Source organism: Anaeromassilibacillus sp. An200 (assembly GCF_002160025.1).
Classification (GTDB): domain Bacteria; phylum Bacillota; class Clostridia; order Oscillospirales; family Acutalibacteraceae; genus Caccousia; species Caccousia stercoris.
In genome coordinates this window covers 1-57671 of the sequence record NZ_NFJU01000006.1, presented here as the reverse complement: position 1 = coordinate 57671, position 57671 = coordinate 1, and the positions used below count along the sequence as shown (strand labels likewise).

General features: G+C 56.9%; 43 protein-coding genes, 1 tRNA gene, 2 pseudogenes and 2 riboswitches (1 of these 48 running past the window's edge). Of the genes and pseudogenes, 22 read left to right on the top strand and 24 right to left on the bottom strand.

Annotated features, from left to right (window positions below; all coding sequences use genetic code 11):
- From B5F35_RS04575 to B5F35_RS04525, 11 genes are all read left to right on the top strand, one after another.
- Positions 1–50 carry the end of a DNA-deoxyinosine glycosylase gene (locus tag B5F35_RS04575; RefSeq protein ID WP_087238512.1) on the top strand. The gene continues 481 nt to the left of window position 1, outside the view, so only the last 50 of its 531 coding nucleotides appear in the window; its start codon lies off the left edge, out of view; it ends in the stop codon at positions 48–50.
- A 223-nt stretch (positions 51–273) separates the two neighbouring features.
- A complete protein-coding gene (locus tag B5F35_RS04570; protein WP_087238634.1) occupies positions 274–1635 on the top strand; it encodes an MATE family efflux transporter in 1362 nt (453 codons plus the stop codon).
- 79 nt (positions 1636–1714) lie between these two features.
- Positions 1715–2188, top strand: a complete 474-nt coding sequence (gene dtd / locus B5F35_RS04565; protein ID WP_087238510.1) for a D-aminoacyl-tRNA deacylase — start codon at positions 1715–1717, stop codon at positions 2186–2188.
- 13 nt (positions 2189–2201) lie between these two features.
- Complete coding sequence (locus B5F35_RS04560) at positions 2202–3326, top strand: aldo/keto reductase (protein ID WP_087238509.1); 1125 nt, start codon at positions 2202–2204, stop codon at positions 3324–3326.
- Positions 3323–3958 (top strand): pentapeptide repeat-containing protein, encoded by a 636-nt coding sequence (locus tag B5F35_RS04555; protein ID WP_087238507.1) that lies wholly within the window; start codon positions 3323–3325, stop codon positions 3956–3958. The genes B5F35_RS04560 and B5F35_RS04555 overlap by 4 nt, the downstream gene beginning before the upstream one ends.
- Positions 3948–4415: a CYTH domain-containing protein gene (locus B5F35_RS04550; RefSeq protein ID WP_087238505.1), complete on the top strand. Its 468-nt coding sequence runs from the start codon at positions 3948–3950 to the stop codon at positions 4413–4415. Before B5F35_RS04555 ends, B5F35_RS04550 begins: the two co-directional genes overlap by 11 nt.
- On the top strand, positions 4408–5211 hold the full coding sequence (locus tag B5F35_RS04545; RefSeq protein ID WP_087238503.1) for a DUF8091 domain-containing protein: 804 nt from the start codon (positions 4408–4410) through the stop codon (positions 5209–5211). Before B5F35_RS04550 ends, B5F35_RS04545 begins: the two co-directional genes overlap by 8 nt.
- Positions 5208–5843: a GDSL-type esterase/lipase family protein gene (locus B5F35_RS04540; RefSeq protein WP_087238500.1), complete on the top strand. Its 636-nt coding sequence runs from the start codon at positions 5208–5210 to the stop codon at positions 5841–5843. Before B5F35_RS04545 ends, B5F35_RS04540 begins: the two co-directional genes overlap by 4 nt.
- A gap of 104 nt (positions 5844–5947) precedes the next feature.
- Positions 5948–7306, top strand: a complete 1359-nt coding sequence (locus B5F35_RS04535; protein WP_087238498.1) for an MATE family efflux transporter — start codon at positions 5948–5950, stop codon at positions 7304–7306.
- Positions 7307–7342: 36 nt separating this feature from the next.
- Positions 7343–7448, top strand: a riboswitch (THF riboswitch).
- A 59-nt stretch (positions 7449–7507) separates the two neighbouring features.
- A complete protein-coding gene (locus B5F35_RS04530) occupies positions 7508–8035 on the top strand; it encodes a folate family ECF transporter S component (protein WP_242969397.1) in 528 nt (175 codons plus the stop codon).
- A 257-nt stretch (positions 8036–8292) separates the two neighbouring features.
- The gene (locus B5F35_RS04525) at positions 8293–9672 is read left to right on the top strand and encodes an alanine/glycine:cation symporter family protein (protein WP_087238630.1); all 1380 of its coding nucleotides are present in this window, start codon (positions 8293–8295) and stop codon (positions 9670–9672) included.
- Between the two features lie 108 nt (positions 9673–9780).
- Here B5F35_RS04525 and B5F35_RS04520 read toward each other — a convergent pair whose 3' ends face one another.
- The 5 genes from B5F35_RS04520 to B5F35_RS04500 form a co-directional block, all read right to left on the bottom strand.
- Positions 9781–11481, bottom strand: coding sequence for an extracellular solute-binding protein (locus tag B5F35_RS04520; RefSeq protein ID WP_087238496.1), 1701 nt, complete (start codon positions 11479–11481; stop codon positions 9781–9783).
- A 69-nt stretch (positions 11482–11550) separates the two neighbouring features.
- Positions 11551–12450: a carbohydrate ABC transporter permease gene (locus B5F35_RS04515; RefSeq protein ID WP_087238494.1), complete on the bottom strand. Its 900-nt coding sequence runs from the start codon at positions 12448–12450 to the stop codon at positions 11551–11553.
- Positions 12451–12463: 13 nt separating this feature from the next.
- Positions 12464–13366: an ABC transporter permease gene (locus tag B5F35_RS04510; RefSeq protein ID WP_242969396.1), complete on the bottom strand. Its 903-nt coding sequence runs from the start codon at positions 13364–13366 to the stop codon at positions 12464–12466.
- Between the two features lie 41 nt (positions 13367–13407).
- Positions 13408–14835 carry an alpha-L-fucosidase gene (locus tag B5F35_RS04505; protein WP_087238492.1) on the bottom strand — a complete coding sequence of 476 codons (1428 nt, stop codon included), beginning with the start codon at positions 14833–14835 and terminating at the stop codon, positions 13408–13410.
- A gap of 71 nt (positions 14836–14906) precedes the next feature.
- Positions 14907–17201 carry a helix-turn-helix domain-containing protein gene (locus B5F35_RS04500; protein ID WP_162611328.1) on the bottom strand — a complete coding sequence of 765 codons (2295 nt, stop codon included), beginning with the start codon at positions 17199–17201 and terminating at the stop codon, positions 14907–14909.
- A 545-nt stretch (positions 17202–17746) separates the two neighbouring features.
- Between B5F35_RS04500 and B5F35_RS04495 the strand changes: the two genes are divergently transcribed.
- The 3 genes from B5F35_RS04495 to B5F35_RS18660 all read left to right on the top strand — a co-directional run bounded on the left by B5F35_RS04495 (position 17747) and on the right by B5F35_RS18660 (position 24633).
- Positions 17747–18586: a thioredoxin domain-containing protein gene (locus B5F35_RS04495; RefSeq protein WP_087238488.1), complete on the top strand. Its 840-nt coding sequence runs from the start codon at positions 17747–17749 to the stop codon at positions 18584–18586.
- A 360-nt stretch (positions 18587–18946) separates the two neighbouring features.
- Complete coding sequence (locus B5F35_RS04485) at positions 18947–24085, top strand: endo-beta-N-acetylglucosaminidase (protein WP_162611327.1); 5139 nt, start codon at positions 18947–18949, stop codon at positions 24083–24085.
- A 62-nt stretch (positions 24086–24147) separates the two neighbouring features.
- Positions 24148–24633 carry a hypothetical protein gene (locus B5F35_RS18660; RefSeq protein ID WP_162611326.1) on the top strand — a complete coding sequence of 162 codons (486 nt, stop codon included), beginning with the start codon at positions 24148–24150 and terminating at the stop codon, positions 24631–24633.
- A 43-nt stretch (positions 24634–24676) separates the two neighbouring features.
- On the opposite strand, the gene B5F35_RS04475 is transcribed toward B5F35_RS18660, so the two are convergent.
- The 4 genes from B5F35_RS04475 to B5F35_RS04460 all read right to left on the bottom strand — a co-directional run bounded on the left by B5F35_RS04475 (position 24677) and on the right by B5F35_RS04460 (position 29900).
- Positions 24677–25564 (bottom strand): 3'-5' exonuclease, encoded by an 888-nt coding sequence (locus tag B5F35_RS04475; RefSeq protein WP_087238479.1) that lies wholly within the window; start codon positions 25562–25564, stop codon positions 24677–24679.
- 84 nt (positions 25565–25648) lie between these two features.
- The gene (typA, locus tag B5F35_RS04470) at positions 25649–27469 is read right to left on the bottom strand and encodes a translational GTPase TypA (protein WP_087238477.1); all 1821 of its coding nucleotides are present in this window, start codon (positions 27467–27469) and stop codon (positions 25649–25651) included.
- A 201-nt stretch (positions 27470–27670) separates the two neighbouring features.
- Positions 27671–28480, bottom strand: a complete 810-nt coding sequence (locus tag B5F35_RS04465) for a putative ABC transporter permease (RefSeq protein ID WP_242969395.1) — start codon at positions 28478–28480, stop codon at positions 27671–27673.
- Positions 28481–28547: 67 nt separating this feature from the next.
- Positions 28548–29900, bottom strand: a complete 1353-nt coding sequence (locus B5F35_RS04460; RefSeq protein WP_087238473.1) for an oligosaccharide flippase family protein — start codon at positions 29898–29900, stop codon at positions 28548–28550.
- 127 nt (positions 29901–30027) lie between these two features.
- Here B5F35_RS04460 and prmA point away from each other — a divergent pair, with 127 nt between their 5' ends.
- Positions 30028–30951: a 50S ribosomal protein L11 methyltransferase gene (gene prmA, locus B5F35_RS04455; protein ID WP_087238471.1), complete on the top strand. Its 924-nt coding sequence runs from the start codon at positions 30028–30030 to the stop codon at positions 30949–30951.
- Positions 30948–32063: a hypothetical protein gene (locus B5F35_RS04450; protein WP_087238469.1), complete on the top strand. Its 1116-nt coding sequence runs from the start codon at positions 30948–30950 to the stop codon at positions 32061–32063. The genes prmA and B5F35_RS04450 overlap by 4 nt, the downstream gene beginning before the upstream one ends.
- A gap of 52 nt (positions 32064–32115) precedes the next feature.
- On the opposite strand, the gene B5F35_RS04445 is transcribed toward B5F35_RS04450, so the two are convergent.
- From B5F35_RS04445 to B5F35_RS04405, 9 genes are all read right to left on the bottom strand, one after another.
- The gene (locus B5F35_RS04445; protein WP_087238467.1) at positions 32116–33456 is read right to left on the bottom strand and encodes an esterase/lipase family protein; all 1341 of its coding nucleotides are present in this window, start codon (positions 33454–33456) and stop codon (positions 32116–32118) included.
- 23 nt (positions 33457–33479) lie between these two features.
- Positions 33480–34853 (bottom strand): MATE family efflux transporter, encoded by a 1374-nt coding sequence (locus B5F35_RS04440; RefSeq protein ID WP_087238626.1) that lies wholly within the window; start codon positions 34851–34853, stop codon positions 33480–33482.
- Between the two features lie 165 nt (positions 34854–35018).
- Positions 35019–35465, bottom strand: a complete 447-nt coding sequence (locus tag B5F35_RS04435) for an adenine nucleotide alpha hydrolase family protein (protein ID WP_242969394.1) — start codon at positions 35463–35465, stop codon at positions 35019–35021.
- Between the two features lie 197 nt (positions 35466–35662).
- Positions 35663–36382: a pyruvate formate-lyase-activating protein gene (gene pflA, locus B5F35_RS04430; protein WP_087238464.1), complete on the bottom strand. Its 720-nt coding sequence runs from the start codon at positions 36380–36382 to the stop codon at positions 35663–35665.
- Positions 36379–38607 (bottom strand): formate C-acetyltransferase, encoded by a 2229-nt coding sequence (gene pflB / locus B5F35_RS04425; RefSeq protein ID WP_087238462.1) that lies wholly within the window; start codon positions 38605–38607, stop codon positions 36379–36381. Before pflB ends, pflA begins: the two co-directional genes overlap by 4 nt.
- Before the next feature lie 81 nt (positions 38608–38688).
- Positions 38689–38789: riboswitch (ZMP/ZTP riboswitch) on the bottom strand.
- A gap of 119 nt (positions 38790–38908) precedes the next feature.
- Complete coding sequence (locus B5F35_RS04420; protein ID WP_087238459.1) at positions 38909–40120, bottom strand: MFS transporter; 1212 nt, start codon at positions 40118–40120, stop codon at positions 38909–38911.
- Between the two features lie 11 nt (positions 40121–40131).
- Entirely contained in the window at positions 40132–40332 is a 201-nt protein-coding gene (locus B5F35_RS04415; RefSeq protein ID WP_087238457.1) for a hypothetical protein, read from the bottom strand.
- Positions 40333–40490: 158 nt separating this feature from the next.
- A tRNA-Phe gene (locus tag B5F35_RS04410) sits at positions 40491–40566 on the bottom strand.
- A 67-nt stretch (positions 40567–40633) separates the two neighbouring features.
- Positions 40634–41329 (bottom strand): 5'-methylthioadenosine/adenosylhomocysteine nucleosidase, encoded by a 696-nt coding sequence (locus tag B5F35_RS04405; RefSeq protein ID WP_087238455.1) that lies wholly within the window; start codon positions 41327–41329, stop codon positions 40634–40636.
- Between the two features lie 139 nt (positions 41330–41468).
- Between B5F35_RS04405 and B5F35_RS04400 the strand changes: the two genes are divergently transcribed.
- The gene (locus B5F35_RS04400) at positions 41469–42311 is read left to right on the top strand and encodes a patatin-like phospholipase family protein (protein ID WP_087238453.1); all 843 of its coding nucleotides are present in this window, start codon (positions 41469–41471) and stop codon (positions 42309–42311) included.
- On the opposite strand, the gene B5F35_RS04395 is transcribed toward B5F35_RS04400, so the two are convergent.
- Positions 42305–43792: a methyl-accepting chemotaxis protein gene (locus tag B5F35_RS04395; RefSeq protein ID WP_087238451.1), complete on the bottom strand. Its 1488-nt coding sequence runs from the start codon at positions 43790–43792 to the stop codon at positions 42305–42307. The two genes, B5F35_RS04400 and B5F35_RS04395, sit on opposite strands and share 7 nt — an antisense overlap.
- A gap of 348 nt (positions 43793–44140) precedes the next feature.
- On the opposite strand from B5F35_RS04395, the gene B5F35_RS04390 reads away from it, so the two are divergent.
- Entirely contained in the window at positions 44141–46126 is a 1986-nt protein-coding gene (locus B5F35_RS04390; RefSeq protein ID WP_087238449.1) for an elongation factor G, read from the top strand.
- 3 nt (positions 46127–46129) lie between these two features.
- Here B5F35_RS04390 and B5F35_RS04385 read toward each other — a convergent pair whose 3' ends face one another.
- Positions 46130–46909 (bottom strand): hypothetical protein, encoded by a 780-nt coding sequence (locus tag B5F35_RS04385; protein WP_140401144.1) that lies wholly within the window; start codon positions 46907–46909, stop codon positions 46130–46132.
- 100 nt (positions 46910–47009) lie between these two features.
- Entirely contained in the window at positions 47010–47465 is a 456-nt protein-coding gene (locus B5F35_RS04380; protein ID WP_087238445.1) for a hypothetical protein, read from the bottom strand.
- A 227-nt stretch (positions 47466–47692) separates the two neighbouring features.
- Between B5F35_RS04380 and B5F35_RS04375 the strand changes: the two genes are divergently transcribed.
- The gene (locus B5F35_RS04375) at positions 47693–50770 is read left to right on the top strand and encodes an alpha-mannosidase (protein WP_087238443.1); all 3078 of its coding nucleotides are present in this window, start codon (positions 47693–47695) and stop codon (positions 50768–50770) included.
- Between the two features lie 127 nt (positions 50771–50897).
- On the opposite strand, the gene B5F35_RS04370 is transcribed toward B5F35_RS04375, so the two are convergent.
- Positions 50898–53558 carry a cation-translocating P-type ATPase gene (locus B5F35_RS04370; protein WP_087238441.1) on the bottom strand — a complete coding sequence of 887 codons (2661 nt, stop codon included), beginning with the start codon at positions 53556–53558 and terminating at the stop codon, positions 50898–50900.
- 377 nt (positions 53559–53935) lie between these two features.
- Positions 53936–55840, bottom strand: coding sequence for a heavy metal translocating P-type ATPase (locus B5F35_RS04365; protein ID WP_140401143.1), 1905 nt, complete (start codon positions 55838–55840; stop codon positions 53936–53938).
- Between the two features lie 183 nt (positions 55841–56023).
- Between B5F35_RS04365 and B5F35_RS04360 the strand changes: the two genes are divergently transcribed.
- The 3 genes and pseudogenes from B5F35_RS04360 to B5F35_RS04350 form a co-directional block, all read left to right on the top strand.
- A complete protein-coding gene (locus B5F35_RS04360) occupies positions 56024–56587 on the top strand; it encodes a TetR/AcrR family transcriptional regulator (RefSeq protein WP_087238438.1) in 564 nt (187 codons plus the stop codon).
- A 145-nt stretch (positions 56588–56732) separates the two neighbouring features.
- Positions 56733–56981: pseudogene (locus B5F35_RS04355) on the top strand (VirD4-like conjugal transfer protein, CD1115 family); the annotation flags it as partial.
- Positions 56982–57196: 215 nt separating this feature from the next.
- Positions 57197–57325 (top strand): annotated as a pseudogene (locus B5F35_RS04350) (Maff2 family mobile element protein); the annotation flags it as partial.
- Between the two features lie 153 nt (positions 57326–57478).
- On the opposite strand, the gene B5F35_RS04345 reads toward B5F35_RS04350, so the two are convergent.
- Positions 57479–57671, bottom strand: a 193-nt coding sequence (locus B5F35_RS04345) for a DUF3879 family protein (protein ID WP_242969393.1), incomplete at its 5' end; no start/stop codon positions are given.

Sequence of the window (57671 nt, the reverse complement as noted above, 5' to 3'; positions counted from 1 at the left end):
TTTTGGATTGTTATCGCGCCATTCTGCCCTATTTATCCCAAAAAAATTAAAGCAAATCGAAACCCAAGGGGCAAACCCTTCCGTTCCTTCCATGCTGCCTGTGCGGCAATAAAAACCGAAGGGGCGAAGCCACCTTCGGCGGTGGAGTCCAGAGGGGCTTTGCCCCTCTGGCAGGGAGTACAGAGGGGCAGAGCCCCTCTGTGGGTCCCTTTGGCGGGAAGTGCAGAGGGGCGGAGTCCTCACAGCTTCTGAGAAAGGATGTTTTCCTGGTTTATGAGCCATAACCCTGTAAAAAGTGACAGCAGAGTGTTTTACCGCAACGTGTTTGCCCTTGTGGTGCCGATGGCGCTGCAAAACCTTATCAACGTCGCCGTTACCTCGGCGGACGTGATGATGCTCGGGCAGGTGGGGGAAACGGTGCTGTCCGCCTCGTCCCTGGCGGGACAGGTGCAATTCATCATGACACTGTTCTTCTTCGGCCTGACGAGCGGCGCGGCGATCCTGACCGCGCAGTACTGGGGCAAGGGCGACACACGCACCATTGAAAAAGTGCTGGGGATTGCCCTGCGCTTCTCGCTCTGCACAGGCCTTGTGTTCACACTGGCAGCCCTGCTGTTTCCGTCACAGCTCATGCGTGTGTTCACGCCGGAGGAAGCTGTCATCGCGGAGGGTGTGAAATACCTTCGTCTGATCGCTCTGTCCTACATCCCGATGGCAATCACGAACGTTTACCTGAACATCATGCGCAGCGTAGAGCGCGTGGTCGTGTCCACCGTGACATACCTCGTCTCCCTCATCACCAACGTCTGCCTGAACGCTGTCTTTATCTTCGGCCTGCTGGGCTGCCCCGCGATGGGGATTGAAGGCGCGGCGCTCGGCACCATCTGCGCCCGTTTGGTGGAGCTTGTGATCGTCATTGTCTACTCGAAACGCATCAACCGCACCATCCGTTTCCGCGTGCGCGACATCTTTGTGCGCGATCCGCTGCTTTTCCGCGATTTTCTCACCTACTCCGTCCCTGTGATGATCAATGAGCTGCTGTGGGGTGCGGGCGTCGCGATGAACTCTGTCGTGATCGGCCATCTGGGCAGCGCGGCGGTGGCGGCAAACAGCGTGGCGCAGGTGGCTCGCCAGCTGGCCACAGTGGTGGCTTTCGGCATCGCGAACGCCTCAGCCATCATGATCGGCAAGGCGATCGGCAGCGGCGACACGCAGCGCGCGGAGGAATACGGCGGCCGGTTCATCCGCCTGGCGCTCGTGTTCGGCCTGATCGGCGGCTGCATTGTGCTGATTGCGCGGCCGATTCTCATGAACGTGATGACGCTCTCCGCACAGGCACAGGAATATCTCTCGTTCATGATGTTCGTCATGGCCTACTTTGTGGTGGCGCAGGCGATGAACACCACGCTTATTGTGGGCGTATTCCGGGCGGGCGGAGACGCGAAAATCGGCCTTGCGTTTGATGTCGGCTCCATGTGGTGCGGCTCCATCTTGCTTGGAAGTTTGGCGGCCTTTGTTTTCCACTGGAGCCTGCCGGTTGTGTATGTGCTGCTGATGAGCGATGAGCTAATCAAAATTCCGCCTTCGCTCTGGCGATACCGGAAAAAGATCTGGTTGAAAAATATCACGCGGTGATTATAATAGGAAGTAATCCGAAAAAAGAAACGTTACGTTTTAAAAGAAGCAGTAAAACAGCGAAAGGAGAACAGTACCCATGCGGGCAGTCTTGCAGCGCGTGAAAAGCGCGTCCGTTTCGATCGAGGGAAGGACAGCCGGAGCGATTGGTCCGGGCTTCCTGGTACTGCTGGGCGTCGCGCCGGAGGACACGCAGGAGGAATGTGATTTCCTTCTCGATAAAGTTCTTGGCCTGCGCGTATTTGAGGATGAAGCAGGAAAAATGAACCGTTCGCTGTGCGACTGCGGAGGCTCTCTGCTGGTTGTCTCCCAGTTTACGCTTTACGCGGACTGCCGCAAGGGCCGCCGCCCCTCCTTCACCGGGGCCGCCCGGCCGGAGACAGCTGTGCCGCTCTACGAACGTTTTCTTGCAGGGGCCAGACAGGCGGGCGTTCCCACCGAATGCGGGGAATTCGGTGCGGACATGCTGGTCAGCCTGGAAAACGACGGCCCTGTGACCATCCTGCTGGACACCGATGAAATTATGCCCGGCAAGCGGGCAAGAAGAGATTAAGGGAGGAAACAACATGCTGAAAAGAGAATACAAAAACACGGGAGACCAGATCTCCGTGCTGGGACTCGGCTGCATGCGTCTGCCCAAGATAGAGGGCAGCGAAACCATTGACCGTGCCGAGGCACAGAAGATCGTCGACCTCGCCTATGAGCGCGGTGTGAACTATTTCGACACAGCCTACCGCTATCACGAGGGCGATTCCGAGCTGTTCATCGGCGAGGCTCTGAAAAAGTATCCGCGTGAAAGCTTCCATCTCGCAACGAAAATGCCGATGTGGATGGTCAATTCCCCCGAGGATACCAAACGTATTTTTGAAGATCAGCTCAGCCGCTGCCAGGTGGAGTACTTTGACTTCTACCTGTGCCACGCCATGAACGCCACATACCTGGAAACCATGAAAAAGCATGGCGTCTATGAGTATCTGATGGAGGAAAAGAAGGCCGGACGCATCCGCCATCTCGGCTTCTCCTTCCACGATTCCCCGGAGGTTCTGCGCCAGATCGTCGAATACGGCGAGTGGGATTTCGCCCAGATTCAGCTGAACTACCTCGACTGGGAGCTTCAGAACGCGAAGAGCCAGTATGAAATCCTCACGGAGCATGGCATCCCCGTCGTCGTGATGGAGCCGGTGCGCGGCGGCGCTCTCGCCAGCCTGTGTGAGGAATCCGACCGCATCCTGAAAGAAGCGCGCCCGGATCACAGCATCGCCTCCTGGGCTGTGCGCTATGTGGCTTCCCTGCCGAACGTGATGACCGTCCTGAGCGGCATGAGCACCTTGCAGCAGGTGGAGGACAACACCGCCACCATGATCGGCTTCGAGCCGCTGACAGACAAGGATCGCGAGACCATCGCCGCCGCGCTGGAAGCATACCGCAAGAACAAGACCATCCCCTGCACAGGCTGCCGCTACTGCATGGACTGCCCGTTCGGCGTGGACATTCCCGGCGTATTCAAGGCGTACAACACCTTCGCCATCGGCGGAGGCAAGGATCGCATGCGCAATGAGATTGCGGCATTCGGCGAAGGCCATGGCCCCGACCAGTGCAAGTCGTGCGGCAAGTGCATGAAGCTCTGCCCGCAGAAGATCCAGATCCCCGACCGCATGAAGGAGATCGCCGAACTGCTTGCCCAGAAATGAGCAAGCAACAGACAAACGGACACCGCACAGCGTCCTCCCCCGCTTTTGAGGGGGAGGACTTTTCCTTTCAGGAATGGGAGCAGCGGCGCTTTTCGGGTGTAACCTTCCGCGGGTGCGATTTCTCCGAAGTGCTGCTGGACCGCTGTGAATTTGACCGGTGCGTGTTCCGCTCCTGCCGTTTCGCGGGGACGGTATTCCGCCGCTGCTCCGTGACGAACTGCTCGTTCCCGTATGCGTCGCTGTTCAATGTGACGTTCGATGAATGCCGGATGATGGGCTCCTCCCTGGCGGAGGCTTCCGTTTCCGCGCTCACGCCGAAGGGTGGGAATTGGTCGTTCACGGCCCTCAACGGCCTGGATCTCTCCCGGATTGTCTGGGAGGGAGCAAGCTTTGAGGGCGCGGATCTGCGGGAATGCAAGCTTTCGGGCTGTGTTTTTTCGCGGTGCAGCCTCTCCGGCGCGCTGCTGACAAACGCGGATCTGACGAAAGCGGATCTGCGCGGCAGCCGCGCGGACGGGGTGGACTTTCTGCATCTGAAAATGAAGGATACCAAAATTGACTTGGAGCAGGCCGTGCTGATTGCGGAAGCGCTGGGAGCACGGTTCTGCGGGGAGGGCAACGATGGAGATTGAGCGCAAATTTCTTCTGAACGGCTTTCCGCAGGGACTTCCCCTGCTGGAGGAATCCGTGATGGAACAGGGCTATCTGTGCACCGATCCGGTGGTGCGGATTCGCTCCAAAGAGAAGGACGGCCGCAAAACGTACCGTCTGTGCTTCAAGGGCGAGGGGCGGCTTGTGCGCCAGGAGACGGAAATGGATCTGACGGAGAGCCAGTTTGGGGAGCTTTCCAACCTGCTGCGCGCCCCGATGGTGCGCAAGGAATTCCGCGTCTACGCCCTGCCGGGCGGGGAACGGCTGGAATGCAATCTGGTGGACGGGCAATTTTTCTACGCCGAGGTGGAATTTCCCACCGTGGAAGCGGCGCACGCCTTCCAGCCCCCGGCCTTTCTGGGGCGCGAGGTGACGGAGCACGCGGGCTTTTCCATGAGCGACTACTGGAACACCCGCCGTTTCCCCAGCCTTGACTGAGCAGGCAAGCCGGGCGGGCCTTCTCCGCTCCCCCTGCTGGAAGCCAGCTTCCCCGCAGGAACAGGAACGCTTTGCCTTTTTCTGCGAGGATTACGACCTGATGGAACGGCCCGGCGGTGTGGGCGTGATGGGCGAAAAGGGCGTGCATGCCGTGCTCAAGCGGCATTACCAGCCGGACGTGAGCGCGCAGGAAATCCGCGTGGGGCGCTTTGTCGCGGACGCCGTGACGGGGGATGGCCAGCTGTTTGAGATCCAGACAGGCGCGTTTGCGCCGCTTCGCCGCAAGCTGGCCTGCTTTCTGGAACGATATGAGGTCACGGTAGCACACCCGGCCTACGCGTCGCGCTGGGTGCGCACCATCGACCCGGAAACCGGGGAACTCTCCGCACGGCGGCGCTGCGGAGCTCCGGAAACCGTCTGGAAGCTCTTTTATGCGCTGCCCGCCATCCGGGAATATCTCGGCCAGGCAAACCTGCATTTCCGTGTGCCGGTTCTGGAGGTGCGTGAACTGCGCGTGAAGGGAGACCGGCGCCGATCGCGGCGCGACCGCGTCCCGACGGCCCTTTTGGGGGAGTGGCGCTTTTCGCATCCATCCGATTTTCTCTCCCTGCTGCCGCCGGATCTGCCGGAACCGTTTACCTCCTCCGAGCTGGCGGCGGCGCTCGGCGCTTCCCCCGGCGACGCGCGCATGTATCTGTACCTGCTGCATCAGCTTGGCCTGCTCGACCGTGCCGGGCGGCGCGGCCATTCCTATCTTTATGTCCACGCAACCGAAAGGGAGGTTTCTTTTCCATGAAACGCATTGTCTGCTTTGGAGACTCCAACACCTTTGGCCACAATCCGCTGGATGGTTCCCGCCTGCCGCGCGATCAGCGATGGACGGGCATCCTCTCGGATCTTTTGGGGGAGGAGTATGAAATCATTGAAGAGGGCCTTTGCGGCCGCACAACGGTGCGCGAATGTCCGGAATCGCCGTGGGTCAGCGGCCTGCCGTACCTGACACCGTGCGTGCTCTCGCACCAACCGTTTGATCTGCTGATCCTGATGCTGGGGACAAACGATTTGCAGGTCCCCTTCCAGGCCATCCCGCTGACCGTCGCGCGCGGAGCGGAGGCGCTGGTACACCAGTTCCTTTCCCTGGACTGGCCGCCGGAAAACCGCCCGAAGCTGCTGCTCGTCTCTCCGATCCACATCGGGGATGTTTCCGTAAATCCGGTGTTCGGCCCGCTGTTCGGCTATGAGCGCGCGTCCAACTACTCGCGCGAGCTTGCGCCGTACTACAAGGAGATCGCCGACCGGCTTGGCTGCGAGTTCTTCGACGCCGCTTCCGTAGCCTGCCCCTCCCCCGTGGACGGCCTGCACATGGACCCTTCCGAGCATGAAAAGCTGGCTCGCGCTTTGGCGGAAAAAGTACAGAAAATGTTGTGAAATTCTAAAATACTGACAATGGAAAATCTGAGTGTCCGGCTTTATAATTCTAACGTAAGAAAACCCATCTGCGACCTTTTTGATTGCGAAGGCAGGGACTTAATATGACAAGGGATATGACCGTCGGGAACCCCGTAAAACTGATCATCAGCTTCTCCATTCCTCTTCTGATCGGCAACCTGTTCCAGCAGCTTTACAGCATGGTGGACGCCGTGATCGTGGGACAGTTCCTCGGCGTGGACGCGCTGGCTGCCGTCGGCACAACCGGCGCGCTGTCCTTTCTGATTCTCGGCTTTGTCATGGGGATGACGGGCGGTTTTTCCGTCCTGATCGCCCAACGATTCGGAGCAGGGGATTATGACGAAATGCGTCACACTGTGGCCATGAGCGCCATTTTAAGCGTCGCGCTCTGCGTGGTGATGACATTCATCAGCATGGTGTTCTGCTGGCAGCTTCTGGAAATCATGAACACGGCGGACAACATCATCGGCATGGCCTACGATTATATCATCGTCATCTTCGCCGGAACGACCGCGAATGTGCTCTATAACCTCCTCTCCGGTATTCTGCGCGCTCTCGGGGACAGCAAAACGCCGCTGTATTTTCTGATCCTGTCCTCCCTGCTTAATGTGGGACTGGATCTGCTCTTTATCATCAATTTCCAGATGGGCGTGGCGGGCGCCGGCTATGCGACCGTCTTTTCCCAGTTTGTCTCAGGCCTTCTGTGCCTGATCTACATGGCGAAAAAATTCCCGATCCTGCGCTTCCAGCGGCAGGACTGGACATTCCGCCCATCCACCTGCCTGCTGCTCCTCAAGATCGGTTCCCCGATGGCCTTCCAGTTCTCGATCACGGCCATCGGCGTGGTGACGATGCAGGGCGCGGTAAACAGCTTCGGCTCCGCCACGACGGCGGCCTTCACCGCAGCCTCCAAGGTGGAATCCCTCACCCAACAGCTCATGGCGACGCTCTCCACCACGACGGCCACCTTCGTCGGGCAAAATCTGGGCGCGGGCAAGCCGGAGCGCATCCGTGAGGGTGTGCGCCGCTGCCGTCAGATCACGGACATCAGCTCCCTGATTCTGATCGTATTCGTCTATGTGTTCTGGAGAAGCCTGGTCTCTCTCTTCATCTCGGGCGACCAGCCGGAGGTGTACGACGCCGCGCGAACCTACCTCTATATTGTGATGGCCTTCTATCTGCCGCTCGGATGGGTCAACATCTTCCGCAACGCCTTACAGGGCATGGGCGAAGCCTTCGTCCCGCTCATGGGCGGTGTGATGGAGCTGGTCATGCGTGTGGTGGTGGCGCTGATTGCCGTGCCGTTCGGTTTCTGGGCGGTGTGCCTCGCCAGCCCGATGGCGTGGATCGGCGCGGGTATCCCGCTGCTCATTACTTACCGCCGCCGGATCCGCGCTATGTGCGATTTTCAGCAGGCACAGACGGCGCAGGAAGAAAAATAGCTGTACAAACGGGGAAAAGCCTGTTATAATGCTTGTGTCAGAGTAGGCGTCACGCGTTAAGTGCCGGCGGATGGGAAGTCGCCGCCGGACGAAAAGCCGGAAACGAAGGATCGGCTTGCGGTGTGGCGCCGCGTCCGCTGCCACAACCTTCATGTGGCTCGCCGCCGGGGCTTTCCCGGTGCGAAAACAGGAGGGAAAAAATTGAATCCGAAGGCTGTCAAAAAGACCGATCTCGTGATGCTGGTCACCCTGGCGCTGCTTACCGCCATGAACGTGGTGCTGACCAGATTTCTCGGGATCCAGACCCCGCTCGTCCAGATCAACTTTTCGTTTGTCCCGGTTGTCCTTGCCGCCCTGCTCTACGGCCCCATTCCGGCCGCTGTGGTGGGCGGGCTTGGTGATTTCCTGGGCGCCATCCTCTTTCCGGCCGGGGCCTATTTTCCGGGCTTCACGCTGACGGCTGTGCTCGCCGGGCTGGTGTATGGCTTCTTCCTCTACCGGAAGCAGGCCGCGCTGTGGCGTGCCATTGCCGCCGTTCTGCTGATCACCGTTGTCCTGAACATGGGATTGAACACGCTTTGGCTGTGGATCCTGATGAAGGACGGTGTGTGGGGGATCCTCTCGACGCGCATCCCGAAATATTTTCTGGTCGCGCCGGTGCAGATCCTTGTGACCCGCGCCCTTTCCGGCCGTCTGACGGAACAGTTCCGTCGGCTGATCGCCGCATAGGGCCTGCCTTTCTTCTGTATAGCTTCCGTCCCCTTCTTCCCGGGGGACGGTTTTTTTGTGCCTTTCCCCTCCCTTTTTGCAATTCTGATAATTCCCGATTCATTTTTTGCCTTCTCTTCGGTGTTCTGTGGAATTTTTCGAGGAAAATCTGAAAGTGATTGCAGTTTTCGATTCTTTTTGCTATACTAAACCTCACAACACTTTTATGATTTACCATAATAAATGGAGGGAGATGTATGAACGGCGCGGCAGACTTCATGAACGGGCTGACCTCCTTCGTCAGCACTGTAAACACCTGGATGTGGGACGCTATTTTACTGGTGCTCCTGTGCGGAACGGGGATCTGGTTCACCATCCGGCTAAAATTTGTCCAGGTTCGCAAATTCCGGCAGGGCCTCAAGGCTGTTTTCGGCAATATTCGCCTGCACGGCGACAAAGCGGGAAACGACGGCATGAGCTCGTTCCAGTCGCTGGCGACGGCGGTAGCGGCACAGGTCGGCACCGGAAACATCGCGGGCGCGGCGACGGCAATCGCCTCGGGCGGACCGGGAGCCATCTTCTGGATGTGGCTGAGCGCCTTTTTCGGCATGGCCACCATCTATGTGGAAGCAACGCTGGCGCAGAAATACCGCCGTACTGTGGACGGGGAAATCAAAGGCGGCCCGGTGTACTGCATCAAAGCGAAATTTCAGGGTGTATTCGGCAAATTCCTTGCGGGCTTCTTCGCTGTGGCAATCACCCTCGCCCTTGGCTTCATGGGCAACATGGTGCAGTCGAACTCCATCAGTGACGCGTTCCAGACCGCTTTCCACGTGCCGGGTCTCGCTGTAGGCATTGTCGTGGCCATTTTCGCGGCGATCATCTTCCTCGGCGGCAAGAAGCGCATCGCCGCTGTGACGGAAAAGATCGTGCCGGTGATGGCTGTCCTGTATGTCCTCGGCTCTCTCATCGTACTTGCCGTTAATTGGCGGAACCTCGGTACGGCCTTTGCGCAGATCTTCGTCCTCGCCTTTGATCCGCAGGCGATGGCGGGCGGTTTGGCCGGCATCACGGTCCGCGAGGCGATCCGGTTTGGTGTGGCACGCGGCCTGTTCTCCAACGAAGCTGGTATGGGCTCTACCCCGCATGCTCACGCGCTGGCCAAGGTCAAGCACCCGTGCGATCAGGGCGTCGTCGCGATGATCGGCGTGTTCATCGACACCTTTATCGTGCTCACCATGACGGCCCTTGTCATCCTCTCCACCGGTGCGCTTTCCCTCACAGACGCGAACGGCGCACCGCTCACCGCGGCCTCGCTGGCACAGGCTGCCTTCAACACTGTGTTCGGCTCCTTCGGCAATATCTTCATTGCCGTGTGCATGCTGTTCTTTGCGTTCTCCACCATCATCGGCTGGTTTTTCTTCGGCGAAACAAACGTGAAATATCTCTTCGGAAAGCGGGCTGTTCCCGTTTATTCCGCCCTGGTCATTGTGTTTGTTATCCTGGGCTCCATCATGAAGGTGGATCTTGTGTGGTCGCTGTCCGATATGTTCAACGGCCTGATGGTGCTGCCGAACCTCATTGGCGTTCTGGCGCTCACCGGTGTGGTCGTGCTGCTCTCGCGGGAGCATGACGAACAGCGGCGTCTGGGAAAATAAAAAGCGTCTCTGCTTTCATATAATGGGGGAAACGCCCCCCGCGCAGGTTGGGAAGATCCTGCGCGGGGGGCGTTTCTCTTGTTCGGTAAGGAGGTAAGCCAATCTCTCTTATTTGTACTGGCGGTCGTAAGCAGTCTGCATGATTTCGAGAGCGCGGGAAACGTTCAGGTTCTCGAACTCAGCGGCATAAGCGTCCCAATCGGAATCGAGGCTCTTGTTGCCCGTCATGAACGCGACCATGTTCTCCTTGAGGAAGTCGGTCAGGCCGGTCTGGATAATAGCGAGCTCATCGGACTCTTCCTGCGTGTACATCAGGATCGGGACCTGCATATCGGATGCATAGGGCTCATAATAGGTCTCGGTGTCGCGGTATCTTCTGGGCTCGCCGGTCTGGGTCAGATACGGATCATCGCCGACAACAGCCTGGCCGTCGCGGTAATCGCGGGTACGGTTGGCCAGCATGATGTTCTCCAGATGATAGTTCTGCACCGATTCGCCGGTCCAGGTGATCTTCTCATACAGAGCGGGCTTGCCATTGATGCCCAGAGTGCCTTCCGCGGGCTTCTTCCAGCCGACGTTCTCGGGGCCTGCCTGAGACTGGAGTGTAACCTCGGCCTTATAGCCGCCGTCCGCCCAGCGGAACAGGACTTCCGGATTCTCGCACTGATTGGTGATGAGGAAACGGCCGCTGTAGATGCCGCCCTCTTCGGTGAGAGCGTTCTGGACGCCGTTGGGGCCCTTGAGCGGGCTGATCGCCTCATACTGGGTATATCTCTCGAGCGGATCGTTCACGGTGTCGCCCAGGATGCTTTCAAACGTCGCGCCGCAGGCTGTGCCGACCGTAACCTTCTCCGGATCGCCGCCGATAATCTTGGCCTGGGCTTCCTTCTGCGTGAAGGAGACGGGATCGATCAGGCCCTCGGAGACCAGCTTGTTGATGTAGCGCAGGCCCTCACGGAATTCCTCGGTGTTGGCCACAAATTCGATCTTGCCGTTATTGAGCGCATAGCCCCTGGCGCCGTCCCAGTAAACGAAGGAGTTCAGCAGGAAGCTGTAAGGATCGGTATACCAGCCGCCGTCCGCGCCCATCATGGGGATCTCGTCGTTCGGATCGCCGTTGCCGTTGGCATCCTGCTCCTTAAAGGCCTTGAGCACCTCGTAGAACTCGTCGGTCGTGGTCGGAGCCTCTTTGCCGACGTTCTTGAGCCACTCCTGATTCATATACACCTTGGCGGGATAGAAGCAGTGGAAGCACTCGTTGATCTGCGGCAGGGAATAAATGTTGCCGTCCGGAGCGGTGATGGCTTCCGGCAGAAGCTCGGAGGACTCCATGGCCGCCTTGAAATCGACACTGTACTTTTCAATCAGGTCATTGAGCGAGATGAAAATTCCCTGCGAACCGTATTTCACCTGATCCGCTTCGGAAAGGTTGCAGCCGAGGTACGCGTCGGGATATTCGCCGGTATTCAGAGAGAGGTTGACCTTCTCCGTCACGGCCTCCTTGGGAACGATCTCCCAATCAATATGAATATTGGTCTGTTCCTCATACCACTTGGTAAATTCGTTGGTTTCCACATCCAGAATGTACGCTTCCTGCGGAACCATAATGGTAAACGACATTTTTTCGTTCACGATGGGGAATTCGCCGTTTGCGCTCATCTCCACCGTGGAGCCGCCGTCCCCGGATCCGCCTGCGGAGGCCGTTCCGCCGGACGCTGTGCCGGGAGTATTCTGCGTGCAGCTTGAGAGGACTCCAGCCGCCATGGCCAGACTGAGAATGACTGCCATTTTGGAAACTCTTCTCTTCATAATTCTTCTCCTTTTCTCATTTTGCGGCTTGTGCCGCGCAAACCTGCCGGAGCAGGCTGGTTCCTTGTTTCAGCCCTTGATGGCGCCGATCATAACGCCCTTGACAAAGTGCTTCTGGATGAAGGGATACAGAATCAGCATGGGAACGCTGGAAATTACAATCAGAGAATACTTGAGCAGCTCCGCGAGGCCCTGCATTTTCATCATCGTGTCCACGTCGGCCATATTTTCCGGATCGATCTGGTTCATCAGGATGATGTTGCGCAGAACCACCTGAAGGGGATAGTTGTCGGACTTGAGGTAAATCATCGCGTTGAAGTAGTCGTTCCAGTGTCCGACAGCGACATACATGGTCAGCACCGCGAGAATCGGCTTGGAAAGCGGGATGACCACCTTGAGGAAATACCCCAGATCCGAGCAGCCGTCCAAACTGGCAGACTCATACAGATCATAGGGGATGGTGCTCTGGATAAACGTGCGGGTGACGATGACGTTGTACACACCCACGGCGCCGGGGATCACGAGCGCCCAGTAGGTGCCGTACAGACCGAGCTCGTTGATATTCAAAAAGCTCGGGATCAGGCCGCCGCCGAACATCATCGTGAAGGTCAGCAGCTTCATGAACACGCCGCGGCCCGCAAAATCACGCACGGAGAGCGGATAAGCGGCCATCATGGTCATGACCACGCCGATCAGCGTTCCCAGAACCGTCCGGTATACCGCGTAGAAAAAGCCGCTGACAATGTTGGGATCCTTGAACACCGTCTCATAGCCCACGAGGGAAACATCCTTCGGGAACAGCCACACCTGGCCGCTGGTCACGGCATACGGCGAGCTGAAGGAGGCGCTGAGAACATATACGAGCGGGTACAGGACGATCAGCGTCAGAAAGATGAGGAAGGTGTAGTTGACAATATCGAACACCTTGTCCCCCGTGCTCCGCTTGACTTTCATGGCTTTCGCCGACATGTTTTCTCCCTCCTTACCACAGCGACGTCTCGCTGACCTTTCTGGCGATGAAGTTGACTGTCACCAGAAGCGCGATGTTGATGATGGAATTGAACAGACCCACCGCCGTGGAAAGGCTGTACTGTGCGTTCACCAGACCGATGCGGTATACATAGGTCGAGATCACGTCGGAGGAGGACATGTTCAGGCTGGTCTGCATGAGCAGAACCTTTTCATAGCCCACGCTCATAATGTTGCCGACGTTGAGGATCAGCGTGATGATGATGGTGGGCGAAATGCTGGGGAGATCCACATGGAAGATGCGCTGCAATTTGCTTGCACCGTCCAGGATGGCCGCCTCATGCAGAGCAGGCGAAACACCGGAGAGAGCCGCCATATAGATGACGGAGCTGAAGCCCATGCCCTGCCACACGCCGGACCATACATACAGGCTCTTGAAATACTCGGGCTTTGAGAAGAAGTCGATCCGCTCCCCGCCGAGCACCTCAATCAGGTTGTTGACAATGCCTGTCTTGGGCGCCAGCATCAGGGAGAGGATGGAAACGATGATAACCACCGAAATAAAATGGGGAGCATAGGTGATCATCTGCACCGTTTTCTTCATCTTGACGTTTCTGCACTCGTTGAGGGAAATCGCGAGGATGATCGGGATCGGGAAGCCCGCGATCAAGCCGTACAGGCTCAGCGTCACGGTATTCCACATCAGTCTGGGGAAGTTCTGGGTCTTGACAAACATCTCAAAGTATTTGTACCAGGGATCCGCCCACTGGCTTCCCAGAATGCCCTTGGTCGCCACAAAGTCCTTAAAAGCAATCAGAATGCCGTACATCGGCTTATAGCTGAACAGCAGCACCAGTGCAAAGGGGAGGGCAAAGATCAGGTAGAGCTGCCAGTGCTTTTTGATTTGTTTCCACAAATGACCTGTGCTCCGGGGTTGAACTGCCGCTTTTTTCGCGCTCACTGTCCGCCTCCGTTCCCGGCCTGTGCGGCCGAATCAAATTCTACCTTGAAGCAGTCGCTGTACTTGACTCCCAGCATGGAAATCTGCTCCGTGTCAATCTTCACCCTGCCGTTCTCCTGCACAAACGCAAGCTCCTGTCCGTTGCGCAGCAGCGTGATCTTCACCGCTGGCTTTTCAATCTCCAGGAACAGGTACCGCGGCAGACGGTAATGCTGGCGCTCCTGATAGCGGTAAAACACATAGATGTTTCCGTTTTTCTGTGTGTAAGCCAGCCCTTGCCGGGCAGTGCTCACATACGGTGCGCAAACCTCTGTCTCATAGATGCCTTCGCCGTTCACCTGGAGCCATTCGCCCAGGCCAAGCAGGCTTTCCACCGCGGGAGCGGGCAGCTCACCGTCGGGCTGCGGGGTGATGTTCAGAGCCAGGTTTCCGCCCTTGGCCACTACATCGATCAGGGTATGTACCAGCTCGCGGGCGCTCTTGGGGTGATCCGTGTAATGGAAGGAGAAGCAGCCGCCCACCGTCAGGCAGGATTCCCACGGCACGGGGATCATGGCAGAGGGGATGCTCTGCTCGGGCGTGATGATGTTCTCATACTCGCCGCCGACTGTCCGATCACACACAATCAGATGGGGCTGGGTCGTGGCACGGATACGTTCGACCACCTCACCGAGCCGGATGTCCATGTGCTTGTTGTCCGGGCGGACCACGCCGCCGTCGAGCCAGAGAACATCCACCTTGCCGTACTTGGAGGTCAGCTCCTCAATCTGGCGGTGCGTGTACTGCACAAACTTCTCCCAGACCTCCGGATGCTCCTTCGCGTCATAGTTGGCCGCGCCGCTTTTGTGCTCCCCGAACTGGGGCGCCCAGTAATACTCGCTGTGCCAGTCGGGTTTCGAGAAATAGACGCTGATGGCAAGGCCTTCGTTACGGAAGGCTTCGTACAGATTTCCCACAATGTCTGCGTATTTGTGCGTATGGAAGGGGCAATCCTCCGCTGTCACCTTGTAATTGGTGGTGTCGGTGTCGAACATGCAGAAGCCGTCATGATGCTTCGTGGTAAACAGCAGATACTTGAAGCCGCATTCCCGGGCCAGCTTCGCCCACTTGTCCGGGCGGAATTTCACCGGGTTAAAGGTCTTGTTCATGTTCTCATACTGCTGTTTGGCTTCCTCGGGATCCGTCCAGCGGAAATCCGCCTGGGACCACTCCCCCGCCTCGTCGCACAGCGGCCAGCTCTCAAAGCTGCCCATCTGGCTGCCGGGAGACCAGTGCATCATGAGTCCGAGCTTCAGGCCGCGGAACCATTTCAGATGCTCCTGCACGGCGGGTTCCTTCGGAGGGACATAGGTTTCGGGGGCGGAGCACCCGTGTACGCCGTCTACGATAACCGGGACCTTTTTCTCCGTCTTATTCTGAGCCATATTGATTGTTCTTCCCTTCTGTTCAAAGTTCCCGCACCCACTGCCTGCCGCGCGTCATGAAGCGGATCCGGTTATTCTTCGTTCTTTTTTGCTTTTTTCTGCTGTTCTTCCTGTTTTTTCATGCTTCGCATCATGGAAGGGGTCACGCCGTATACCTTGCGGTAAATCCGGCGGAACGTGTTGGAATTTGCATACCCGCACATGCCCGCGATCTCATCGAGCGTGTACTGCCCCTCCAGAACCAGCGCATGGGCCTTCTGCATCCGCAGGCGCTCCAGGTACGCTGAGAAATTCTCTCCCATGTTTTCCTTGAAGAGGGACGAGAAGTAGGCGTGGGAAAAGCCCAGCTTCTCCGCAGCGTAATTCAGGCTCATCTCCTGATTGGACAGTTCTTCGTCCACCAGCAGTCTCACCTTTTCGCGGAATTCCTCTCTTGCGGTATCCTTTTTGCTCTTTTGCAGCTTTTTGTTTTCCAGACAGATCCGGCGGATGGAAGCATACAGACACGCAAACATCGTGCCGCTCATGGGAATCTGCCGCAGGGCATCCATCCAATCCTTTTCCGAAAAGCTTTCTCCGCTGTCCAGCAGCAGGAGAAGCTGGCTGATACGGGCCAGAAACTCTGTCTTTTCCTCGTCCCCGCGGACAAACTCCGCGGTTTTCTGGAAAATATCCCGCAGAAGCTCCTCGGCTTCCTTCAGGTTTCCGCTTTTCGCCGCCGTGAACAGGACCTTTGTTTTCTCCTCGGAAGCGGGCCGGAGCCTTGTATCCGGGATTTCCTGCGCATCAAACGGGGAACACAGCCCTCTGCTCTCCGGACGGAAGCTTTCCCGCCCAAGGAAACGTGAGCCGGCCTGTGCCGCCTGATACAGCTCTTCCACACGCATGACCTGCATCGCCGCGCTGACGCGGACCTCCAGAGCATCCTCCATGTGGACGGCTTCTGCGCTTTCCAAAAGCATCTGCGCCACAGCGTCGATCCGATCCTCCTCCTTTACAACGGCCGCCATGCGCCCGGTTTCCAGGCAGACGACATATCCTTCCCTGCTGATCCTCCCCTCCGCTTCCTGATACCAGCTCTCAAACGATCGCCGCAGGAGCTGCAGGTCGGGGGTCTCTCCATCGGGAGCCCGGTATTCCAGCGAGGCCATAACAAGCCCGTACTGTTCCCAGCGCGCACTTGCGCCGTTTCCGAGAAGTGTATAATCATAAGGCTGTTTCGCCTTTCCCATAAGCAGGTTCAGGAAGAAATTCCGGCGCAGCATTTCCATCGAGCTGTCACGTTCGCCCTGCAAAATCAGGTTATCGTGCTGGAGCACATCGAACGCATCGCTGATTTCTTTATAAATGCTGCCTTTTGTTTCGGAATATCCGCTCTTGCGGTGAAGCAGAATTTTCTGCACCCACACGCTGTTGTGGCTGGAAATCGCAGCGATAATCGCCACCATCCCCACAATCAGCACAAGGAAAATCGCAAACAGAAGCAGGAACAGGCTGTTGACGCCTCCGAACAGCTCCTCCCGCGAGGTCATGCAGATGTAGTCGATTCCCACGCCCTTCTGAACGGTCAGGATATAATCCTGGTTAAGGGCCTCCAGATTGAGCTGCCCGTCCCACATGTAGCGCTCCGCGTCCTCGTCCGACCAGTTTCTGGTGTACAAAACAGCGCCCTGGTTGTTGCGGACCATAATTTTGGAGTTTTCAATCGGCTCAAACAGCTGATCCAAATACGTATCGCGCAGGACAAAAAAGAGGGATGCCGAGCTGTCTGAATAGGGATAAAGCTTGATGTAGTAGATCATGCCCTCGTAGCTGCGCGGCGGAAACTCCATCGTGCTGTAAGGCAGAAAGCTTTCCGCCGGGAGCTGCTTTTTATAGGAGAAAAACTCGTTCGCGCTCATGTCCCCGAACTGGAACAGCGTCCCGTAAAAGCGATTGATATCGGTGCACACAGAGTAAGACCCGAAGGCAACCCCGCTTTTATCGAAACAGATGGCGTATTCTCCGAATTCGGAAAACACACTGTAATTCACACAGGAGGATCGGATATGCAGGAGCGTATCCTGGTTCTGCATGGCCTCTTCCTGATCCAGCCGGGCAAACTGATAAAATTCCCGGGTGGCAATCTGCTGGGAAAACTTTTTGATCACCAGCACCTTTTCTTCAAAGCTGTTGAGCACCTGCTCGGCCACGCTGCTGTTTCGCTGGGTAATAAAATCGATCTGACGCTGCCTCATATAAGAAAGAACCAGAAAAATCACAACGGCAAAAATCATCATCAAAAGCAGGTAGCTTTTCATAAAGAGCAGCACCAGCTTGAAATTGATCTTTTTATTGGTATCTGTATGATTGTTATGTTTTCTCATTTTTTCCCCCGGAAATTTTGGAACGCCGAGTGTTCTCATAGTCGAGCCCTTTCACCCGCTTCTTTCAAAAAGAATAAAAAATTGAGAGAAAAGAATATCATATAAGCAAGATAGCAATCAAATGTTTTGTCAAAAGAAATCGTTGTTTGGAACAAGATTTTCTTTTATGCATTTTGTCGTTTGTTGCACTTAAAATTATATTTTATTTTATAAATTTTGCAACTTTCACTTTTTTCGATCGTCCTCCATTTCATCCTGTCTTTGTGCAAAAGGCCTGTTTTTTTAAAACATTTTGTATTTCTTCCATGGTTTTTGTCAATTTGCAGCACACTAAAAAAGCAGGCTCCATGCGGCCTGCTCTGCGCTTTGTATCGAAAAGCAAGAGAAAAGATCCAGTCGTTCCATTTTTTAGGGATCCATTTGTTACGATCGTATGAAATAGAAAGAATCCAAACAAAACACATTGTATGTTTTGCGGCAGATCATTATAATAAAGGCATTAAAACCATGGAAATTATGGAAAACAACGAAAGGAGCCGCAGACTATGAAACGCATCCCTATCCAACACGGCAAAAGGATCGCTGCCGTCCTTTTGCTTTTCCTTCTTCTCCTCCTTCCTTCATGCGCACAGAATGAAAAGGAGGCAAATCAAAACGATCGTCCCCGGAGCGTATCGCTCTACTTTTTCCACGACACCGCCTGCGGCGCCTGTGACGGCACAAAGGATTTCCTTTCCATCTTTGAGGAACAGATCGGCGATGTGCGGGAGCTCTATCCCTATACTTTGGAAATGCAGAACGTCTTTCAGACAGAGGGAAGCAAAAGCTTTGAACGTGTAATGGAGCAGTATGGGCTTGATCCCGAATCGGCCAGCTTCCCCATGCTGGTGATCAACGGCAAGGAACTGTTCGGCCTGGAAGAGATTGAAAAATCTCTGCGTGAAAACTTCCTCTCCGCGGGAGAGGCGGCGGTCACGCCGGACGAGCTTGCCTTCACCGTGGAAAAAGCGCCCGAGGACGATCTGTTCCGCGATTTCCCGAGCGCGGATCCCGGGGAATCTGTCGTGCTGTATTTTTACCGCTCCACCTGCCCGGAGTGCGTCACCACAAAGCCGGTGATGGACGGGCTGCCCGAAACCATGGAGATCAACGGGACGGAAAGCACCGTGACCGTTTATTCCCTGAACAGCCGCACCGGCAGCAACCCGGAGCGCATCCGTTATCTGTTTGAAAAATATGAGGTACCCGAGGACAAGCAGATGGTTCCCATTGTGTTTCTCCGTGACTCCTATCTGGCCGGATACGACGAAATTTCCGCCGGGCTGGAACAGGGCCTTCTGGATGGCGGCGGGCTGGACTTTGATTTTTCGGTTTTCCAGGAATAAAACAAATTTTTATCGAAAAATTGCCTCCTGTTTTTTCCTGCCTGTGCTGTTGGATCTCATGAAAAAATCCGGAGATAGAAAAGGCATTTATTTCATTAAATTGAATCTTTTTTCATCTATGCATATCCTTGGCCGTATTTTCTCTTTCTTTTTTCCAAATAAAGCTATAGTATATATTGACAAAAATACGATTTAGTGTTATCTTCCTTTTGTGTTTTTCTCTGTTGGGAAACCAGAGAAAATGGTTACACCTTTGGAAACATACCGCAGCCTTTACGAACATGGAAAACATTGGGAAAGAATTTTATGAAATATGAGCTTTTTATCGGAAAAGCTCATAAAAGAAAGGGGAGCATCCACTTGAATCAAAAAGGGAAGCTCAGGAAGATAAGCGCCACGCTGGTCGCCATCGCGATGCTTGTCTCTTCTTACGGCTCATTTGCCGTTCAGGCGGCCGATTCCTGGCCAAATGAAAAGGCGTCCGCAGAGCCCAGCTTTGCGGGATACCGTGTCAAAGACATCGAAAACTGGAGCCCGGAAACCGATCCGTACGCGGAATTTATGCGTGCAGAGGTGCCTTTGCAGACACGGATCGATCCCTTCCAGCAAACACAGGCCAAGCCCTACCTGGAATCCGAAGCCCAGGTAATGCTCATGCAGGGCGACTACGGAAACAGCTTTTTCAACAGCACCATGTACACCGACAAATTCGGCGAGCATGTGCTCAATTTCTGGCAGTACGCCGACTACTTCTCCCCCTGGCACGGCGCCGCCACCGCCTACACCCCGCAGGCGCTGTACGATCCCATTACCAGCGACTGGCAGGCCAGAGGCTTTGAATTCGGAATCGTGAACATTCCCAGCTCAGCCTACACCAACGCTGCGCACAAAAACGGCGTCATGTCGATCGCCTGCATCTACTTTGATCCCCTTTTCCGCCCCGGCCAGACGTGCGCCGATCTGATCGCAAAGGACGAAAACGGCAATTTCCCTCTGATCGACAAGCTGGTGGAAATCGCGGAATACATGGGCTTTGACGGCTACTTCCTCAACCAGGAGGAAGGAAACATGGAGGACTTTAAGCCCTTCATGGCTGAGCTGACCAAGCGCGGAATGTATACCCAGTGGTATGACACCAACAGCAATTTCAACGCTTCCAAGGCCGCATGGCTCAAGGATGATGAGCATGGGCAGATCAACAATTCCGTCTTTGTCAACTATGATTGGAAATATGGAATTGAGAACTCCCTTACATACGCCAGTCAAATCGGAGTCAATCCATTTGAATCCATCTTCATCGGATTGGAGTGCAACCAGAATAAATTCAGCGGTGGCCACTCCAGCGCAAGGGATATCAGCGCTCTGTATGACTCGGATGGGAACCCCCGCGCAAGTGTGGCGCTCTTCACCCCCAGCGACTGGTATCAGCGTGGTTTGGATGACAGCATTAAGGTAGAAAATGAAATTCCCAACATGCAGCGCGATGAATACCAGTGGATGGTGGCCGAGCGTGAGCGGATGTTCTTCTCCGGCGTGAAAGAGGATCCCACCGACACCGGTTTGCAGTCAGGCTACAAGCGTGAGGACGTCGGGGTTGACGACGCTTCCGGCTGGGTCGGCGTGGCAGACTTCATCGCGGAGCGCTCCGTCATCAGCGGGACGCAGTTTTACACCAATTTCAACACCGGCCACGGCATGCAGTATTTTGTGGACGGCGATGTTTCCGCTGACAAAGCGTGGACCAACATCAACATTCAGGATATCCTGCCCACCTGGCAGTGGTGGATCGAAAGCGAAGGCCAGAAGAAGCTGGAAGCTGACTTCGACTATGGCGACGCTTTGACTAATTACGACAAAGACAAACAGCCCATGACGATGCCCTACACCCAGGTGGGCGCCTATGAGGGCGGCTCCTCCCTGGTGGTGTACGGCTCCATTGACAAAGCGAACAGCCTGCATCTGTATAAAACGGATCTGGATGTCAACGGAAACTCAAAAGCCTCCGTCACCTTCCAAAAGACCTCAAACGACGCGGTCACCATGAAGCTGGGCCTGATCTTCAAGGATGCCCCGGAGACCACCGAAAAGGTGGAAATTTCCGGATCCGAGACCGCGGGGGACTGGCAGACCGTTGAGCTGGATCTTTCCAGCTATGCGGGAAGATCGATCGCGGCCATCACCCTGGAATTTGAGGGAACAGCTGATAACTATCAGATGAACGTGGGCGGCCTGAAAATCTCCGACAGCACGGACAAGCCCGCCACCCCCACCGGATTTAAGATCGACTATGCTTATTCCTCCGGTGAAATGATCCTCAAATGGGATCTGGCAGACTATTCCGAAGTCAAGCAGTATAATGTCTATGGCACCCTCTCTGACGGCAAGCGCGTCTATCTGGGCGGCATCTATGACAACATTCTGTATGTAAAATCCGTATTTGACGAGAAAACGGACATTGATTTGGAGCTGTGCGCCGTAGGCCCGGACGGTACGGAAAGCGATCCCGCCACACTGACCTATACCTACAGCGATAAGGTCAGCAACGTCAAGGTGAAGGAAGGCAAAACCTCCAGCGGCCTGCTGACGCGGGCCTCCACCCCCGGAGAGCTGCAGGTCTCCTTCCAGACTCCCGCGGACGGTGCTCCCGACCGCTACGAATTTGAAGTCACCCTGCGCAATATTGCGTCCAGCGATCCCGACAACCAGACTTATCCCTATACGCTGGAGGACGGCAGCGCCACCTCGGCGGTAGTGCCTCTTCCCGTGGAGGAAGGCTACGAGTACGATCTGAAAATTTATGCCGTCCGCGGAGATGACAGGGGCGAGCCTATCTGCTACCGCGGCTGGTCGAACGACAGTTATTCCGAGCCGATCGCGGCGGAGGATGTGATCCTCACCGAAAAATCCTCTGTGCGTCTGCTGGATCCCGATTCCGTGGACTGGTATCAGCTGCATGTATCCCTGAACGGCCAGCCTGTAACCGACTTCAAGCGCGGCGCTGTCACCAGAGGAACCGCCACGATGAATTTCAGTCTGACCGAAAACGGCACACTGAGCATTGTCACAGAGGACTTTGCCGGCAACCAGTCCGATCCCACCGTCCTGCTGTATGACGGTGAGTCCCTGATCCCGAGTGGAGAAGGCGTCATCACAGAAAAGGAAATTCCCGATCCGGTTCTGCGCGCAGAAGTCATGCGGCAGGCCAGCCCTTATCTGGATGAGCTTCCGAATTTCACCGGGACACTGGATCTCTCCGGCACACAGGTGCAGGATCTCACCGGCCTGGACCTTCTCACCGGCATGACCGGGCTGAATCTCAGCGGCTGTACGCTTCCCACCACCATTCCGGATCTGAGCGGATGCAAAAACCTGCGGGAGATCGATCTCAGCGGCTGTGAAGCTTTGACAAAGATCGATTTGAGCGGCTTGGGTCTGGAAAAGCTCAACGCCTCCGGAACCTATCCTGACCTGAAGTCTGTTGATATCTCCGAAAACCGCCTGGATCTGAGCGAGGGAACGCCGGAGCGTGAGTTTGTGGAGTCCCTCTCCTGCCCGGTCACCTTCCAGAACCAGCACCCCACCGTCTATTCGGGCATCTACTGCCTGCCGGCGGATCCGGTGCAGAAGGAGCTTTCCGAGGAAGAAACGCTGCGGGACGTGATCGAGGAATTTGTGAACAAAGCCGTCACGATCCGCGGCACACTGTACGCCGATTTGCAGAATGCGGCACCGATCGACGGGAAACCCTTCCTGGCGGACGGCGTGGATTTTGACGCGGTTCCCTCCACAAAGGATATCTCCTACACCGTGCGCACCCAGAACGGCGAAACCGTCAAGGATTTGGATCAGCCTTTGATGGAGGACAATACCTATCTTGTGACGTATACCAACGAAAAGGATTCGTTTGAAAGCACACTGACCATTGTTGTGGGCAGCGGCAGCGCGGCTCCCATCGTGATAACGGAAAATCCCACCATTCTCTATGCCACAGAAGAGAGCGACCATAATCCCGCTGAGGATCCGGAATTTGCCTTTGACGACGATGAAAGCACCAAATGGTGCCCCGGGGGAAATGCCATCGCTTCCGATCTGGTGATCGATGTGGGGGATTTCTATGTCGTAACCGAGTGGAATATGTCCCATGCGGGCGTTTCCTCAGACGGTTCCAAGCGTAATACCCGCGACTTTGCCCTTCAGGTGCTCAAGGAAGAGAACCCCACCCCTGAACAGCTGGCGGACGAAGCCTTCCTGAACAATGATGAAAACTGGGTCACAGTGGCTTCCTATGTTGACAATCAGGAAGACCGCACAACTTATGACTTTGTCGCAGAGGGCGAAACCGTCACCGGACGTTATTTCCGTCTGCATGTGACAAAGGGCGACAGTTCTGCTCAATGGCCTTCCACCCGCATTTACGAGTGGAGCATGAAGGGAACCCCTGTTCCTGAGGAGCCTTCGGTGGACAAGACTGCTTTGCAGGAGGCCATTGACAAGGCTCTCACCTATGACGAAACCAAGTACACCGAAAAGAGCTGGGCCGTCTTTGCCGCCGCTCTGGCAAAGGCTGAGGAAGTCAACGCGGATGACGCCGCTACGCAGGCTGACGTGACGAAGGCCCTCAATGCGCTGGAAAATGCGCGGAAAAACCTGGTACTGATCTCCGATCCCGAGGAGCCTTCCGTGGACAAAACTGCTTTGCAGGCAGCCATCGACAAGGCCCTCACCTATGACGAAACCAAGTACACCGAAAAGAGCTGGGCCGTCTTTGCCGCCGCTCTGGCAAAGGCTGAGGAAGTCAACGCGGACGACACCGCCACGCAGGCCGATGTGACAAAGGCGCTCAAGGCGCTGGAAAACGCACAGAAAAAACTGGTGCCTGTCCAAACAAAGCCCTCCAGACCCTCCGATTCCTGGGAGGAAAACCAGCCGGGCTACATCGGCAAGCCCCTCCCCACTCCGGAAACCGGCTCCAGCACTGGCACGGGCACTTCCACTCCGCCGATGTCCTCCTCCTTTGTGAGTGACACCACTGCGGATCTGCATATCACAGACAGTTCCTATCAGTTCCGCATTACCTCAAAGGACGGTACCGTTCCGGTGATGACCGTCACCAGCAGCGCCTTCCGGGTGGAGCTTGCCTCCCAGAAGGGGAACGACTACTTCTTCCGGGTAACCGTGGTGACTCCCGGCCAGACGGCGGATGTACTGGTCAACGGCGGGAAAGTCGTCTCCGTCACAGGCGGGGACGCTCCCGGCGGTGTGATCAGCGACACGACGGCTCCCTTCCAGCTCAGCGAGAACGGTGAATACCAGTTCAAGCTGACCGCGAACGAAAAGCCGGATCTCGTTGCCGGATCTTCCTCATTTACCGTGGAATTCGTGAAGAACGAAGGCAAAGACTGGTTCTTCCGCATCCGCGCCACCGGCAAGCCCGGCGACGCCTGCGGCTTCTACATCAACAAGTCTCCCAAGCCCGTCACCGTTGTGACGATTGCCTGAATGTTTCCCGGCTTGCTTTCCCCGGAAACGGGGAAAGCATGTTGGCGAAGGTTTCAAAGCGTATGAGAAACGGGATCGGACGCCCCCGGCGGGGCATCCGATCCCGTTTCCATTTACCAAAAAATATCCCTGCAAAAAATCGCCGCGCTGTTTTTCGGCCTTCACGGCTTCGCCGATTTGCAGGCGAAAGCTTCCTCACCGCACTTTTTCACTCACCGGTACAAAAACGACGGCATGATCTGATAGCACTGGCGAATCACCGTACTGCACCGTTCACCGTAAAAAGCGAGGTATTTCTTTTTCTTTTCCCGCTCGATCCCATTGCGTTGGACGAACGTTTTCCAGTGCGAACAGGTTTTGTGGCAGCCCTCCCGATAATGAGGGCAAGAGTTCTGACAAGGCAGCATGGCGGCACACTCCATTCTGAACAAATCCTTTCAGCCCAGGGAAACCGCTTTTTTGTCCTGCATCCCTTTACCGGGCTGAAGCACTTTTCTCTGTCCTTATCATACTACGCGCCGCGCTGTCTCTCCATCACAGCTTTGTAAAATATTCATAAAGAAATAGAGCATCCCGCCGTGCCAAAAGCATTTACTCCTGCGGCGGCTGAGGCTGTGGCTGCGGCGCCGCGCTCTCCGGGCGGATCGGGATGACGCTCTTTTTCACCATCAGCCCTTCATATTTCAGCTTGAACTGCACACGGCCGTAAAAGCTGCTGTGGCACGAGCGGCAGGTGAAGATCGCGCGGTAGCTTTTGTTCTTGAGCTGCCAGTCCCCGACGCGCTGGGCCGGGCGGCCGCAGTCCGCGCAGTGGAACACCATGTCGCCGGGGCGAATCAGCGGGCTGTTCAGATCACACAGGATCATGGTCTTGAACGTCATGCGGCGGTAAAACTCGTCGTCCGCCGTCTGCTCCATCGCGGAAAGACGAAGCGGATCGTACACCCGCTGGAGACAGCGCAGGGAAAGCAGGCTGTCCCCTAAAGCGCGGTGGTGATCGAAATCGTCTCCGCTGATGCCAAGCAGCTCCGCCGCCGTTGTCAGGCCCAGCTGGCGGCCCGGCTCCGCGTTCAGCATCTGCTGGCAGTAGGCTTGCAAATCAATGTATTTATCCAGAAACGGGATCCGCTGGTTCCCGCAGAAATAACGGCAGTTTTCGATCAGTGTGAGGATATCCGAGGTACCCCAGGTCAGAAGCACAGCCCCGCCCATCCACTTGCGGAAACGGCTTGTCACCTGCATAAATTGCAGGCCGCCCTCCAATTCCTCATTTGTGATGCTTGTAAGCGTGCAGATCTTCCCGCTGATTTTCTTTCCCACCTGCGGGCGCACCAGCGCCTCATAGGTGTCGAGGATGTTGAGCGATTCGTCGACCTTGACCGCTCCGAACTCGATGATCTCATTGATAAAGCCCTTGATCCGGCGGCTGTAGGTGCCGTTCCATTCCAGATCCAGGATGACATACGTTTTTTCCGGCATCTTCGTTCCCTCCGTTCCGGGCTGCCTGTGTATTTGCAGCAGGGCGGCCGCACCGGGAACTCCGGCACAGCCGCCCGATTGTTGTTATTTTTTCTTGCTGGCCAGCTTCATGCGCTGCTCCTTGCTCAGGATGGTCTTGCGCATGCGCACACTCTTCGGCGTGACCTCCACCAGCTCGTCGTTCTTGATGAATTCCAGGCACTGCTCCAGGCTCAGCACCGTGGGAGGCGTCAGCTTGAGCGCTTCATCCGAGCCGGAGGCGCGGGTGTTCGTGACGTGCTTCTTCTTGCAGACGTTCACGGTGATGTCCTCCGCCTTCGGGCTCACGCCGACGATCATGCCCTCGTAGACCTCCACACCGGGCCCGATGAACAGGCGGCCGCGATCCTGCGCGTACCAGAGGCCGTAGCCGGTGGATTCGCCCGTCTCATGCGCAACAAGCGATCCCTGCGGGCGCTCCGGGATATCTCCCTTATACGGCTCATAGCTGTCGAACACGTTGTTCATGATGCCGTTGCCGTTGGTATCCGTGAGGAATTCCTGGCGGTAGCCCATCAGGCCGCGCGCCGGGATTTTAAATTCCAGGTGCGTCACGCCCGTGTCGCGCGTACCCATGTTGATCATCTCGGCCTTTCTGCCGCCGAGCTTCTCCATCACCGCGCCCACATAGGAATCCGGCACCTCGATCATCAGAAGCTCGATCGGCTCATACAGCTTGCCGTCGATCTCCTTGTAAATCACATGCGGGCTCGATACCTGGAACTCATAGTTCTGGCGGCGCATCTGCTCGATGAGGATCGACAGGTGCAGCTCGCCGCGGCCGGAGACTTTAAAGGTATCGGCGGAATCGGTTTCCTCCACGCGCATGGCCACGTTCGTCTCGACCTCCTTGAACAGGCGGTCGCGCAGGTTGCGGCTTGTCACATACTTGCCCTCGCGGCCCGCAAAGGGGCTGTTGTTGACCATGAACAGCATGGAGACGGTCGGCTCGTCAATCTTGACGAAGGGCAGCGGCTCAACACAGTCCGGTGCGCAGGCCGTCTCGCCGATGTTCAGATCCGTAAAGCCGGACACCGCCACCAGATCGCCCAGCGCGGCAGACTCGACCTCCACACGGCGCAGTCCCTCAAACTGGTAAAGCTTGCCGATTTTCACGTTGCGGGTGGAACCGTCGCGGCAGCAGAGCACCATGGCTTGTCCGTCGCGCACCGAACCGCGCTCCACGCGGCCGATACCGATGCGGCCCACATAATCGTCATGGTCAATGTTGGAAAACAGAATCTGCGCCGGGCCGTTCCGGTCGCCCTGGGGAGCGGGCACCTCGCGCAGGATCATCTCAAACAGCGGCTTCATATCCGTGCCGGGGACATTCGGATCCGTGCTGGCGTAGCCGTCGCGGCCGGACGCATACACCACGGGGAATTCCAGCTGATCATCGTTCGCGCCAAGTTCAATAAACAGGTCGAGCACCTCGTCGACCACCTCAAGCGGGCGCGCGCCGGGGCGATCCACCTTGTTGACCACGACGACGGGCTTCTTGCCCAGGCCGAGCGCCTTTTTCAGCACAAAGCGCGTCTGGGGCATGCAGCCCTCGAACGCGTCCACCAGCAGCAGCACGCCGTCCACCATCATCAGGATGCGCTCCACCTCGCCGCCGAAATCGGCGTGGCCGGGCGTATCCACAATGTTGATCTTCACGCCGTCGTAGCTGACGGCGGTGTTTTTGGAAAGGATGGTAATGCCGCGCTCACGCTCCAGATCGTTGGAGTCCATAACGCGCTCGGCCACCGCCTCGTTGCTGCGGAAAATGCCGCTCTGGCGCAGAAGCTGGTCGACCAGCGTGGTCTTGCCGTGGTCGACGTGCGCGATGATGGCAATATTTCTGATATCCGATCTCACATCCATACTTGTGTAACCTCTTCTCTTCGACAATTCCGCGGCCCGGCTGTCGCGGCGCCGGCGCCTTTCCGTTCTCTTTTCCACCCGCAGAAGGGCGATTGCACAATATAATAGTATAGCATACCGGGGCAAAAATGAAAATCTTTTTTGTGACAGACTTTTTTCCGCCATGCCCCGTCATTCCTGTGCCGTATGCCCAAACCGATCTCAATCCTTCTTCTTCCGTCTGCGGGCAGCGGCTTCCCGCAGACGGGCGATCGCTTCCCGGCCAGTGCGCACACGCATCGTCGGGAACGCTGCCAAAAGTCTCCTGTGCGCAAAGCGCAGACTCTGCTCCAGGCGTGCCTGCCGCTCGCGCAGACGGTCCACGGCCTCCTCCCGTCCGGCCTGCGCCCGCTGGCCCAGCGTATCCACAGCAGCAAACACCGCGCTGCGCTGCTCCGAGACAGCCGATTCCGTGCGCTCGCGCAGCTCGTCGAGAATCTGCTGCAAATCCTCCAGCTTCCCGCGCAGCTGCAAAGCACCCAGCACGGAAACCACAACATCCGCCGCGAAAACGGCCAGAAGAACCACGCTTACGATCGACAGAACAAGCGGTGAAAGCTTTTCCACCCACCCAAGCAAAACAGGATGAATGACGCGCATGAGCACTACACACATCACACCGAACAGCAGAGAATTTTTCAGGCATACCCTGCCGTGCAGATTCCATTTTTTATCGGAATAATCCCACCATTTCGCGTGGAAAATTGTTTCCAGCAGCCATCCTGTGACATACTCCAGCACGCTGGTGACGAGCGCTCCTCCCAGATAAAGCAGCGGCACTGACCAGGCGATCGGCGTGAGCAGAAAAACAGCCAGCAGAGCGCCCACCCCGTAGACGGGACAGACCGGACCGCTGAGAAAACCCCGGTTGATAAAACGGTGTGCCGGGATGGAACAGTAGATGCTTTCGCACAGCCAGCCAACGGCGCTGTAGCTTAGAAACAGGAGAAACAAAATTCTGGGATCGGACACAAAGCGTCCTCCTTTCGGCAGGTTCTTCCGCTTATTGTAGCATAACGCAGCCCTTCCCCGCAACCGCTCAGAAAAATGCCAGCAGCAGAGAGAGCAGATAATACAGCAGCGCGGCCCCCACCGCCGGGAGTACCACCCAGGTGACGGGGTCGGCATCCAGCTCCGTGACCCGAAGCAGCCGGTAAATGGAAAGGGAAGCATTGAAAATCTCGCTGAAAAACAGGATGGCCGCATAGCCCGCCATTCCCCAGAGGGGAAGCAGCAGCGCCACCGCCGCGACGCGCAGCAGCGAATCCGCGAGATTGCACCGGAAAGAAAACATCTGCTGATCCAGTCCCTTGAGCATCCCGTCCACCACATTGTCCACATACATCAGCGGCACAATGGGAGCCATGATCCGCAAAAGGTTCCCGGCCTCAGCACTCTGAAAGAAGAAGCGGCAGAGGGGATCGGCAAAGACGATGAGCAGAGCCGTGACAAAAAAGGAGAAGGTAAGCGTGAAGCGGATCGCTTTCCCCGCCGTGCGGCGGATCGCCGCTTTGTCCCCGCGTGCCGCCGCCCCGGCCAGTTCCGGCACCAGAAGCTGGCACACGGAGGTCACGATCGCCGCCGGGAACCAGATCACCGGCATGGCTACGGCCTGCATCCGCCCATACTGGGACAGCGAGCTTTCCAGATCCGCCCCATGCAGGCGGAAGCCGCGCGGCACCAGCAGGTTTTCCAGGCTGCTCAGGCCGCTGCGGACAAACGAGCTGCTGACCACCGGCACGGCGATCCGCAAAATCCCCCGCACCGGCGCGGGCGCGCCGCGTTTTTTCCCCTTGGCACAGCGCAGGAAGCAGAGCCCCGCGAGGGAGAAGGACGAAACCTCCCCGAGCGTGGATCCGAGCATAAGTGCTTCGAGCGGCGGCAGGACGTTCAGCAGCCCCACGCCCGTGCCGATCGACACAGCCTGTTCGAGAATATCGGCAGCGGCGGGAACACCCGGGCGCCCCTCCGCGAGAAACCAGCCCTTGAGGCAGGCACAGCACGCCATAAACGGCAGACCGCACGCAAGGATCCGCAGGGGCCGCACGGCCAGAGGACTCGAAAGCACCTGCAAAGCCAGCGGCGAAGCCCCCGCCCACAGCGCGGCGCCCGCCGCCAGGCTTGCGGAAAAAGCCAGCAGCACACAGCGCCGCAGCGTGCCGAGCGCGCCCCCGCCCTCTGCGGCCAATCGCGTCACCGCCAGCCCCAGGCCGGAGGTGCAGGCCGTCACCGCCAAAGCAAACAGGGAGAAAATAAGCTGGTACAGTCCCATGCCCGCGTCCCCGATGCGCACACACAGATACGAGCGGAACAGAATCCCGCTCAGGCGCAGCAGCAGCGTCCCTCCCGTGAGCACCGCCGCCCCGCGCACAAAAGCCCGTCTCCCTGCCATGGCCTCACCCCCTTCTCCCTATTCCTATTCGTCAGAAGGGAAAATAAGTCTATCCTCCTCCGCAAAATTATGCTATAATTGATCCACACATGTTATGGAAAACCAGACAGAAAGGATATTACAATATATGGATTGGACGGAAATTTGCATCACTGTGGAGGCGCGGGACGTGGACCGCGCGGGGGATATCGCACAGATGGTGGTTCCTTACGGGATTTATATGGAGGATTACTCCCATCTGGAGGAGGAGGCGATGGAAATCGCCCACATTGACCTCATTGATGAGGAGCTTCTGAAAAAGGATCGGACAAAAGGCGTGGTGCACGTCTACATCAGCCCGGAGGAAAACCCCGCCGAAGCGGTGTCGTTCCTGCGGGAGCGGTATCAGGCGGAAGGGATCGCGCACGAAATCACCACGGCTTCCTGCGCCGAGGAGGACTGGATCAACAACTGGAAGAAATATTTCAAGCCGATTCCTGTGGGAGAGCGGCTTCTGATCCGCCCCACCTGGGAGGAATACGACGGATCCGCCGGAGACGATCGTGTGGTGCTCAGCCTCGATCCCGGCCTTGCCTTCGGCACCGGTACGCATGAGACGACGCGCCTGTGCATGCAGCTTCTGGAAGAATATGTGCAGCCCGGCCAGTCGATGCTCGACGTCGGCTGCGGCAGCGGTATTCTGTCCGTGGCTGCTCTGCTGCTTGGGGCAGGCTCCGCCGTGGGCGTGGATATCGACGAGCTGGCGGTGAAAACCGCCCGGGAAAACGCCGCACTCAACCAGGTGGAGGACCGCTTCACTGCCGTGTGCGGCGATCTGACCGACAAGGTGACGGGGCAGTATGATATTGTGGCAGCAAACATTGTCGCGGACGTGATCATCCGGCTGACCAAGGACATCGAGCGTTTCCTCAAGCCGGGCGCGCTCTATTTGATGAGCGGGATCATCGATACGCGGGAGGAAGAGGTTCTCGCGGCGATCGCGCCGCGCTTTGAACTGGTGGCGCGCAGAGAGGAGAAGGGCTGGATCGCGCTGGCAGCCCGCCTGAAATGAAGAATCAACGGAAACTTACAGCCCTGCTGATGGCGGCTGTTGTATGGATTGCCGCCGTATGCCCCGCCGCTTTGGCCGCTGGAAAAGAATACTCCTTCGCGGAGCAGGGGATCCGCTTCACGCTCCCCGAGGAACTGCGCGTGCTGGAATACCCCGTGGAGGACAGCGATCCGCTCATTCCGCTGACGGGCTATTTCACCGCCGACGATCTGAATCAATACTATGAGCAGACGGGAACGCTGCTGGAAGCATATTTCCCGGATTCGGGCGCGTTCCTCTCCGTGGAAGCATGGCAGAACGAGGAAAGCCAGGCGATCGGCTCCTATGCCGCGGAGAGCGAAAGCGAATTGCAGAGCCGGATCGAGGAATACCCGATCGACTGGGAAAGCGACCCGCCCGGACGTTCCACCGCAACGGTGGAAAAGCTGGCGGGGCAGCCCTTCCTGCTCTTTTCCGAGGAAATGGGCGAAAGCATCACTTTACGCTACTATGAAACGGTATACGGCGGCCAGTGGATTTACCTCTCCCTGTACCCGGCGCAGGCCGACGAAGCCTTGGGCCAGGAAGAGCTGGATGCTCTTGGCTCTCTGGCGGGCTCTGTCTCGTTTTCCACCGATCCCACCGCCGCTGTGGAAAACACCGCCGCTTCCGATTGGATGGAGACGCTTTCCCTGGTGCTCTTCTCGCTGGGGCTCCTGCTCTTTGTCCTGCTGGTGATTTTCCTCGCCCGGTCAATCCGCCGCAGCCAACCGGTTCCGACGGTGCTCCCCGGCTTTGCCTGCCGTGTCTCCACGCCGGTCGGCCCCGCGGATTTCTACCCGCAGTATTTCGTGGTGTTCCCCACCGGCGGACAGCCGCTTTCGTTCCGTTATGAGCAGACAAGAGGTATTGTCGAAACGGACGACTGCTTCTGGATCTATCCGCCGAACCTGCCCCCGCTTCCGCTGGCGAAGAATGCCTTCCTCGGGGGAAGCCCGAAGCGTTTCAGTCTCCTGCTCTCCCGGTGGATCCAACCCGCCCCGCAGGCGCAGGCGAATGCAGCTGAACCACAGGCGGACGCATCTACATCCGAAACGGCACACAATCAGGACACGAACACACCTCAGATATGAAAAAACAAACCGGCCCCCTCTCCCGCATCATTTGGGAGAGGGGGCCGGTCTTTCATAGTCCTTCTTCACGCAGGCGGCTCACCAGAGAGACGTAAAACTCGCGCACATCAAAGCCGGGGATGTTCTGACGGTTGAGATCAATCAGGTCGCCGTGGGACAAACCCCGCCGCCCCGGCGGCTCCAGCATCTCAAACGACTCACCCCAGCGCATGGACTCCACGCCCACCAGCCCGTCGTTTGGGCCGTCGAAGTGGCGGACGAAGCGCCATGTCAGAAAAAGCGGCATCGGCGCGGAGAAGGAGGATCGCATCCGGGATCCGACGCTGCGGTACCGCACACCCGGCACATCCGGCATCTCCTCGTTCAGCTCCTTGCAGCGGGAGGAGGTCAGATCCTGCACAGCGTCCATGAAATTGGGATTTGGATCCCCAAAACGATGCAGGGCCGCGTTGTAGCTTTTGGCGATGAACGCGCAGATGGACGGCGGGCACTTGCCAAGCAGCCAGTCAACAAAGGCGCAGCCGCGGTGCGGCGTGTTAATCGTCGTAAGGGAGGCCACAAGCGGAGCCAGCCCCAGCCGGGAAATCGCCCAGCGGCTGTCCAGCCCGCCCTTGGAATGCGCGATCAGGTTCACCTTTTCACAGCCCGTTTCGCGGACAATCTCCTCCACACGCGCTTTCAGCTCCTCCGCGCAGGAGGCTACCGAGGCCGCCGACTGCTGGTTTCCGTACCAGACGCACGCGCCGTTGCGGATCAACTCCGCCGGGACGCGGCCCCAATAGTTGAAGAAGCGCTGATCCCGGAAAAAGACGCCGTGCACCAGCACCAGCGGATAGCGCGTCGCACACAGAGTATTCTCACGGCGCACCGCGTCAAGCTCCTTTTTCTCCGTTTCAAACAGGTATTCCTGCCGCACGGCGCGGCAGGTCTGCCAGAGCAGGAAGAGATTGAGCAGGGGAATCCACCAGCACAGGAGCAGCAGCACACGCCCCCGGATCCCGAGCTGCACGGAGGTGACAAGCATGCGGGCCACCCCGTTTACGCAGAGGATCAGGCCAATCAGAACAGCATACACAATGCCGATCAAAAGCTGCGGCAGGGAGATTCCGAGACGGCCCATGTTCAGCAGCCAGTACAGATACAGGCAGAAATTGACCGTGCAGGCCACGGTGTTGATCTCCGTGAGGATTTCGCCCCCCAGCATCATGCCGAGCCGTGTGAAGCAGTCTTTTTGCCACAATGGCAAAACGTTGATTGCTATGAAGCACAGCCACAGGGCAAACGCCAGTCCCGCCCCCATGAGCGGGCCGAATCCCAAAAGCGCACCGCACACCGGAAGATTGGCAAGAACCACCGCCACAATCGTTCCGGTTATTTTTTCCGCCCGATTCATCCTGATTCCTCCTCTTTTCGCAGTCAGGCTGCCTTTTTCTTCCCGCGCAGGGGAAGCCCGCTTTCCAGACGGCGCAGCCGGACATAAAACATTACAATCAACAAAACCGCCGCGCCCGTCCAGGCAATGACCTCCGCGAGAAACACACCGTCCTGCCCGACAAAGGCCGGAAGAAACAGTACGCTTCCCACACGCATAAACATTTCGATAAAGCCGGATGCCATTGGCACAATCGTATCACCCATACCCTGAAGCGACGAGCGGTATACATGCAGCAGATACAGCACAAACAGCATAGAGCTCATGATGAACAGATAGCGGTATGCCACCGCCATCACCTGCTCCTGCTGCTGCGGATCGCCGGAGATAAACAGCATAAGGATGTACCGCCCCAGCAGGATCATCAAAGCGGAAATCACCAGCGCGGTGAGGACAGCCATCCGGCGGCCCGCACGGATTCCGGAGCGGATCCGGTCATACCGCTTCGCGCCGAGATTCTGGCCCGTGTACGTCGCCATGGAAAAGCCAAACGAGGTAGCGGCAATCTCCAGAAGGCCGTACAGCTTGTTGGTGGCCGTATACCCTGCCACAAAAAGGACGCCGAAACCGTTCACCACGGACTGCACCGCCATGCCGCCCACAGCAATGATGGTGTTTTGCAGGGCAAGCGGCGCGCCGAGACTGAACAGGCGGCGCATGAGAGGCGCGCCCAGACGCCACTGGGATTTCTCAATGCGCGGGATCGGCAGGCCGCGCATTGCCCACAGGCAGATCAGGCACGAGACGACCTGCGCGAGTACCGTCGCGCCCGCCGCCCCGGCGATCCCCCAGTGGAACACCAGCACAAACAGCAGATCCAGTCCGACATTCAGCACCGAGGCGATCACCATCGCGATCAGCGGGGTGCGGCTGTTGCCCATCGCCCGCAGGATGGACGCAAACGCATTGTAGCCCATGAGCGCCAGCGTACCGGAGAACATGACGTGCAGGTAATCGAGCGAGCCCGGCAGGATATCGGCGGGCGTATGGAGCAGCAGAAGCACCGGCTCCGCCAGCAGCAGCGCCGCCGCCGTCAGCACGGCCCCCACCGCGCCGGAGAGCAGGATCGTGCCGGTAATCGCACGGTTCAGGCCGTCCCAGTCCTCCGCGCCGAAGCGCTGGGAAATCTGGATGGAAAAGCCCTGCGTCAGGCCCTGCACCAGACCGATCACCAGCCAGTTGAGCCAGTCCGCCGCACCGAGGGACGCCAGCGCGTCCACCCCGACGAACTTGCCGACCACCATGGTATCGACCATCACATACATCTGCTGGAACATATTGCCCAGCATAAGCGGCAGGGCGAAGGACAGGATCAGCCTGGCCGGACGCCCCTGCGTCATATCGCGTACTTTTGCCATGAAATTGTGTTCCTCCCCCGCGCCGGACAGGTGGGCGCACACTCCGCCCGCGCTCCGGCGCACGATTGCAGTTATATTCAGTTTATCATATCTCCCCGCCTCCCGCAAGCGCAGAGAGGCAAAACGCCCCGCCGCAAAGGTTGCGGCGGGGCGTTTTCATTTTATTTATTTGAGGGCCGGGGCAAGCTTGGCGGGGCGTGCGGCGGATTTGGCCTCCTCCGGCCAAATGTTGTAAATCACTCCGCTTTTGGCCACCATCGAGATCGGCGTTTTCGGCAGCAGCTTGTGAAGGATCTCCACAAAGCCGTTGACCGGCGCCTCGGCCATTCCTGTAAAGATATGTTTGGCCCCAATCCGGCGGGCAAAGCTGGCCGCAATCACGGGGGCGTTGTCCTGAAAATACACGGTCATCTCCGCGCCGGCGTCCCTTGCCGTCTGGCGCAGATACTCCAATTCTTCGCCGCATGATGTTCCGCACGGTTCAACGGGCTGCACACAGAGCACATGCAAATCACATGCCTCCTGATCCGCCAGCCTGCGCCCGGCCCGGATAAGCCTGTCGCAGTCGCGCTGTCCCGTGACGCAGACCATCACGGCTGATTTCGCTTTCAAAGCGGGAACCTCCTTTCTGAGCCGGATTTTCCGGCTTTCTCCATCCTCAGTATAGGAGATTTTTTCCGCTGATTGAAGAACGGCGCATGTATAATAAATGAACAAATTATGAATTTTTTATTTCTACATTTTTCCACAATTTACTGAAAGTTTTCCACCGTTTCGGACAGCACTTTTCCCAATTTTCGACCCGGTTTTCAGCGCGTCTCCCCCACCTTCGGCAGAAGGCGGAAAAGCGCATGGCAGCGGGCTTCGTCCATCTCCGGAGTATCCTCAAGCGGGAACGGAATCCCCATCGTGCGGTATTTTTCGAGACACAGCTTGCGAAACGGAAGCAGCTCGATTTTCCGCAGGTTGGAATAGGAAGCCGCCTCGCGCCCAAGCGCGCGGATATGCTCCTCCCCGTCCGTCAGGCCGGGCACCACGACATGCCGGATCCACAGCGGCACACCCATGCGCTCGGTCAGCCGCAGAAACTCTTTGACACGGGCGAGACTCCCCCGGCAATATGCCGCATAGTCCTCCTCGGTGAGGAACTTGAGGTCCGCCAGTACAAGATCGGTATGGCGCAGGACACGCTCAGCGGCGGCGAGGTCTCCCGTGCAGGAGGTGTCCAGCGCGGTGTGCACGCCCTCGCTTTGCAGGATTGTGAAGAGTTCTTCCACAAACGCGGCCTGTAGAAGCGGTTCGCCGCCCGTGACGGTGACGCCGCCCTCTTTTCCCCAGTATGACCGGTAGCGAAGCAGCTTTCTCGCCAGCTCCGCGGCCTCGATCGGTTCGCCCCCGGAGGGATCCCAAGTGTCGGGATTGTGGCAGTACGCACAGCGCAGCGGACAGCCCTGCAAGAAGGCGACGGCCCGGATGCCGGGCCCGTCCACCGCGCCGAGCGACTGGATCGAATGAAGCCGCCCCGTCATACGCTCACATGGAACGTGCGGGCAATGACCTCGCGCTGCTGCTCACGGGAAAGCTTGTAGAAGTTGACCGCGTAGCCGGAAACGCGGATCGTCAGGTTCGGGTAATCCTCCGGATGCTCGTAGGCGGCCATGAGTGTTTCGCGGTTGAGGACGTTCACGTTCAGGTGGTGCGCCTTCTGGCCGAAATAGCCGCCGAGGATGCACACCAGATTCGTCACGCGCTCGTCGTCCGTCTTGCCAAGCGCCTGCGGCACGATGGAGAAGGTGTTGGAGATGCCGTCGCGGCAGACATCATAGCTGAGCTTTGCAACGGAATTGAGCGAAGCCAGCGCGCCGGAGCGGTCGCGGCCCGCCATCGGGTTCGCGCCCGGAGCCAGCGGCTCGCCCGCCTTGCGGCCGTCCGGGGTGGAGCCGGTCTTTTTGCCGTACATCACGTTCGAGGTGATCGTCAGGATGGACAGCGTATGCTCCGCGCCGCGGTAAAGCGGATTCTTCTTGAGCTCCTTGCAGAACAGCTCCACCTGCTCCGCGGCGATGGAATCGACGCGGTCATCGTCGTTGCCGAAGGCCGGATATTCGCCCTCGATCTCGTAGTCGGTGATGAGGCCTGTCTCCGGGTCACGCACGCAGCGCACCTTCGCATATTTGATGGCGGAAAGAGAATCGGCCATACAGCTCATGCCCGCGATGCCGAAGGCCATGAAGCGGTGCACATGGGAATCGTGCAGCGCCATCTGCGTCTTTTCGTAGCAGTATTTGTCGTGCATGTAGTGGATGATGTTCATCGCGCTCACATACGTTTTCGCCAGCCACGGGCGGTAGAAGTCAACGAGCTCCACCACCTTGTCATAGTCGAGATACTCGCCCTGATACGGCTCGTGCTCCGGGCCGACCTGCATATTCTTCTTCTCGTCGCGGCCGCCGTTGAGAGCCAGCAGGAGAAGCTTTGCGAGGTTGGCGCGCGCGCCGAAGAACTGCATCTGCTTGCCGACCTTCATCGCGGAAACACAGCAGGCGATCGCGTAGTCGTCGCCGTAGAGCGGGCGCATCACGTCGTCGTTCTCATATTGCAGCGCATCGGTGTCGCAGGAAACCTTCGCCGTGAAGCGCTTCCAGTTCTCCGGCAGCGCCTCGGCCCAGAGGACCGTCAGGTTCGGCTCGGCGGAGGGATTCAGATTATAGAGCGTGTTGAGCATGCGGTAGCAGTTTTTCGTGACGAGGTGACGGCCGTCCTCCCCGATGCCGCCGATCGACTCGGTGATCCACATCGGGTCGCCGCCGAACAGCTCGTTGTAATCGGGCGTGCGCAGATGGCGCGCCATGCGGAGCTTCATCACGAAATCGTCCATGATCTCCTGCGCGCCGGACTCGTCGAGAATCCCCTCGCGCAGATCGCGCTCGAAGTAGATATCGAGGAAGGTGGAGACGCGGCCCAGGCTCATCGCGGCGCCATTCTGCTCCTTGATGGAAGCGAGATAGCCGAAGTACGTCCACTGCACGGCTTCGCGGGCATTTTCCGCCGGGCGGGAAATGTCAAAGCCGTAAGAAGCCGCCATCTTCTTCATGTCCTCGAGCGCCTCGAGCTGCATGGAAAGCTCCTCGAGCGCGCGGATGGTGCGCTCGAGCATCGGCTCCTCGCCGCGCGCAAGCTTATCCTTTTTCTTTTCCTCGATCAGGCGGTCCACACCGTAGAGCGCCACGCGGCGGTAGTCGCCGATGATGCGGCCGCGGCCGTAAGCGTCCGGCAGGCCGGTGATCAGCCCGCAATGGCGCGCCGCGCGGATCTCGGGCGTGTAAGCGGAGAACACGCCGTCGTTGTGCGTGCGGTGCTGGCGGAACTGCTGCTCCACATTCTCAGAAACGGTATAGCCGTACGCCTTGCACGCGTCGTGCACCATGCGCATCCCGCCGAAGGGATTGCAGGCGCGCTTGAGCGGCTCATCGGTCTGGAAGCCGACGATAATCTCCTTCTCCTTGTCCAGATAACCGGGAGCGAAGGCAGTGGGGGTGATGACGGTATCAACGTCAATCTTCAGCACACCGTCCTTCTCGTGCTCCTGGCGGAACAGCTCGTCCATCTCCCCGCACAGCGCCAGCGTGCGCTCCGTCGGCCCGGCCAGGAACGACGCGTCCCCGTCATACGGCGTATAATTGTGCTGAATAAAATCCCGAACGTTGATTTCTTCCTGCCAAATACCGGGAGTAAAGTCTTTCCAAGCTGTCATCAAACAACACACCTTTCCGTTTTGTCTCCAAACACCCCGCGCGCTGCCCTTTCTGCAAAACAAAAAGGGCAGCACCACAAAGGATGCTGCCCAGACGGTCGGCGTTTCACAGGCGACCCATTCCCCGGTGGTCCATCCACCATTCCGGCCTTGGCCGGGTTCCGTCAGTAATGGGGCCTTTTTCTCTTTGGCTTTATCATAGCACGCGCGCCGGACGCCGTCAAGCGGGGATTCGATCCAAACCGCAATTTCGGAAAAAGGGTGAAGATTTCCCCGGAAACGGCGCGCGGATTTGTGCCTCTTATATTTTGGAAACGGTTTTCTCCCGCGCCTTGACTCTGCGCAGCAGCCACAGGCCAAGCAGCAAAAGCACAGGAAACACAACGGCAGCCAGGATCCCGGCGCGCAGATTATCCCCTGCCCGCGCCGAAATCATCCCCGCCAGCGTCGGGCCGCCGGAGCAGCCGAGATCGCCCGCAAGGGCCAGCAGCGCAAACATCGCCGTGCCGCCGCCGCGCAGGGACGCGGCCGCCTTGCTGAACGTGCCCGGCCACATGATGCCCACCGACAGACCGCACAGCGCGCATCCAATCAATCCCAGCGCGGGCACGGGGATCAGCGAGATGACGAGATAGGAGAGCACGCACAGCAGGCTGCTGCCCGCCATAAAGCGGTCCAGGTCGATCCGATCGCCATACTTGCCGTAGAACAGACGGGAAAGCCCCATGCAGACGGCAAACGCCATCGGCCCGGCCAGATCGCCCACCGTTTTGCTCACCCCCAGAGCCTGCTCCGCAAAGGTGGACGCCCACTGGCTTACCGCCTGCTCACTGGCCCCGGCACAGGTCATCATCAAAAGCAGCAGCCAGAAAATCCGGCTTTTGAAAAGCTCTCCCACGCTCAGGCCGCGCTCGCCCTCCTGCATCAGCGGGGCAATCGGCACGGCTGTAAAATAAAGCAGGTTCAGCACCGGAATCAACGCCCAAATCAGGGCGAGGATTTTCCAGTTCCCGATCCCGAACACAGAAAAGAACACGGTGGAGAGCAGCACCACGCCCACCTGTCCCCAGCAATAGAAGGAGTGCAGCAGGCTCATGGCCTTCTCCTTGTTGTCCGTGGGACATGATTCCATGACGGGGCTGACCAGCACCTCCAGCAGCCCGCCGCCGATGGCATACACCACCACGGCAATCAGAAGGCCGAGGAAGGGATCCGGCAGGGCGTCCGGCAGGAAAGCCAGCAGAATCAGCCCGCCCGCGGCGGTGAGATGGGCGAGCAGCATGGAAGCGCGGTAACCGATTTTATCCACAAACCCGGCGGAAATCAGATCCACGAGAAGCTGCACGCCGAAATTGACGGTCACCAGCATGGTGATCCGGGACAAAGGAATGTGGTAGCTGGTCTGGAAGGTCAGGAAAAGCAGGGGCGCAAAATTGACAATGATGGCCTGCACCACATAGCCGATGAAGCAGGCGGAAATGGTGTGGGTGTAAGAATTGAGCTTTCCTTTCATTGGTCTCCCCCTCAGCAAAGCTTTGTCCAGCCGGAGGCTCCCAGCCCCAAAGCGCAGGCAACGACAGTCAGGGAATTTTCCTGGGCGCGGCGTGTCCCCGCCGCCCAGGCTTCGATCGTGGGGGCGGACAGACCATACCGGTTTGCAAATGCCTTGGGGCCTCCCGCCCGCTGGATCAAGGATTGGAAATAAGCATTGATGGCGTGATTCATAACAACTCTCTCCTTTTGATGGGGTTCGGGACAGCAAAAAAGCCAATAACACTCTTCGCCATCTTTGCAGACAGCTGGAAAATGTTATTGGCTTCTCTTTTTCAGGCTTTCTTTGCCGGGAAAGCCCCTGCTTTCGGGCAGGTCACCGATCCTAATGCTGGTGCCTCCGGGCGGAATCGAACCACCGACACGGGGATTTTCAGTCCCCTGCTCTACCAACTGAGCTACAGAGGCGTGTTTTGTCAGCTTTTGGATTATAGCACACCTCAGGGGAGAAAATCAAGAGGAAAATAAGATTTTTTTACAGCCGGGGCAGAGCCTTCATGAGCAGAGCCGCGCTCTTCTCCGCCGCCTCAAGGACAAATTTCGGGAAATCGACCACAGCGTTGTCGTCGGCGTTGTCGGAGATCGCACGCAGGACGGCAAACGGTACACCCGCGAGCGCGCACGCCTGGCCGATGCTGCCGCCCTCCATCTCACACGCCACCGCGCCGGTGCGTTCCGCAATCTCATGCAGGCGCGCGTTCCCGCAGATGAACTGGTCGCCGGTTGCCACCACGCCGCGGTGCACGTTCCCCGCATAGATCTCCTGCGCACAGTCCGCGAGCAGGCCGGAGACGCGCTCGTCTGCAGGCAGGAGCGATTCGTTCAGCAGGGAAAGGTTATGTCCGTTCTCCCCGTCGATCGCCGTGGTGTCATAGTCGTGCTGGATGACGCCCGTGGCCACCACCAGATCCCCAATCTTCACGTCGCGGCTGCCGACGCCTCCCGCCGCGCCCGTGTTGATCACAATCTCCACGCCGTAGCGCAGGATCATCGTCTGGGCGCAGACGGCGGAATTGACCTTTCCCGCGCCGCAGCGGGCCACGACGCACGCCACGCCCGCCAGCGTGCCGCGCCAGAAGGTCATGCGGCTCACCGTCTCCGGCGTTTTGTCCTCCATCGCCTCAATCAGGCGGTTGACCTCGATATCCATCGCTCCTATGATCCCTATCATCGCTCGCCGACTCCTTCCAAACCGTTTTTCTTTCTATTATACTGTGCGCGGGCACGAATTGCAAGCGGTTTCCGTTTGACAAGCGCCGCCGCCCGGTCTTACAATGAGAGCAGATTGCCTGCAAAAGGAGGGACAGCCCATGAAAACAGGGCTTGTGCTTGAGGGAGGCGGCCTGCGCGGCGTATTCACCGCCGGCGTGCTCGATGCATTCCTCGACGGAAATTTTCACGCGGATTATGTGATCGGTGTCTCGGCGGGAGCGGCAAACGGTGTGTCGTATGTGTCCGGACAAAGGGAGCGCGGCCTGCGCACCAACACGGACTATCTGCACGACCCGCGCTACATGGGGCTTCGCAGCCTGCTGCTGCACCGTTCTCTGTTCGGCATGGATTTTATTTTTCACGAGATCCCGCAGCATCTGGATCCGTTCGACTATCAGGCGTTTCAGGAGAACCTCTGTGAATTTTGGACAGGCGCGATTGATATCCGCACGGGCGAGACGGTCTATTTTGGCAAGGAGGAGATCGGGGACGATCTCGAGGCGCTGCGCGCCACAACCTCCCTGCCCCTGCTCTCTCAGCCCGTCGCGTACCGGGGACGGCTCCTGCTCGACGGCGGCACCGCCGACCCGATCCCCGTGCGCCGGGCGCTCGCAGACGGCTGTGACCGCGTTGTGGTGGTGCTCACGCGGGAGCGCGGCTACCGCAAGCCTGCGCAGTCCTTCCGCGCCGTCTACCGCAGCGCGTTCCGCCGGTATCCCGCGATGATCCGCGCGCTCGACACACGGCACCGGATCTATAACGATACGCTCGACTTTCTTGCCGGACTGGAATGCGGCGGGACAGCCGCTGTGATTGCCCCGGCCACCCCGCCGCAGGTGCGCCGCATCGAGCGCGACCGGGACAAGCTCCTCGCTCTGTATCAGGAGGGCCTGGAAGCGGGACGCGCGCTGCTCGGCAGCGGATTTCTGCGCAATTACTGATTCAGCAGCATATTCATGACATCCTTGACACCGCTCACCGTTGTGTCAATTTCCGTGACCATCTGCTGAATGGACGACATCTTTTTATCCTGATTGGAGATCTCCTCGTTGAGCATTCCAAACTGCTGGGCCACATTTTCCACATATTCCTTCATCTGGCCCAGATCGCCGGAAATTTCCTTGGAAACATCGTCGCTGTTCTGCGCGAGGCTCCGCACCTCCTCCGCCACCACGGCGAAGCCTTTTCCCGCGGCGCCTGCCCGCGCAGCCTCCACCGAAGCGTTCAGCGACAGAAGGTTGGTTTGCCGGGAAATATTCTGAATGGCGCTGACAGCCTGGGAAGTGCGCTCCATCTGATTCTGCGAGTCCTTGAGAATCTGGGCCAGCTCCTCCTGGCGCTTCATCACAAGCTGCATCGCTTCTGTATTTTCCGCAATGGTTTGGTTGATTTTCTCCAAACATTCGCTCAGGGAACGGACGTGATCGTTCATATTCTGCTCCACCAGCTCACGGGTGTGATAAAGCTCAGTCACATCGTTGATCACTCCCGCCATCAACAGCCTGCCGCTGTTTTCCTCCCTGTCCACACCAATCACGGCATGCATCCACAGATAGTTCCCGTTTCGGTGCTGGATCCGATACTTGGTGTCCACCGTGCCATTCTGCTGGGCAATGCCGTCATTTATCACGCTGAGAAACGCGGGAAGATCCTCCGGATGGATGCGGTTCAGCCAGGAATGGATCTGATTCGGGAACTCCGTCTCCCCCTCAAAGCCCAGCTGCTTGCGGAAGGGCTCTGAAAACCAGACTTCATTTTTGGGATCCTCCAGACTGTGCTTTTGCAGCCTGATATAAAAGGATCCCTGTATGGTGACATTGTCAATGGCGGAATAGCGCTTGAGGACCCGATCGAGCGCTTCCTTTCCCTCATGTTCCTCGTTGACGTCCACAAAGATGCCGATAAACTGGATCGCCTGCCCCTGCTGGTTCCGCTTCACATTTCCCGCCGCGCGATACCACCGGTATCCCCGGTTCTTTGTTTTCAGCCGGTATTCAAGATCATATTTGGTTTTGCCGGAGCGATCCTCAAGCGTCTGCACAAACAGGTTCAGCGTGCGGTCCTTGTCCTCCGGATGCAGCAGATTGGACCAGGACTCCAGCCTATTGGGGAAATCCTCCACACTGTTGTATCCAATCATGTGGCGAAAATCGTCTGACCAATAAGCGGCCACCACCTGATTGCCCTGCCCGATATCCATATTCCACAGCCCGGAGGAAATGGTCTCATTGACCAGGTGGACATTATTGCTTTCCCACAGGATACGGTTATAATACAACCCCAGCACCCGGTTCATCTGGTTTTGCATGGCACTGGACGCCGGCAGATTCAGACCGGAGGGAATCTCCTGCGGATCCGTAAAAACATCAAAGGAAATTTCCCGCAGAGCATCAACGATTTGCTTATCTCCAAACAAAAGCACAGGTATGCCTCCCTTTTGAAACGAAATAGAATGGGAATTCAATCCGCAGCACACAACAAAAGGCACGCCTGGCCCATCCCGCTGGGATATGCAAGCGCACCTTCACCGCTTTCTTCCTTTTTCTATTAATGCCAGGATTTTTTCCAATCTAACTTGAGTATATCTCCACGAATTTCCTCTGTCAAGGAATTTATCTGCCGAAAAAAGAGGAATATCATTTCGTCTAAAAACATGTCTCGACGAGGCAAAACTCCCATGATATACTGACAATATGTTTTGTGAGGGCCGGATGCGAAAAGGACGGATTTTTTCTGCTTTGCAGCAAGCCCTGGAAATGGAGGATGTTTTATGGCGGACAAAGAAGGACGGGAGACGGAAAAAAGAATCTGCGTCGGTATCCTGGCCCATGTCGACGCGGGGAAAACGACGCTCTCCGAGCAGCTTCTCTATCTTGGCGGCGCTCTGCGCGAGCGCGGGCGCGTCGATCACGGGGACGCCTTCCTCGACACGGAGCCGATCGAGCGGGAGCGGGGAATCACCGTCTTTTCCGGGCAGGCGGATTTCCGCTGGGGGAATTCGGTCTATTATCTGCTCGACACACCCGGCCACACGGATTTTTCCGCCGAGATGGAGCGCGTGCTCCCGGCGCTTGATTTTGCCATTCTGGTGGTCAGCTGTGCGGAGGGCGTGCAGGGCCACACGGAAACGCTCTGGCGGCTGCTTTCGCACTACGGCGTACCGGTGCTGCTGTTTCTCAACAAGATCGACCGCCCCGGCGCGGACGCCGGGCGCACCCTCTCCGAGCTGCGCCGCAAATGCAGCCCCGCCGCCGTTCTGCTCGATGGCTTTTCCGGGGAGGTGGACGATACGCTCGCGGAGGAACTGGCCCCGCTCGACGACGATCTCCTCTCCCGCTATTTTGACGGAACCATTGCGCCGGACGAGTGGATTCCGGAGCTGCGGCGGCTGGTGCGGGAACGCAGGCTGTTCCCATGCTTTTCCGGCTCCGCCCTGCGCGGCGAGGGGGTGCGGGAATTCCTCGACGGCATGGAGCTTCTGACAGAAACGCACTGGCAGGAGAAGGAGGACGCGCCATTCGGGGCAATGGCGTACCAGGTGCGGCGCGGGGCAAGCCGTCTGGTCTGGCTGAAAGTCACCTCCGGAACACTGCGCTGCCGCGACGAGGTTCTCTGCCGCGCAGCGGACGGGACACAGACGCGCGAGAAGGTGACGGAGCTTCTGCGCTGCCGGGGCGGACGGCTCACGCCGATCGAGTCGGCCCGCGCCGGGGAGCTGTGCTGTGCCGCGGGCCTTTCCTCGGTGCGCGCCGGGGACAGCGTGGGGGATCAGCCGCCCGCCGGGCCCCGCGAGCTCACGCCTGTGCTGCTCTCCCGCGCCCAGTGGGACGAATCGTATGACCTGCGCGCTGTCCTTGCCGCTTTCCGCACGCTCGAGGACGAGGAACCCGCTCTCTGCGTGGAGTGGAACGAGCCTCTGCGGGAGCTGCGCGTGCATGTGATGGGCGAGGTGCAGCTGGAAATCCTGCGGGAGCTGATGGAAACACGGTTCGGCTTCTCCGTCACGTTCGGGGACTGCGAGGTGCTCTACCGCGAGACGATCGAGGACACGGTGCACGCCTGCGGCCATTTTGAGCCGCTGCGCCACTATGCGGAGGTGCACTTCCTGCTCTCCCCCGGCCCGCGCGGCAGCGGGATCACCTTCGAGAGCCGCTGCCCGCTGGACGTCCTCGAGAGAAGCTGGCAGAACCTGATCCGCACGCACGTCTTTGAGAAGGAGCACAAGGGTGTGCTGCTCGGCGCGCCGCTCACGGATGTGAAGGTGACGCTGCTCATCGGCCGCGCCCATCTCAAGCACACCGAGGGAGGGGACTTCCGCGAAGCGGTCTACCGCGCCATCCGTGAGGGGCTGATGCACGCCAAAAACCGCGTGCTCGAGCCGTGGTGCGCCTTCTCCGCCGCCGTGCCGCAGGAGTACGCCGGCCGTGTGATGTCCGATGTACAGCGGCTGTACGGCACCTTCTCTCCCCCCTCGCTGGAGGGGGAAACGGCGGTCATCGAGGGCCGCGCGCCCGTCTCGACCTTCCTCAACTACCAGCGGGAGCTGACCGCCTTCACACGCGGGCGCGGCTCGGTGTCGATCCGCTTTGACGGCTATGAGCCATGCCACAACGAAGCGGAGGTCATCGCCATGCGCGGCTACCAGCCGGAGGCCGACACGGAAAACCCCGCCGGATCGGTGTTCTGCTCCCACGGCGCGGGGTATTATGTACCGTGGCAGGAGGCGGAATCACACATGCACTGCGAGTGGAAATAAAAATTATGAAATGTTGTCTTTGCTGTATGCGACACCGCTGATGATTTCCCCCGTGGTTTCATTCCATTTGATCAATAAAAGCGTATGGCTGTCTTCCTCATAGGCACAGCCCAATAAAGCGTTTCCATCATAAAAGGATGGGTATTTTTTCACGGAATTCAAATCGATTGCATAACGATTGATTTCATCTTTAGAAAGCAGCTTGTTATCCCATCCGTCCTTCTCCAAGACATCCATGACCGTGTCATACATGTCGCACGACAAAGCGTCGCAAAAAACCAGCATAAGAAATTCCGATACACTGTTTGTATACGGCCTCCATTTACGAATCGAATCATTCTCATGGTGCATAGATACAGGCGGGTCATCCTGATCCAAATCCGTAACGCAAATGCCGAATTCTATGACTCCCATCGAAAAATCACTGCCGATGAGCAAGTAGTTCGGGACAATGTCCTTCCACTGTTCTTTGGGAAGTTTATAAAACCGGTAATACTCACTTTTCCTGGCGGCTTTTTTGTCTTTTTCCCAATACTCTTTTTCATCTTCGATGTTTTCTTCTATATCGTCATAAAGAGATCGGATGAGTTCTCTTTTTCGCACCCACACATCCGATGTGGAAAACAAGTCCGTATGGATTGCGACAGACAAAAAATCATGGAGCACAGCAGGAAGAACGATGTCTTTTTGCTGGTCATTTAAAATCTTATCGTCGCCTTTGGTATAACCCATTTTTTCCAATAGTTCCGTTACGGTGAAATCATACTGAAAGCTCATGCTCATCTGCCTCCTGACGATTATCCTGTCTATTTTATCCTATTCTATCATGTTCCAATTTCAATTTCTATCTGCTTTTCTTCATGATCATACGGAACAGCGACGGTCAGCCCTGTTTGATCGGTATCGTGTCTGTAAGTGAAAAATCTTCTGTTTCCAAAAAATTGTATTTTAGAATTTCTTTCACATGCTCTGGCAGCCGATCGTATTTCAGCGGATTTTCAGGATAAGAGTGCTTTGTGTAATATGGGTGCAGTGCGGCAGTTTCCAATTCTGCACCATCATCCGAGTCAAAATAATACAACCCTCTGTCAGAAAAGTTTTTCGCGGTTTGTTCTGCGCGCCCAATTTCTGTTTTAGGAAACATTAATATGCTATTTGTGCTTTTGGGAATCTTGTCAAAATATTCCACAAGTTTATCCGCTCTTTCTTCGCTTTCACAAATGAACTCCGGCAGGTTTCCCACTCCCCCACTGCAAAACACAGCAATGTTGCCCTGCCTGTCAACCCCATACCATTCCACATCCCTGAACGCACATTCCTCAGCACATATTCTCGACACAAATATTCCCCCCGCAAATCCCAGTTTTGCATTGTTTCTTACAGTAAATATAACACAAGACCAAAGCGAAATCCATTTTATTCCGGAAAGCCTCCCGCTCTGAGAAAAAAATTGGAATTTTCTTTATTTTCAAACAAGCCCTATTGAAAATTTAAAAAAATTCGCTATCATGGGAAATACGGACTGCCAAACGATAGAGGGCAGCCGCAAAGGAGGAGTTTTGCCTTATGCCATTTTATTCGTATGACTACGAGCGCCTGAGCCGCGCCGCCTCGCGCCTGCGCGAGGAACGCTGGAAAAAGCACGCTCCTATCCCCGCCTTTTTCACGGCGGAGGACAACGGCGATCTGGGCGCCGCGCCGCCTGCCTCGTTCGGCCCGCAGGAGTTTCATCCGGGGGAGATCTGGAGCGGCTACGACCGTTACCTGTGGCTGGACGCCACAGTGGAGGTGCCGCAGGATTTCACCGGAAGCCTGTGGGGACGCTTCGACTTCGGCACCACGGGCGGCGGCAACAACAGCGGCTTTGAGAGCCTTTTGTATGTGGACGGCCACCCGTACCAGGGCGTCGACCAGAACCATCAGGATGTGCCGCTGCACACCCGCCCCGGGCAGGAGCTGCATTTGCAGTTCCGTCTGTGGTCCGGCCTTGTGGGCGGCGGCAAACCGCACCCGAACGACCACAAATTCCAGATGGCTGAGCTTGCCATCCTCGACGAGGGCGCGGACAGCCTTTACTACTGGCTGACCTGCCTGCTCGGCGCACACCGGATGCTCGACGAAAACGATCCGGAAAAGCAGCGCGTCTTGAACCTTGCCGCCAAGGCATGGGATCTGGTCGACACGTCCGATCTCGGCTCGGAGGATTTCTTCGCGTCCGCGGCCCGCGCCGTCTCCTTCCTCGAATCGGAGCTTCCGCAGGAGGAAAAGAAGGTCATCGTGGACGTGGTGGGGCACACGCACATTGACACGGCGTGGCTGTGGCGTCTGTGCCACACGCATGAAAAATGCGCGCGTTCGTTCTCCACGGTCAACCGCCTGATGACGGAATACCCGGAATACATCTTCCTGCACACGCAGCCGCAGCAGTACGATTTCATCAAGCACGACTATCCGGAGATCTTCGAGCAGATCCGCCGACGCGCCGCGCAGGGCCGCTGGGAACCGGCGGGCGGCATGTGGGTGGAAGCGGACTGCAACCTGCCTTCCGGTGAATCACTCGTGCGCCAGCTGCTCTACGGCACGCGCTTCTTTGAGAGCGAGTTCGGCAACAAGAGCACCTTCCTCTGGCTGCCGGACGTGTTCGGCTACTCCGCCGCTCTGCCGCAGATTTTGAAGCAGAGCGAGATCGACACCTTCATCACAACGAAAATCAGCTGGAACGACCAGAACGTCCTGCCCTACGACACCTTTGAGTGGCGCGGCATCGACGGCACCTCGGTGCTGACGCACTTCATCACCACGTCGTCCCCCGGCGAGCGCATGTACACCTACAACGGCCTGACGGACGCCGTGGCGATCAAGGGTGTGTGGAACGCTTACCACAACAAGGAGCTGAACACGGAGCTGCTCGTCTCCTACGGCTACGGCGACGGCGGCGGCGGACCGAACCGCGACATGATCGAGCACGCACGCCGTATAGGCCGGATCCCGGGAATGCCGGAGGTCCGCCAGGAGCGCGTGGACAATTTCTGCGTGCACCTGCACCGCACCGTGGAGGAAAACCGACGCCACGCCTATATCCCCGTCTGGGACGGCGAGCTGTATCTGGAATTTCACCGCGGCACGTATACCTCCCAGGCATACAACAAAAAGATGAACCGCCGCATGGAGTTCCTTCTGCGCAGCGCTGAGGAGGCCGTTTCCCGCGCGATGCTGCGCGGCGAGGAGGTGTCCGCCCTGCGCGAAAAGCTGGCCGAAGCATGGAAAACCGTGCTTTGCCTGCAATTCCACGACATCATCCCCGGCTCCTCCATCCGCGAAGTCTACGAGGACAGCCATGTGCTCTACGGCCAGGCGGAAGCCCTCGCCCGCGAGGTGCTGGAGACGGCAGCCGCCGCAGACGGGGACGAAAACGCCGTGACGGTCTGGAACAACGCAAACTGGCAGCGCGAGAGCGTTGTGGAGCTGCCGTGTGAGATGGGAAGCCGCCATGCGGAGCTGCCGGACGGCACGATCCCGCCGCAGAGCGGAAACGCCGTTTCCCTGCGCCTGCCAGCCGGCAGCACGCAGAAGCTTGTGCTCAAAGAAGGCCCCGCCCCCGCCGCTCCCGGCTGCGCCGCGGTGCTGGCCCACGGGCTGGAGACGGACGCTCTGCGTCTGCTGTGGAACAAGGCGGGCCGCCTCGTGAGCATCTACGACAAAAAGGCAAACCGCGAGCTTGTCCCCGAGGGCGCCGAGGCCAACGCGCTGACGCTCTATGAGGACCGCCCCCGCGAGTACGATGCATGGGAGCTGGAATATTCCCACCAGAGAAAGCCCTGGGAGCTGCCCGCCCCCAGCCGTGTCTCGATCGTGGAGAACAGCGCCGTGCGCGCCGTGGCGGAATTCCGCTTCACGTTCCGCAAATCCACGCTCGTCCAGCGCCTCACCGTCTACCCGCACCGCACACGGATCGACTTTGCCACACGGGTGGAGTGGAACGAGCGCGAGACGGTCATGAAGGTGGCCTTCCCGACCATCCTGCACAGCGGCCGCGCCCGGTTCGACATCCAGTTCGGCAGCATGGAGCGCCCAACCACGAAGAACACCAGCTGGGAATACGCGAAGTTCGAGTCCGTGGGCCACAAGTGGGCCGATCTCTCGGAATCCGGCTACGGCGCGGCCCTGCTCAACGACAGCAAATACGGCTATGATGTGCACGACGGCACCCTGCGCCTGACGCTGCTCAAGAGCTCGAACTCCCCCGACTACACCGCCGACGCGGGGACGCAGGAATTCACCTACTCGCTCTATCTGCACACGGGCGAATGGTATGAGGCCAACGTCGACCGCGAAAGCTGGGAGATCAACGATCCCCCGATCGTATTCTCCGGCGCGGCGGAGCTTCCCGCTCTCTTCCCGGCGGATCTGCCCGGCGTCACCTTCGACGCCGTGAAGCCCGCGGAGGACGGCAAGGCCCTGATCCTGCGCCTGCACGAGAAGGAAGGCCGCCACACCAGCGTCACCATCCCCACCGCCTTCCCCTTCAAGAGCTGGTGCGAATGCAATCTGCTCGAACGGCTCGACGGCGAAGCGCACAGCGAGAAAAAACTGCGCCTGACACTGCGCCCGTTTGAGATCAAGACGATCAAATTCACCCTGTAAGACCTCCGGACAGCCGAATAACAAATCTCTTTTTTGGCTGCCCGCGCGAAAAAGCCCCTGCGCGGCGGGGAGGGCTATTGTTTTGCCAAAGCAGGAAAAACAGTCAACACTGGTACTGCTGAATATTTTAACGTGTCTTTGTATAAATTCGTTTCACAAATTTTATGATTTCTACTTGAAGGATCGACATCAAGGACAACCCAATGACGATCAGCCACTGTGTGCCATCCAACAAGGTCAACTGGAACGCACTTTGCAGTGCAGGGACAAACAGGATGCACGCCATCAGGATTGCAGAGGCGATAAAAGAAAGTATCAGCCAGGGATTGATTCCCTCTGCCCGCACCCAGATAGGCTCCGTATTGGAGCGCTGATTAAAAGCGCGAAGCATCTGCGAGAAGGCCAGCACACAGAACGCCATTGTCTGACCGGTCACATGGCTGCCCATGTTTGCGCCAATCCAATAAGCACAAGTCGTCATAGCCGCCACAAAGATGCCTTGCGTAATAACCCGGCGTACCAGATCTTTTTCGAACAGGGTGCCCGATTTAACCGGCTTATGCTTCATGATATTCTTGCTGGCCGGATCAACACCCAACGCCAGAGCAGGCAAAGTAGCCGTGGCGAGGTTTACCCACAAAATATGAACGGCCAAAAGGGGCGCATCCCAGTTAAATAGGGTTGCAACAAACAAGGTTAGAATTTCTGCGATATTACCAACCAAAAGGAACTGGATTACTTTCTGGATATTGCGGTAGACACGACGGCCTTCCTTGATGGCATAAGCAATGGTGGTAAAGCTGTCATCCAGCAAGATCATGTCGGCGGCATCCTTTGCCACATCTGTACCGGTGATACCCATCGCAACACCGATGTCTGCTGCTTTCAGAGCAGGGGAGTCGTTGACACCATCGCCAGTCATGGCCGCCACTTCACCGGTACGCTTCAAACTCTGGATAATACGCAGTTTATCTGCAGGGGATACGCGGGCGAATACTGTTGTTGTTTTTACAGCAGCGTCCAATTCGTCATCCGTCATCGTATCCAGTTCCTCGCCGGATATGACGGTATTTCCTTCTCGGTAAATATCCAATTCCTTCGCAATGGCAAGGGCTGTCACCTTGTGGTCGCCGGTAATCATGATCGTCCGGATGCCTGCCTGCTGACAGGTGCGCACAGAGGCGGCCACCTCTTTTCGAGGCGGGTCGATCATTCCTGCCACACCCACAAAAGTCATGTCAAATTCCACATTCTCATCATCATCTGTAGGCAGCTCCGTGAGGGTACGCATGGCAAAGCCAAGCACACGCAAAGCGTCCTCCGACATGGATAGGCAAAGTTTTGTAATGTTTTCTTTGTCAGCTCCTGTGATGGGCCGCACACCTTCTGAAGTCAGAATGTGGGTGCACAGAGGCAGCATTTCATCCACCGCACCCTTGGTATAAGAAACCCACTTCTCATGGATGCGGTGAACAGTGGTCATCCTCTTACGCTCAGAATCAAAAGGCTGCTCAAAAAGGCGTGGATATTTATCCTCCAGGGCTTCGTGGTCGATTCCGAACGCCTGTGCCATATAGATCAGCGCACCCTCTGTGGGGTCGCCGATGATTTCTCCCTTTCTATCCGGGTCAAGACTGGCGTCATTGCAGAGAGCAGCTGCATAAACCAATTCTTTATATACCGCAGGATGCTGTTTGGCAGCATTTTCAATCGGGGTAGTTGTACCGTTTTCAAAATCTCCGTTGACCGCAATGTGTGTTACCGTCATCTTATTGAGTGTAAGAGTACCGGTTTTATCGGAACAAATAACGGTGGCGCTGCCCAGGGTTTCCACCGCAGGCAATTTACGAATCAGTGCGTTTTTCTTAGCCATACGCTGCACACCCAGGGCCATTACAATCGTGGCTGTGGCAGGCAGACCTTCCGGGATGATGGAGATTGCCAGCGAAATCGCAACCAGGAACTGCGGAATCAGCGGACGCTGATAAAAAGCACCGATAGCGAAGATCAAGGCGCAGACGATTAGTCCAACGATGGTCAGAGTCTTACCAACCGCATTCAGTTTCCGTTTTAAGGGCGTATCCGTATCGTCCTGATTATCTAGCATACCGGCGATATTACCTACCTCGGTATCCATGCCGGTGGCTACTACAACGCCGGTCGCCCGTCCGTATGTTACAATGGCTGAGGTGTACGCCATATTACTGCGGTCGCCCAGGGGGCAGTCTTCCGGCAGCAAATCTTCCGCTTCCTTTTCAGAAGGGACGGATTCGCCGGTCAAAGAAGCCTCCTGCACTTTCAAATTGGCGGAATCTATCAAGCGTAAGTCCGCCGGAACCATATCCCCATCGCCAAGCATCACAACGTCACCCACTACCAGCTCGCTGGCAGGAATTACGCTCTCCTCCCCCTGGCGCAGAACTCGGGCCGTTGGGGCGCTCATGTTGCGAAGAGCCTCCAAAGATGATTGTGCTTTCTTTTCCTGCACAATACCAATGACAGCGTTGACGATTACAATAACAAAGATTACCGCCGCTTCCGTCCATTCCTGCAAAATTGCGGAAAAAGCGGCTGCGCCGATGAGGATAAGTACCATCGGGTCAATGATCTGCGCTTTCAGCATTTGAAGAATGGTTTTGGGCGGTTTCGAGCGCAATGCATTGCGCCCATGTTTTTTCAGCCTTTCGGCAGCCTCGGCATCACTTAATCCTTCCTCGGAGGTATGTAAAGTCTCATAAACCTCCGTAAGTTTCAGTGCGTGCCAAGGCGTCTGTCTGTGTCGATCCATGATGGATCAATCACTCCTTTCTTTGATAAAATTTATATTCTGACCGCCTTTCAGCGGTGGTCAGCAAAAAGAAACGCAAAAAGGCATAGCCTGCTATCTAAATGCTTAGACGCAGGTTATGCCTATATATAAAAACGTATTCAGTTTACAATAAGTGTTACTTCGGTCAGCGTCGCTACTGTCGGCGTCGTCCATTGCGATTGTTCCAATTCCTTTCTTTAACGTGTCATTTTATAGTATACAGGAGATGTTGTAAAAAGTCAATAAGTAAAATGTGATTTGGCGTATTGCATACATTTCATCTAAAGAGAGCGGTTTATAGCCGCAGAATAAACAGAGGGATCCCCGCTTTTGTGGCGGAGTTCTATGCCCCAGAATTATTCAAATTTCCTGTCGTACAACAGCGCCGCGATCAGCACCACAAAGCAGGAACCTGCATTGTGTACCAGCGCACCGGTAACCGGAGTGAGCAGCTCCAACAGGGAAAGCACGATTGCCACAAAGTTGATGCACATGGACAGAGTAATGCTGAACTTAATGGTCTTTACTGTAGCGTTGGAAAGTCGTTTCAGATAAGGAATCTTCGAGATGTCATCGCTCATCAGCGCAATATCGGCAGCTTCCACCGCAATATCGCTGCCCATGCTGCCCATTGCCACGCCAACATCGGCGGTTTTCAAGGCAGGGGCATCGTTCACACCGTCTCCGATCATACAGACTTTCCGGCCTGCTTCCCGCAGGGCTTCCACGTTCTGTACCTTTTCCTCCGGCAGCAGTTCGGCCCGCACTTCGGAAATGCCTACCTGCTTTGCAAAATAGCCGGCGGTTTTCCGGTTGTCACCAGTGAGCAGGACGGTACTGGTGCGCATGGCCGTCAGTCGGGAAACCATGTCTTTGGCTTCGGGGCGCAGCACATCGGACAGGGCGATCACGCCGATGCAAGCGTTGTTTTCCGCTACAAGAATGGAAGCTTTTCCTTCGGTGCGGAGCTTTTCCAATGTACTGTGAATCTGTCCGTCAATGGTAACGCCATGCTCCAGAAGGTACTTTTCATTGCCGCAGAGCAGGCTCCTGCCAGAGATTTTTGCGGAAATGCCCTTACCGGCAGCCATCTTGAAATCCTCGGATTCCGTTAAGGGCAGGTTCTGTTCTTTTGCTCTGGCCACGATTGCCTTACCAAGAGGATGTTCGCTTTTCGCCTCGGCAGACGCTGTCAATGTGAGCAGTTCTTTTTCCGTGAGCATGGAATCAAAGGAAATGACATCGCTGACTTCCAACCGGCCATAAGTAAGGGTACCGGTCTTATCGAAAGCAATCGTGTCTACCTTTCCCATTTTTTCCAACGATTCCCCCGACTTAATGATAACGCCATGTTTTGTGGCCTGCCCGATGGCCGCCATAATGGCGGTGGGGGTTGCCAGCACCAAAGCGCAGGGGCAAAACACCACCAGCACAGTAACGCCGGTCACGATGTTCCCTGTGAACACATAGGCCAGAATAGCAATCAGCAGAGCTACCGGCACCAGCCAGCTTGCCACCCGGTCAGCAATGCGCTGCATGGGAGCCTGCTTATTTTCTGCGTCCTCCACCATGCGGATCAACTTTTGCAGGGAACTGTCCTCACCCACTTTAGTTGCCGTAATGTCAATGGCTCCAAAGCGGTTGATGGTGCCGCAGAACACCTCGTCCCCAACTGTTTTATCCACGGGCAGGGATTCACCAGTCATAATGGACTGGTCTACCGATGTCTCCCCGGTCAGGATTTTTCCGTCTACCGGAATGGTTTCCCCGGCAAGAATCCGCAGCACATCTCCTTTCCGAATGTCCTCCGCAGGGATCATTTCTTCCTTCCCGTCCCGAATACGGCGTCCCTGGGTGGGAGCCAGGCTGATCAATTTTTTCAAGCCTTTTTTCGCCCGGTTTGTGGTTGCATCTTCCAGCAATGCACCCAGCGCCATAATAAAGGCAACCTCGCCAGCCGCAAATAGTTCCCCGATGGCCAGCGCCGCAAACATGGCGATGCAGATGAGCAGGGCAGAAGAAATCTTTGCGATACCTCGGTTATAAATGATTCGCCAAATAGCCAGGTACAACAGCGGGATGCCGCTGATAATGATGGTTACCCATGAGGGGTCAAAGGGCAAAAAGCTCAAGTGTACCGGCGTTCCGCCAAATTCCTCCATCAAATGCGGGACTAAGTCCAGCAGCAGAAAAACTCCGGCCACAATGGTCATGGGCAATCCAGCAAGAAAATCATTGATTTTCTTCAGTGTCGTTGCCATAAAATATCCTCCTCTTACGAAAGGCACTTGACAAAGGCCAACTCCTTTCGTACAATGAATTTGATAGCGAACATCTTGTTCTCTTTTATTGTATGGAGAAAGTGACCGGATGGCAATAGATAATTTACGCTAAGTATTCGTTACCGAACACTTTTGGAAAATTGTACGGAAAGGAGAAGGCACATGGATAGGCGACAGCAAAAAACACGGGCGGCTATATTTCAGGCGTTTGGTTCGCTCCTGGCAGAACAAAGCTACAGCCACATTACCGTGCAGGAAATTATAGACCGGGCAAATGTAGGGCGTACCACCTTCTACGCCCATTTTGAAACCAAAGACGAACTATTGAAGGCATTATGTGAAAATCTATTCGGGCACATTATTTCCAGCGCAAAAGACTGTACCCATACCCACGGGCTATACTCAGATGGCAGTGCGCCGGAATCGATTTTCTGTCATCTGCTTCAGCACTTGCAGGAAAATGACAATAATGTCCTCGGCTTGCTCTCCTGCGAGAGCAGCGAGATTTTTCTTCGCTATTTCAAAGATAGCTTAAGCGATTTGATTCAATCTCAGTTTGTAATACAAAACCGTCACACCAATAAAGATTTGCCGGATGACTTTTTGGTAAACCACATATCAGGCAGTTTCGTGGAGATGGTGCTTTGGTGGATCAAAGGAAGGATGAAGCAGACACCAGAGGAATTAGACCGCTATTTTCGGGCTGTGATTGAACCGATTCTTTAGAATAAAGTGAAAATAGTTACCACTCCTTACACTACACTTAGGTGGAGGTGGGAGTATGACATGAGGATGGAAGATACCTGTACGGCACTTCCGTCCTTTTTTTGTGGAATAATGAGGCTTCTTTGAATTCATCACTTGACATTGTGGCAAAGAACTTATGAGCCAGGATGAGCTGGCCGTCATGGACGGCGGCAAGTGCATCTTGCAGCTGCGCGGGGTGCGACCGTTCCTCTCGGACAAGTACGACATCACCCAGCACCCCAATTACAAGCTCACCGCCGATGCCGACCCAAAGAACGCCTTTGACATTGAAGGCTATCTCAAGGCCCGGCTGAAGCTCAAACCCAACCAGGTCTGCGACGTGTATGAGATCGACGCCGCAGCCGACAATTGATATTCCGCTGTGAAAGGAGGGGTCCTATCTATCCGCCACAACCGCCCCGCTGGGGCCATCGGCGTACAAAGCGGACGATCTCTATCAAAATAATGAAAAAGGAGGAAGGCCGGAATCAGCCAGCCCGGAAACTGAGCGGCAGATTGTTCCGGCTTTTGTATGCCTATGAACCATGACTAACCAACTTTTCAAATGATTCCGGCTAACTATTCTTTATGGCATTTTTTAACCAGGCTATCACCGTTCTTCAGACCCTCGTTATCGCCCTCGGCGCCGGTCTCGGCGTGTGGGGTGTCATCAACCTGCTGGAAGGTTACGGAAATGACAACCCCGGCGCGAATGCTCATGTACCGTAAAGTAGCACATAAGAATTTGACAGTCACCCACTTTTCCGCAACTGTAAAAATGCAAAATTGCAGAAAATGATATTGAGAAAAATAGCGGCAGAAAGGCGTTCCCTTCTGCCGCTATTCGTGCTTATTTTCCTCCAAATGCACTTATGCTTTTATATCCATAGTCCCCTGCTTGTATTCCTCCAAAATACTGGTATCAAACCATTGACCAATCTCCCAGCCGGGAATACGGGAACGGACAAAATCATAGAGACGATAGGCCTCATCCCTGTGCATTTGATTCAATGTCCAGCCAGCATTGGCGCGGTCTGAGACGGGGACTTGCTTATAATAGGAC

What these genes read in the sequence shown, in the direction of transcription:
- B5F35_RS04570 (WP_087238634.1), top strand. Translation starts at nt 274, where the DNA reads ATGAGCCATAACCCTGTAAAAAGTGACAGCAGAGTGTTTTACCGCAAC.
- dtd (WP_087238510.1), top strand. Translation starts at nt 1,715, where the DNA reads ATGCGGGCAGTCTTGCAGCGCGTGAAAAGCGCGTCCGTTTCGATCGAG.
- B5F35_RS04560 (WP_087238509.1), top strand. Translation starts at nt 2,202, where the DNA reads ATGCTGAAAAGAGAATACAAAAACACGGGAGACCAGATCTCCGTGCTG.
- B5F35_RS04555 (WP_087238507.1), top strand. Translation starts at nt 3,323, where the DNA reads ATGAGCAAGCAACAGACAAACGGACACCGCACAGCGTCCTCCCCCGCT.
- B5F35_RS04550 (WP_087238505.1), top strand. Translation starts at nt 3,948, where the DNA reads ATGGAGATTGAGCGCAAATTTCTTCTGAACGGCTTTCCGCAGGGACTT.
- B5F35_RS04540 (WP_087238500.1), top strand. Translation starts at nt 5,208, where the DNA reads ATGAAACGCATTGTCTGCTTTGGAGACTCCAACACCTTTGGCCACAAT.
- B5F35_RS04535 (WP_087238498.1), top strand. Translation starts at nt 5,948, where the DNA reads ATGACAAGGGATATGACCGTCGGGAACCCCGTAAAACTGATCATCAGC.
- B5F35_RS04525 (WP_087238630.1), top strand. Translation starts at nt 8,293, where the DNA reads ATGAACGGGCTGACCTCCTTCGTCAGCACTGTAAACACCTGGATGTGG.
- B5F35_RS04520 (WP_087238496.1), bottom strand. Translation starts at nt 11,481, where the DNA reads ATGAAGAGAAGAGTTTCCAAAATGGCAGTCATTCTCAGTCTGGCCATG.
- B5F35_RS04515 (WP_087238494.1), bottom strand. Translation starts at nt 12,450, where the DNA reads ATGTCGGCGAAAGCCATGAAAGTCAAGCGGAGCACGGGGGACAAGGTG.
- B5F35_RS04505 (WP_087238492.1), bottom strand. Translation starts at nt 14,835, where the DNA reads ATGGCTCAGAATAAGACGGAGAAAAAGGTCCCGGTTATCGTAGACGGC.
- B5F35_RS04500 (WP_162611328.1), bottom strand. Translation starts at nt 17,201, where the DNA reads ATGAGAAAACATAACAATCATACAGATACCAATAAAAAGATCAATTTC.
- B5F35_RS04495 (WP_087238488.1), top strand. Translation starts at nt 17,747, where the DNA reads ATGAAACGCATCCCTATCCAACACGGCAAAAGGATCGCTGCCGTCCTT.
- B5F35_RS18660 (WP_162611326.1), top strand. Translation starts at nt 24,148, where the DNA reads ATGAGAAACGGGATCGGACGCCCCCGGCGGGGCATCCGATCCCGTTTC.
- B5F35_RS04475 (WP_087238479.1), bottom strand. Translation starts at nt 25,564, where the DNA reads ATGCCGGAAAAAACGTATGTCATCCTGGATCTGGAATGGAACGGCACC.
- typA (WP_087238477.1), bottom strand. Translation starts at nt 27,469, where the DNA reads ATGGATGTGAGATCGGATATCAGAAATATTGCCATCATCGCGCACGTC.
- B5F35_RS04460 (WP_087238473.1), bottom strand. Translation starts at nt 29,900, where the DNA reads ATGGCAGGGAGACGGGCTTTTGTGCGCGGGGCGGCGGTGCTCACGGGA.
- prmA (WP_087238471.1), top strand. Translation starts at nt 30,028, where the DNA reads ATGGATTGGACGGAAATTTGCATCACTGTGGAGGCGCGGGACGTGGAC.
- B5F35_RS04450 (WP_087238469.1), top strand. Translation starts at nt 30,948, where the DNA reads ATGAAGAATCAACGGAAACTTACAGCCCTGCTGATGGCGGCTGTTGTA.
- B5F35_RS04445 (WP_087238467.1), bottom strand. Translation starts at nt 33,456, where the DNA reads ATGAATCGGGCGGAAAAAATAACCGGAACGATTGTGGCGGTGGTTCTT.
- B5F35_RS04440 (WP_087238626.1), bottom strand. Translation starts at nt 34,853, where the DNA reads ATGGCAAAAGTACGCGATATGACGCAGGGGCGTCCGGCCAGGCTGATC.
- pflA (WP_087238464.1), bottom strand. Translation starts at nt 36,382, where the DNA reads ATGACGGGGCGGCTTCATTCGATCCAGTCGCTCGGCGCGGTGGACGGG.
- pflB (WP_087238462.1), bottom strand. Translation starts at nt 38,607, where the DNA reads ATGACAGCTTGGAAAGACTTTACTCCCGGTATTTGGCAGGAAGAAATC.
- B5F35_RS04420 (WP_087238459.1), bottom strand. Translation starts at nt 40,120, where the DNA reads ATGAAAGGAAAGCTCAATTCTTACACCCACACCATTTCCGCCTGCTTC.
- B5F35_RS04415 (WP_087238457.1), bottom strand. Translation starts at nt 40,332, where the DNA reads ATGAATCACGCCATCAATGCTTATTTCCAATCCTTGATCCAGCGGGCG.
- B5F35_RS04405 (WP_087238455.1), bottom strand. Translation starts at nt 41,329, where the DNA reads ATGATAGGGATCATAGGAGCGATGGATATCGAGGTCAACCGCCTGATT.
- B5F35_RS04400 (WP_087238453.1), top strand. Translation starts at nt 41,469, where the DNA reads ATGAAAACAGGGCTTGTGCTTGAGGGAGGCGGCCTGCGCGGCGTATTC.
- B5F35_RS04390 (WP_087238449.1), top strand. Translation starts at nt 44,141, where the DNA reads ATGGCGGACAAAGAAGGACGGGAGACGGAAAAAAGAATCTGCGTCGGT.
- B5F35_RS04385 (WP_140401144.1), bottom strand. Translation starts at nt 46,909, where the DNA reads ATGAGCATGAGCTTTCAGTATGATTTCACCGTAACGGAACTATTGGAA.
- B5F35_RS04375 (WP_087238443.1), top strand. Translation starts at nt 47,693, where the DNA reads ATGCCATTTTATTCGTATGACTACGAGCGCCTGAGCCGCGCCGCCTCG.
- B5F35_RS04370 (WP_087238441.1), bottom strand. Translation starts at nt 53,558, where the DNA reads ATGGATCGACACAGACAGACGCCTTGGCACGCACTGAAACTTACGGAG.
- B5F35_RS04365 (WP_140401143.1), bottom strand. Translation starts at nt 55,840, where the DNA reads ATGGCAACGACACTGAAGAAAATCAATGATTTTCTTGCTGGATTGCCC.
- B5F35_RS04360 (WP_087238438.1), top strand. Translation starts at nt 56,024, where the DNA reads ATGGATAGGCGACAGCAAAAAACACGGGCGGCTATATTTCAGGCGTTT.